This is a genomic window from Paraburkholderia sp. (assembly GCF_035948235.1).
Lineage (GTDB): Bacteria > Pseudomonadota > Gammaproteobacteria > Burkholderiales > Burkholderiaceae > Paraburkholderia.
Genome location: NZ_DASZJJ010000150.1, coordinates 1 through 50,484, shown reverse-complemented (window position 1 = coordinate 50,484; position 50,484 = coordinate 1). Strand labels below are relative to the sequence as shown.

Sequence of the window (50,484 nt, the reverse complement as noted above, 5' to 3'; positions counted from 1 at the left end):
CTGGTGGCCTTCTGGCAGCGCGACGCCGCGTTTCTGGCCGCCGTGCGCGCGTTGCCCGATGCGCTCGATCGCGCGGGCGCGCTCGACTGGTCGAAAGCCGTCGACGAATTGCGCGACGTCAAGCAGATGATCGTGATCGGCCGCGGCGCGGGTCTGGCAATCGCCCAGGAAGCGGCGCTCAAGCTCAAGGAAACCTCGGGCATCCAGGCCGAAGCGTTTTCGAGCGCGGAAGTGCGGCACGGCCCGATGGAACTGATCGGCCACGACTATCCGCTGCTGGTGTTCGCACCGCGCGGCCCTGAGCAGGCCGGTCTCGTCGAGCTGGCGCGCGATATGCAAAAGCGCGGTGCGCGCGTGCTGCTCGCCGCACCAGCTGGAGTCGAAGGCGCCACGTTGCCGCTGGTCGAAACCGCCGATGCGGCACTCGATCCGATCGCCGCGATTCTTTCGTTCTACGTGATGGCGGCGGGTCTCGCCGCCGCGCGCGGCCGCAATCCCGACGAGCCGCGCTACCTGAACAAAGTCACCGAAACCCACTAGATTGGAAAGCTGATGGAACGCATCCAGGAGTCTCGCCTGATGAACCCGGAAAATTCCGCCGACCAGGACACCCGCGGCAACATCGCGCTGGTCGCGCCGCTCACCGGCCCGGTCGTGCCGCTCGCAGCGGTGCCCGATCCGGTGTTTTCGGAAGGCCTGTTCGGCGACGGCATCGGCATCGATCCGCTCGCGGGCAAGCTGCTGTCGCCGTGCGACGGCAAGGTCATGCACCTCGCGCGCACTGGCCACGCCGTGACGCTTGAGACTGCCGAAGGCGCGCAGGTGCTCGTGCATATCGGCATCGACACGGTCGAGCTGGGCGGCAAGGGCTTTTCGCCCAAGGTCGAGCAGGGCGCGCAGGTGCGTCGCGGCGACCTGCTGATCGAATTCGATCTCGATGTGGTGGCGTGCGAGGCGCCGAGCCTCGTTTCGGTGATCGCGGTGGCGAACTCCGATGCGTTCGAAGTGATCCAGCGCGCAGGCGCGGGCCATGTGGAAGCGGGCAAAACGCCGCTGCTGGTGCTGCGCGCGCGCGAAGGCGCGGGCCACACGGTGGGCGCGGCCGGCAGCGCGAATCTGGTGATGGACGAAGTGCGCCGCAGCGTGACGCTCACGCACGCGGGCGGTCTGCATGCGCGGCCCGCCGCGCGGGCGCGCGAAGCGGTGCGCGGCATCGAAGCGCGCGTCGAAGTGCGCTTCGGCGAGCGCAAGGCGGCGATCGAAAGCGTGGTCGGACTGCTGGGTCTGGGCGCGGGCGAAGGCGCGACGATCGAACTGGTCGGCATGGGCCGCGAGGCGCAGAAGGCCGTCGATGCGGTCGCCAATGAACTGCTGCGCGCAGCGCCTGGCGAAGGCGGCGAAGCGCCTGCCCGGCAGCTTTCGCCGGCACCGGCTGCGGCTCCTTCAATCGCACCTGTTGCCGCAAACGCTGCAAGCGCAGCGCCGGGCACGCTCATGGGCGTGTGTGCGGCGCCGGGCGTAGCGCTCGGTAAGCTGGTGCGCTGGGACGACGCGGAACTCGTGCCGGCTGAACTCGCGAGCGGCCCGTCGGCGGCGGAAAGCCGTCTGCTCGACAAGGCGGTCGCGGCCGTAGACGCGGAACTCGACACCTCCGTGCGTGCGGCGTCGCAGCGTGGCGCGATCGGCGAAGCGGGCATCTTCCAGATGCATCGCGTGCTGCTGGAAGACCCTACGCTGATCGACGCGGCGCGTGACCTCATCAGCCTCGGCAAGAGCGCGGGTTTTGCGTGGCGCGAGTCGATCCGCGCGCAGATCGTCGTGCTCGGCAAGGTGGACGATCCGCTGCTCGCGGAGCGTGCCGCCGATCTGCGGGATCTCGAAAAGCGTGTGCTGCGCGCGCTCTCGCTCACGAGTGGCGCCACGAACGCCGCGTCGCGCGAACTGCCCGACGAAGCGGTGCTGGCCGCCGACGAATTCACGCCTTCCGACCTTGCAACGCTCGACCGCAAGCGCGTCACCGCGCTCGTGATGGCGCGCGGCGGTGCAACCTCGCACGCGGCGATCATCGCGCGTCAGGCGGGCATTCCGGCGATCGTCGCGCTTGGCGACTCGCTGCACAAGATCGCCGAAGGCACCGAAGTCGTAGTGGACGCAGGCGCGGGGCGTCTGGCCTTCGCGCCGACCGCCCAGGACATCGAACGCGCGCGCGCCGAAAAGCAGCGCCTCGCGGGCGTGCGCGAAGCGAACCGTCTGACCTCGCAGCAAGCCGCCGCCACGCGTGACGGCCACGCGATCGAAGTCGCCGCGAACATTGCGACGCTCGACGATGCGCGCACCGCAGTCGACAACGGCGCGGACGCCGTGGGTCTCTTGCGCACGGAGCTGATGTTCATCCACCGCCAGGCAGCGCCGACGGTCGACGAGCATCGCCAGAGCTATCAGGCGATTGCGCAGGCACTGGAGGGCCGCACGGCGATCATCCGCACGCTCGACGTGGGCGCGGACAAGGAAGTCGATTACCTCACGCTGCCGCCGGAGCCGAATCCCGCGCTGGGTCTGCGCGGCATTCGCCTGGCGCAAGTGCGCCCCGATCTGCTCGACGATCAGTTGCGCGGTCTGCTTGCGGTCGAACCGCTGGGCGCGATCCGCATCCTGTTGCCGATGGTCACCGACGTGGGCGAACTGATCCGCCTGCGCGAGCGCATCGATATGTTCGCGAAGGAAGCAGGCCGCACGGGCCGTGTGGAAGTAGGCGTGATGATCGAAGTGCCGTCCGCCGCGCTGCTGGCCGACCAGCTCGCGCGTCACGCCGATTTCCTCTCGGTGGGCACCAACGATCTGACGCAGTACACGCTCGCAATGGACCGCTGCCAGCCCGACCTGGCAGCGCAGGCCGATGGCCTGCATCCGGCCGTGCTGCGCCTGATCGCCGTGGCGGTTGAAGGTGCGAGCAAGCACGGCAAATGGGTGGGCGTGTGCGGAGCGCTGGCGGGCGATCCGCTCGCGGTGCCGCTGCTGGTTGGGCTGGGGATTACGGAATTGTCGGTCGATCCGGTTTCCGTGCCGTCGATCAAGGCGCGCGTGCGCAATCTCGACTACAACCAGTGCCGCGAACGCGTATTCGACATTCTCGCGCTTGAATCGGCCCAGGCAGTGCGCGCCGCAAGCCGCGCGCACTGGCCGCTCGATTGAGTTTCACCCTCGATCGGCATGTCTGATCGTTAAATATCCTGAATAAAACGTCGTCAACACACCGGCGCGCGCAGCGATCGCGCGCCGGCTTCTCTCACCTCAATACGTCACGCAAGAGACAGGGACTGGAGGCAGTTCAATGGATGGCAATCCGTTTCTCAAGATACAGAGCCTCGGCCGCGCGCTGATGCTCCCGATCGCAGTGCTGCCCGTTGCGGGCATCCTGCTGCGCTTCGGCCAGAGCGACATGCTCAACATCAAGATCATCGCCGATGCGGGCGGCGCGATCTTCGACAACCTTCCGCTGCTGTTCGCGATCGGCATTGCCGTGGGTTTCGCGAAGGACAATAACGGCGTGGCGGCGCTCGCGGGCGCACTCGGCTATCTGGTCGAAATCGCCGTGATGAAGGACATCAACGACAAGCTCAATATGGGCGTGCTGTCGGGCGTGGTGGCCGGGGTGGTTGCGGGCATGCTGTACAACCGCTTCAAGGACATCAAGCTACCCGAGTTCCTGGCGTTCTTCGGCGGTAAACGTTTCGTGCCGATCATTACCGGGCTCGTGTGTTTGTTGCTCGGGGTGATATTTGGTTATGCCTGGGGACCCGTGCAGGCCGTGATCGATTCGGCCGGCCACTGGCTCACCACGGCGGGCGCGATCGGCACTTTCGTTTATGGGCTGCTGAACCGTCTGCTGCTCGTGACGGGCTTGCATCACATCCTCAATTCGCTCGTCTGGTTCGTGTTCGGCACCTTCACGCCGGCAGGCGGCGCACCGGTGACGGGCGACCTGCACCGCTTCTTCGCGGGCGACCCGACGGCGGGCGGCTTCATGGCCGGCTTCTTCCCGGTGATGATGTTCGGTCTGCCGGCCGCGTGTCTGGCGATGCTGCATGAAGCGCCGAAGGAAAAGCGTGCGATGGTCGGCGGCCTGCTGCTGTCGATGGCGCTCACCTCGTTCCTCACGGGCGTGACAGAGCCGATCGAGTTCACCTTCATGTTCCTCGCGCCGGTGCTGTACGGCATCCATGCGGTGCTGACGGGGCTGTCGCTGGCGATCTGTTCGCTGCTGAACATCAAGCTTGGCTTTACGTTCTCGGCGGGCGCGATCGACTACTTCCTGAACTACGGGCTGTCGACGCACGGCTGGGAAGCGATTCCGCTCGGCCTTGTCTACGCGGTCGTGTACTACGGGCTGTTCCGCTTCTTTATCCGCCGCTTCAATCTGCCGACGCCGGGCCGTGAAGCATCGGCGGGCGACACGGAAATCGCTGCGTCGATGTCGGGCGTGGCGGTGGCCGGTGGTGCATCGGCGTCGCGCGCGGCGCGCTATATCGATGCGCTCGGCGGCGCGGCTAACCTCAAGGTGGTCGATGCCTGCACGACGCGTCTGCGTCTGAACGTGGCGGACCCCGCGCGTGTTTCGGAACCGGCGCTCAAGGCGATTGGCGCGCGCGGCGTGCTCAAGCGCGGCGGTGAAAGCGTGCAGGTCATCATCGGGCCGGAAGCCGACATCATCGCCGACGAAATCCGTCGCGAGATCGCCAGCGGTCGTCCGGCTGCGGCGTCGGCGGCTGCGGCAGCGCCGGTTGCGGCTGTGACGGCGCCTGCTGTTGCGCCTGCGGCAAGCGAAGCCGGTCCGCTCGATCCCGATCCTTCGCGCTGGCTGTCGGTGCTGGGCGGTGCGGCGAACGTCGTCTCGCTCGACGCGGTCGCGGCCACGCGCCTGCGCGTGATCGTGCGCGATCCGTCGGTGGTCGATCGTGCGCAACTCGGCACGCTGGATGTGGTGTGGGTCGCGACCGATACGCTGCACATCGTCGTGGGCCACGCGGCGCAACGTTACGCCGACGAACTCTCGCTCCAATCGGCCTGAAATCGGCCTGAGCGTTCACCCCTCAAGAAAAAACCGGCGCCTGGCGCCGGTTTTTTTGTGTCCGCGATCCGCAGCGCTCAGTACAGCGAATTGCGTTTGTCCTCGACAGCTTCGATCGTCACCTTGCCGCGCATGATGCGATACGCCCACGTTGTGTAGGCGAGCACGATCGGCAGAAAGATGATGACGGCGACCAGCATGATTTCGAGCGTCATCTTGCTGGAGGTGGCGTCCCACACGGTGAGGCTCGAACGCGGATCGAGCGAGGACGGCATGATGAACGGAAACATCGAAAATCCCGCCGTCAGAATCACGCCGATGATGAGCAGCGAGGTGGCCAGAAACGCCGTCTTTTCCAGCCGCGACCCGGCCAGCGCGAAAGCGATCACGCCGCCCACGATGCCTGCAATCGGCGCGATCGCCATCCACGGATAAGTCACGTAGTTGCTGATCCATAGCCCCGTGCCGGGCTCGACGCTCTTGAGCAGCGGATTGGCGACGGTGTCGTAGGGCGCGGGGTTGGTGATCGCAAAGCCGCCGATCAGCGTCGCCACCAACGCGCCCGCCACGACGAACAGCAGAACCGCGATGCCTGACATGATGCGCAGCGCCTTCGACGCGCGCGCGGCCACGACGCCATCGCTTTTCATCTTCACGAATGCCGCGCCGTGCGCGGTGAGCATCGTGAGGCTCACGAGGCCGCAGATCAGCGCGAACGGATTGAGCAGCGCCCAGAAGCTGCCGTAGTAAGTCACGCGCAGGTCGGTGTCGTACTGGAACGGCACGCCCTGCAGCAGATTGCCGAACGCCACGCCAAACACCAGCGCGGGCACAAAGCCGCCGATAAAGAGCGCCCAGTCCCATGCGCTGCGCCATTTCGGGTTGTCGCGCTTGCCGCGATAGTCGAAGCCCACGGGCCGGAAAAACAGCGCGAACAGCACCAGCAGCATCGCGAAGTAAAAGCCCGAGAACGACGCCGCATAGACGAGCGGCCAGGCGGCGAACATCGCGCCGCCCGCCGTGATGAGCCAGACCTGATTGCCTTCCCACGTCGCACCGACCGTGTTGATGACGATACGGCGTTCGGCATCGGTCTTGCCGATGAAGGGCAGCAGCACGGCCGCGCCCATGTCGAAGCCGTCGGTGAGTGAAAAGCCGATCAGAAGCACGCCGATCAGCACCCACCAGATCACTTTGAGCGTTGCGTAGTCCATGGTGTGGTTCCTTGTTTGGCGTTGGCGTGCGTTACGCGACGCGGTTGTCGCTCGACACCGTCGCCGCCTGCTCGTGGAAGTAGCGGCCCGTATGCAGCGCGGAAGGCCCCAGGCGCGCGTACTTGAACATCAGCGTGATTTCGATGATGAAGAGCGCCGTGTAGAACACCACGAAACCGGCCAGACTCAGCCAGACATCGCCGGGCTGGAGGCTCGACGCGGACAGATGCGTCGGCAGCACCTCGGCGATGGTCCACGGCTGGCGGCCCACTTCGGCAACCACCCAGCCGAATTCGGCGGCGAGCCACGGCAGCGGGATCGCCCACACCACCCAGGTGAGGAACCAGCGGCGGTTTTCCTTGAGCAGCGAGCGCTGCGCGCAGAACCAGAACGCCAGCACGAAGGTGAGCAGGAACAGCATCCCCAGGCCCACCATCACGCGGAACGACCAGAACACGGGCGCGACGGGCGGAATCGAATGTTTCGCGGCGGTCTTGATCTGCTCGGGCGTCGCATCGACCACGTTGGGCGCGAACTGTTTCACCAGCAGGCCGTAGCCCAGATCGGCCTTGTGCGCTTCGAAGACTGCGCGCGTGTCGTTATCGGCATCGCCTTGTTTCATTTTCTGCAGCGCGGCGTAGGCGAGCATGCCGTTCTGGATGCGCACTTCGGCGCGGCCCATCAGATCGCGCAGGCCGATCACCGGCTCGTCGATCGAACGCGTCGCGATGATGCCCATGAGATAGGGAATGCGGATCGCGTAGTCGGTGCGCTCTTCCTGCTGGTTAGGAATGCCGAACAGCGTGAAGGGTGCGGGAGCGGGGGCAGTGTCCCATTCGGCTTCGATCGCGGCGAGCTTGATCTGCTGCACTTCGCCCGTGCGATAGCCCGATTCGTCGCCCAGCACGATCACGCAGAGCGTGGAGGCGAGGCCAAAGCCCGCGGCGATGGCGAACGAGCGCAGCGCGAATTCAGTGTCGCGGCGGCGCAGCAAATACCACGAGGAAATGCCGAGCACGAACATCGACGCCGTGACATAGCCCGCTGACACCGTATGCACGAACTTGACCTGTGCGACGGGATTGAAGATCACCTGGAACAGGCTCGTCAGTTCCATGCGCATGGTTTCGTAGTTGAACGAAGCGCCCACGGGGTTCTGCATCCAGCCATTGGCGATCAGAATCCACAGCGCCGACAGATTCGAGCCGAGCGCGACGAAGAACGTGGTGATCAGATGACCGCCCTTCGTCATGCGGTTCCAGCCGAAGAAGAACAGGCCTACGAAGGTCGATTCGAGGAAGAAGGCGGCCAGCCCCTCCACGGCGAGCGGCACGCCGAAGATATCCCCCACATAGTGCGAGTAGTAGGACCAGTTGGTGCCGAACTGGAACTCCATGGTCAGGCCTGTGGTGACGCCCATCACGAAGTTGATCGCGAAGAGCTTGCCCCAGAACTGTGTCATGTCCTTGTAGATCTGCTTGCCGGTCATCACGTAGACCGATTCCATGATGACGAGCAGCCACGACAGCCCGAGCGTGAGCGGCACGAACAGGAAATGGTAGAGCGCAGTCACGCCGAATTGCAGGCGCGAAAGATCGACGGTTTCGCTAATGGGCATGGTGGTCCCCTTGTTCAGCGTTCGGCGCGGTTGCGGTCCCGCTCTTGTTCGCAGTCGTAGTCCTGGTCGCGGCGGGCACGGACAGGATGGCCTGGGCGACGTCGGCGGGCCGCATCGACATGTTTTCGGCTTGCGGGTGACTGAAGAACGCGTATTTCAGCGCCATCAGCAGCACGAGCTTGAAGGCGAGGACTAGCGTGATGTCGCGGGCGAACGTGGGACCGCGCGCCCATCGAAGGATGCGCGCGCCGGGCAGGGCGTAGGCGCGTCGGGGCTGGCCGGAGGTGGAAAGCATGGCGACGGGTGACTCCTTGCTGTGTCCTGTTTCCGGGGCTGCGCCTCTGCTTGCGTCAGATTGCGCGTGCCCGCCTCTCCCTGTCTTTTTATGATGTCGGCGCGACTAAAAGTCTCGCGACCCTAATGTTATAGGTCAGATTGACTGCTGGAATGTCAGGAAGCGTGGCGCGCCGTGGCGCTAAGGGCGGCATCATCCTGAAAATATCTTATGAGGGAACGGGAATCGGCGGCGCGAGAATGTACGCGAGGTGTACGCGATGTGCAGTGCCCAAAAGAAAAAGCCCCGCTCGGTGGGAGCGGGGCTTTGCGGTGACGCTTGAAGCCGTCAGTGCGTCAGGCGCGCATCAGGCATATTCGGCCAGCGCGGTGCGCATCTTCTTCATCGCGCTTGCTTCGATCTGGCGGATGCGCTCGGCGGACACGCCGAATTCGTCGGCCAGTTCGTGCAGCGTCGAGCCGCCCGATCCGTCGTCGGCGACGTTCAGCCAGCGCGCCTCGATAATGCGGCGGCTGCGCGCGTCGAGCGCTTCGAGCGCGCTGGCGATGCCGTCGGATTGCAGACGGTCGCGCGAACGCGCGGCCAGCACGGCGCTCGGCTCGTTATGCGAGTCGGCCAGCCAGGCGATCGGCGCGAACGATTCTTCACCGTCGTCGTTCTGGCTTTCGAGCGCGATGTCGGCACCCGACAGACGCGTTTCCATCTCGACGACTTCTTCGCGCTTGACGTTCAGTTCCTGCGCGAGGCCTTCGATCTCTTCGGGCGTGAACGACTGCAGGCCCTGCTTGTGGCTGCGCAGGTTGAAGAACAGCTTGCGCTGCGCCTTGGTCGTCGCGACCTTCACCATGCGCCAGTTGCGCAGGATGTATTCGTGGATTTCGGCCTTGATCCAGTGCATGGCGTACGACACGAGACGTACGTTCTGCTCCGGGTCGAAGCGCTTCACGGCCTTCATCAGGCCGATGTTGCCTTCCTGGATCAGGTCGGCATGCGGCAGGCCGTAGCCCAGGTAATTGCGCGCAATCGAGACGACGAGACGCAGGTGCGACAGCACCAGGCGGCGCGCGCCTTCAAGATTGTTTTGCTCGCGGAACTCGGTCGCGAACTGGCGCTCCTCTTGCGGCGTCAACATCGGGATCCGGTTCACGGCCTGAATGTAGGCGTCGATGTTGCCCAGTTGGCCGGGCAGCATGGAAGCGTTCGCGAGCGCCAGTACACCCGAACCCCCGGCCTTGGCCGACGACGGGCTAAGCGTATTCGGAAGGGTCATGGTCATTGCGTTGCTCACGTAGCGAACTCCTCAGGAATCTTGCAAAAGTCAGACTGCGACTCCACGGTGGATGTTAGCACTCTGAAACAGTGAGTGCTAATACTTGGAGTCTGTAGGGGCTTCATGGTTCCGTTCATCCTATCGAAAATTTGTTTCAATAGGTTTCGGCGAAATCCCAGCAGGCAAGCTGGGCGGGGCTTGCGCCCGGGACGGGCCTGCACACACCGGCAGGCCGAAGAAATACTCTAGAGCGAGGCCGCTTCCTGCAGGGAAGCGATGAAGAAAAAGGGCTGGAATAGCTGCACTTTGAAGTGATGATTGCCACGGTGCTTATCGTAGCAATGCGGTCTTAATCTGGACTTAAAGGCGCGGGACTTAAAAGCGCGAGACTTAAAGACGCGGGAATTAAGGCCGCGACTTAAATCAGGCCCGATTTTTTACATCGAAGTGTATTGAATAGACATCGGAGCTGTCTGAAAGTGCGAGACCGCGACATTCAGGCGCGCTTTCATCCTGCGCGTGTGCGCTCGCGTACGGATATGGGGGCGCTCGCTTTGATCGCAAGTATCCTTGCGCGAATTCCTGGTATAGATTTCAGCGAGGCGCGTGCGGTAAATCTTCGGTGCGAGTCGGCGGGATGACGCGAACTCGCGCGCAAGGGAGCTTGAGCAATGGCGGCAAAAGTAATCGATGCGATTCGCGGGCTGGAGCGAGAGCGGTTCCGCGCGATGGTGGACGGCGACGGTTCGTCGCTGGACCAGCTTCTTTCCGATAGCGCCACGTTCGTGCACACGAACGGCAAGCGCGAGACCAAGCAGCAGTTTATCGATGCAATCACGGCGGGGCGCCGCCGCTACCGCCAGATCGAGATCCAGTCGCAGGACGTGTTGCCCGTCGGCCGCGAGACCTGCCTGATCTCGGGCCGCGCGCTGATCGAAATGGAAGCGAACAGCGGCGCGCTGCTCTATCCCATTGCCTACACGGCAATCCAGACCCAGGAGGATGGCCACTGGCGTCTGGTTGCGTGGCAGGCGACGCGTTGCGCAATCGAGTGATGACCGGTAAGTCCACTCGCCGATCCCGCCAGTTAAGCGGATCGGGCGCACGCCAGCGGCCCGTTATGCCGCCGGCGCTCAACGGCGCCGCCTCCTTTACTGCCTTTCCTGCTACTTCAAACCTGCGAGCGGATCTGACGTCGATCAGGCCGCTACACGGCGATCGATCTGCGTCCACGCCGCGCGATTGACCGCGCTAACCACGGCCGCGACGACTGCCGCAGCGGCATCGTCCGCGACGCCTACGCCGTGGCGCAGCGCCTGGCCGCCCACACGGGCGCCGACAAACACGGCCGTGCCGCCTTGCGCCGTGCGCGCGGTCTCAAACGACGTGATCTCGATACTTTCGTCCGCCGTTGCGGCAAGTGCTGTCGCCACCGCTTGCGCATGCGTTTCGTCGATGTCGGCGGCTGCAGGCATGGCTACGTCGCGGCCCTCGAAGCGCACGCGGCCTGCGCCAATCTGCTCAGCCGGACCCTGCGTTTCGAAGTACTCGCTCGCGAACAGCGCGCAGATCGCCTCGCCGGTGATTTCCTCGCCGGAGGTGTCCGTCACCGTCTGCACGGCGTGGCTGAACTCGATCTGAACGCGGCGCGGCGGCGTGAAGCCCATGCCGCGTTCGAGCAGATAGGTCGCGCCGCCCTTGCCCGACTGGCTGTTCACGCGGATCACCGCGTCGTAGCTGCGGCCGAGATCGGCGGGATCGATCGGCAGATACGGCACTTCCCACACGGCGTCCGGCTGTTGCACGGCGAGGCCCTTGCGGATCGCGTCCTGGTGCGAGCCGGAGAACGCGGTGAACACGAGATCGCCCGCATACGGGTGACGCGGATGCACGGGGAGCTGGTTGCAGCGCTCGACCATGCGGCGCACGGCGTCGATATCGGAAAAGTCGAGGCCCGGATCGATGCCCTGGGTGTAGAGGTTCATCGCGAGCGTGACGAGATCGACGTTGCCGGTGCGCTCGCCGTTGCCGAACAGGCAGCCTTCGATGCGATCCGCGCCTGCAAGCAACGCCATTTCGGCGGCGGCCACGGCGGTGCCGCGGTCGTTATGCGGATGCACCGAAAGCACGATGCTGTCGCGATACGCGAGGTTGCGGTCCATCCACTCGATCTGGTCGGCGTAGACGTTGGGCATTGCCGCTTCGACGGTCGCCGGGAGATTCACGATCATTTTGTGATCGCGAGTGGGGCGCCACGTCTGAGCCACGGCGTCGCAGACTTCGCGCGCGAAAGTCAGTTCGGTCATGCTGAAAGTTTCGGGCGAGTACTGGTAGATCCAGTGCGTTTGCGGGTTTTTGTCAGCGTGTTCGCGGATGATGCGTGTACCTTCGACCGCGAGCGCCTTTACTTCGTCCTTCGATTGGCCGAACACGATCTTGCGGAATGACGGGCAGATCGCGTTGTAGAGGTGGACGATGGCGCGCGGCACGCCTTCAAGCGCCTCGAAGGTGCGCGCGATCAGTTCTTCACGCGACTGGACGAGCACTTCGATGGTGACATCGTCGGGAATGCGCTTTTCTTCGATCAGCTTGCGCACGAAGTCGAAGTCGGTCTGCGAAGCGGACGGAAAGCCAACTTCGATTTCCTTGAAGCCGATCGCGACGAGCATCTCGAAAAACTCGGTCTTCTGCTCGATGCTCATCGGCTCGATCAGCGACTGGTTGCCGTCGCGCAGGTCGGTGCTCATCCAGATCGGCGCGCGCTCGACGGTGCGCGTCGGCCATTTGCGGCCGTTCAAGCGGATGGCGGGGAAGGGGCGGTACTTCTCGGCGGGATTACGCAACATGACGAGCCTCGTTCTTCATGGTGTCGTTTGCGATGGCGGTCGGCAGCGGGCGGCTGGCAGGCTGACGACGGAGCACGATGCGCGAAACTTCACGCGTACGGGCGGCAACCTCGGACGCGAAGAAGACGGCCACGGTGACGGCGGTAGCCGGCGCGGCGAAAGCGGACGTGAACGATGCCCATGCAACGTGCATTTTGACCTCGCGACTCGTCCGAACGATAAGCGGACGAATGCAGACGACAGGTTGTAGAGATACAGCGGATTTGGGGTACTGCGAGAACTGCTTTGGGAGGACCGCGGTGACCGGAGAGGTGGTCGTTGCGGCGCTACACCAGCTTTAGGCTAGGCGTAGCGATAGGGCCGATAGTAGGCCGTGGGCAATGCGGAGGGTGTTCGGGAAGGAACGCATTCGTCCAATGTAAATCAGGGCACTTGCGCGTGTCAACAGGGAATTTGCAGATTGCCCGCGCGAAAATGCCTGAAGATGGCCGACGAAGCGCGCCGATGTGATTTTGCGTATCGGCGCGCGCGGCCCGCCCCGCGCGGCTTTCGGCGAAATGGGCGGGCTATTTCTGGCCTCGCGGCTAGCGCTTCGCGATGCGCTTGATCGTCTCGATCTGACGCGCGATGGCGTTGGGTACCGGCGCTTCGCCGCGCAGCACCGCTTCGATCCACGCGGCTGTGGTGGCCGCGTCACGGCCTTCCGGAAGATCCACTTCGGGCGCGTCGGGCGATGAACGCTCCGGCTCGATCAGCGTTTCGCAGATGCCATCGTGCAGCCAGTCGACCTGTACCTGGCGGCGCGTGTCGGCGACCGCTTCGCCTTCGGTGCCGCGCGCGAGCAATGCGCCGCCGATCGCCGCGTCCGGGTGCGCGGCGAACAGTGCGCTCAGACTGTCGCGATAAGGCGGATGCGTGTAATTCACGAGCCGCAGGCCCGGCTGCGCGAACGGCTGAAGCAGTTTCACCAGCGTATGCGTGGAGTTGCGCACGCCCATCCGACGGCGCAGAGAGAGCAGCCGCGCGAGTTGCGGCGCGAGCGTTTCGATCGGCGCGAACGCCACGTTGCGCTCGGCCAGTTGCGCCTCGATTTCCGCGTGGTCGTGCACGGCGGGACGGTTGAGCGCGGCGAAGATTTCGGCGCTAGTCACGCGTCCCGGATCGGTGACCACGCCGTGCACCAGCGTCGGCACGCCTTCGCGCGCGAGCAGCAGCGCGAGCAGCGGTACGAGGTTGGGCTGCTTGCGCGCGCCGTTGTAGCTCGGAATCGACACCGGCCGGTACGCGCCCTCGGCCACCACGAGCGGCGCGAACGACGCGTGCGCGGCGGCGAGCATCGCGGCCAGTTCCTCGGCGGTTTCGCCCTTGAGACGGTAAGCGAGCAGCACCGCGCCCAGTTCGAGTTCAGCGACCCGGCCGTCGAGCATGGCCGCATAGAGCGCGTGCGTGTCTTCGGACGACAGCGAGCGTGCGCCGTGCGGTCCGCGGCCGATTTCCTTGATGAAGCGGGCGCAGGAGAAGATCTCGGTCGATTCGGTGGAAGCGGGGGCGTTCATGGCGGCGTTAGTGCGGAGCCGGCGGTGCGCGCCGCTCCGTTCAATGTGGGATGTAGGGGATCGAGGAAGTATCGCACGAGCCGCCTGGCCCGGCCCGACGCAGTGGGGGCGGGAACGATCGCAGCAGCGTCCACGTTGTGATGCGCTCTTGTCATGCGCTGTCATCCGCATTGCCGTCCCGTGTTGCCGCCCTTGCGCCGCTGCGCGTTAAACTCGTGCGCTACGCCTTGCCGCTCGCGTGATTGTCTCGGGCGTGAGGGCATCTTCAAGAAGACGGAGATTTCGATGACTTACGTATTCGATCCGGCGCCGCTCGCCGCCGTGCCGGTCGCCGGCAGCGACGCGCGCTTCCCGGTGCGCCGCATCTACTGTGTTGGCCGCAATTACGAGGCACATGCGCGCGAGATGGGCCACGATCCGAACCGCGAACCGCCATTCTTCTTCGCCAAGCCCGCCGATGCGGTGCTGTACGTCGCGCCCGGCGCCACGGCCGACTTCCCGTATCCGGATCAATCGCAGAACGTGCACTTCGAGATGGAACTTGTCGCGGCGATCGGCAAGGGCGGCAAGAACATTCCTGTCGAAAGCGCGCTTGATCATGTGTTCGGCTACGCGCTCGGCCTCGACATGACGCGCCGCGATCTGCAGGCCGAAGCGAAGAAACTCGGCCGCCCGTGGGACACGGCGAAGGGTTTCGACCACTCGGCGCCTATCGGCCCGATTCATCCGGTCGCGCAGGTGGGGCAGATCGCGAAGGGCGCGATCTGGCTGGAAGTGAACGGAGAAGAAAAACAACGCTCGGATATTTCGCAGCTGATCTGGCCGGTAGCCGACACGATCGCGTTTCTTTCGACGCTGTTCGAGTTGAAGGCCGGCGATTTGATCTACACGGGAACACCGGAAGGCGTAGGCGCGGTGAAGCGCGGCGACGTGATGACGGGCGGCGTGGACGGCCTGGGCGAATTTGCCGTGCGCGTGGTCTAAAAATACCCAGCAAGGAGCGTGAGAGGAGCATGAAGCTTTACAGCTATTTCCGCAGTTCGGCGTCGTATCGCGTGCGTATCGCGCTGAATCTGAAGAATCTGCCCTACGAGTATGTGCCGGTGCATCTGGTGCGCGAGGGCGGCGAACAACTGAAGCCCGAGTACCGCAAGATCAATCCCGACGCGATCGTGCCGACGCTCATCGACGACGAGAACCACGCGATCCAGCAGTCGCTCGCGATCATCGAGTACCTTGAGGAGACACATCCCGAGCCGCCCCTGCTGCCGAAGTCGCCCGCCGACCGCGCGCATGTGCGCTCGCTGGCGCTTCAGGTCGCGTGCGAAATCCATCCGCTCGACAATCTGCGCGTGCTGAAGTACCTCAAGCACACGCTGGGCGTGGACGAGGCGGCCAAGGACGCGTGGTATCGCCACTGGATCGAAAGCGGCTTCGCGACGCTGGAGGAGCGGCTTGCGAACGACCCGCGTACCGGCAAGCTCTGCTTTGGCGACACGCCGACGCTTGCGGATCTGTGCCTCGTGCCGCAGGTGTTCAACGCGAACCGCTTCAAGATCGACACGATGCGCTATCCGACGATCCAGCGCATCTGCGACTACGCGGCGCAACTGGATGCCTTCGCGCGCGCGGCGCCGGGCGCGCAGCCTGACGCGGAATAAGCTGTAATTCGCGTGAGATCGATGTAAAAAGGGCGCCGTTCGCGAGAACGGCGCCCTTACTTTTGAGCAATGCGGATTAGTTGCCGAGCAACGCGTCCGCGAATTCCTCAGCGACGAACGGTTGCAGATCCTCGACCTTCTCGCCCACGCCGATGAAATACACCGGCACCGGACGCTGACGTGCGATCGCCGCCAGAATGCCGCCCTTGGCCGTGCCGTCGAGCTTGGTGACGATCAGACCCGTGAGGCCCAGCGCGTCGTCGAAAACCTTCACCTGGGTCAGTGCGTTCTGGCCCGTGTTGGCGTCGATCACTAGCAGCACTTCGTGCGGCGCGCCGTCGAAGGCCTTGCCGATCACGCGCTTGACCTTCTTCAGTTCGTCCATCAGGTGCAACTGCGTCGGCAGACGGCCGGCGGTGTCGGCCATCACCACGTTGATGCCGCGTGCGCGGGCCGCGTTCACGGCGTCGAAAATCACCGCGGCCGGGTCGCCGCTTTCCTGCTGCACGACCGTCACGTTGTTGCGCTCGCCCCAGATCGTCAACTGCTCGCGCGCGGCGGCGCGGAAGGTGTCGCCGGCGGCCAGCAGTACGCTCTGGTCGAAGCTCTGCAGATGCTTGGCGAGCTTGCCGATGCTGGTGGTCTTGCCCGCGCCGTTGACGCCCGCGATCATCATCACAAGCGGTTGCGCGCGGCCCAGCATGAGCGAGCGCTCCAGCGGCTGGAGCAGGTCGATCAGCAACTGGCGCAGCGCGGTTTTGACCTGTTGCGCTTCGGTCAGGCGCTCGGCGCGCACTTTCTGGCGCAGCGCCTCAAGCAGATATTCGGTGGCGTCCACGCCGGCGTCGGACATCAGCAGCGCGGTTTCGAGCTCTTCATAGAGATCGTCGTCGATCTTCGCGTTGACGAAGATGCTCTGGATGTTCGAACCCGTTTTCGACAGGCCCGAACGCAGGCGCGACAGCCAGGACTGCTTGGCGCTCGCGTCGGGGACGGGCGGCGGGACGATTTCGACGGTATCGAATTCGACTTCGTCACGGGTGTCGGCTTCGTCTGCCTGCGGCGCGGCGGTGCGTACCGGTGCGTCCGGCTCGACGGTTGCTGCGGGCGCGTGCGGCGTTTCGAGCGCCTCATTGGCGTCGTGCGCTTCGTCCTGCGCGGCGTCGGCGGCGTCGTTCCCGGCGCCCTTCGAGCCCCGGAGTCGTTTGAAGAAACTGAACATGATCTGGTGTGGTGGGGTGGCGTTGCGGGTCTGACCGAGGCACGGTCATCGACGTCGAAGATGCGGGCAACGCTCAGAAAACACAGCATTTTATCAGGCGGCCCCGGGCGCGTCGCAGCGGCGCTCGCGAAGCGTGCGCCGCTCGTCGGGCATTCAAGGCGCGAGCGGCGCTGCGGTGTTCGCGTTGCCCTGTGGTAACGTTCGCGCAAAGGCGCAAACGCGCGCCGAAATGCACGCGTCGCACTCATCGCACTCATTCATTCAGTACACACCGCATGGCCCGTTCATCTTCCCCGCGCCCACAAGGCGCCCGCCCGGCACACGGTGCGAAACCCGCAGCGAAATCCGCTGCCGGTGGTGCACACACGATCCGCATCATCGGCGGCGACTGGAAGCGCACGCCGCTGCCGGTGCTCAACCTCGACGGCCTGCGCCCCACGCCCGATCGCGTGCGCGAGACGCTGTTCAACTGGCTCGGCCAGAGTCTGGACGGCCTGCGCTGTCTGGATCTGTTCGCAGGTAGCGGCGCGCTTGGCTTCGAGGCCGCTTCGCGTGGCGCCGCGCGCGTCGTGATGGTCGAGCGCAGCGCGAAAGCGGTCGCGCAATTGCGCGCCAACCAGACGCGCCTGGGCGCGCGCATGATCGAAATCGCCGAAGCCGACGCGCTGCGCCTCGCCGCGAACCTCGCGCCCGGCTCGTTCGACGTGGTGTTTCTCGATCCGCCGTTTGGCGATGAGGCGCTGCTCGCACGCTCGCTCGAACTGGCCGCGGCGCTCGTCGCGCCCGATGGCTGGCTGTACGTGGAATCCGGCGAAGCGGTGGATCCGGCCACGCAGCCCGCGCTGGCAGGCTGGAGCGTGGTGCGCGAGGGCAAGGCCGGGGCCGTTCGCTATCATTTGCTGCAGCGCGAAAATGAGGAATAATGCGCGTTCGATAACGAAGCACTCGGGCGTCATCCGGCGTCACGCAGGCACTCGCGCATGCCGTAACCAGGCGTGGCAATGCGCCCCATTTCTGTTGAGAGGAGAAGCCTCATGGTAGTCGCCGTGTACCCCGGTACGTTCGATCCGCTCACGCGCGGTCACGAAGATCTCGTGCGGCGCGCATCGAGCATTTTCGACACGCTGGTGGTCGGCGTGGCCGACAGTCGCAACAAGAAGCCGTTCTTCACGCTCGACGAACGGCTCGAAATTGCCCACGAGGTGCTCGGTCATTATCCGAACGTGCAGGTGATGAGTTTCAAGGGGCTGCTAAAGGATTTTGTGCGCAGCAACAACGCGCGCGTCATAGTGCGCGGCCTGCGTGCGGTCTCGGATTTCGAGTACGAGTTTCAGATGGCGGGCATGAACCGCTACTTGCTGCCGGACGTCGAGACCATGTTCATGACGCCGTCGGATCAATACCAGTTCATCTCGGGCACGATCGTTCGCGAAATTGCCCAGTTGGGCGGCGATGTCAGCAAGTTCGTGTTTCCTTCGGTGGAAAAGCGCCTGCAGGACAAGGTTTCGGCGCTCAACAGCGCAGCGAAGCCCTGACGCTTTCGCGGGTCGGCAGACGCGGGACCGCAGGGCTATAATGTATTGTTTTTGAAGGGAAAAGCGAGAGAAGTATGGCCCTGATGATTACCGACGAGTGCATCAATTGCGACGTCTGCGAGCCGGAGTGCCCGAACGACGCGATCTCGATGGGCCCGGAAATCTACGTGATCGACCCGAACAAGTGCACGGAGTGCGTCGGCCATTTCGACGAGCCGCAGTGCATCCAGGTGTGTCCGGTGGAGTGCATCCCGAAGAATCCCGAGCACCTCGAATCGCAAGAGCAACTGATGCAGAAGTACGAGACGCTGACGGCGGCGAAGAACGCCTGATAGCAGCGGTACTGCAAACGAAAAACGCGCCCGAGGGCGCGTTTTTTTATGGCCTCACGCGAATCAAGCTCACCGTCAGCCGACGATCGCCTTGAGCGCGGTGACGAGCGTGTCGCATTCCGCGTCGGTGCCGATCGAGATGCGCAGATGCTGGTTGATGCGCGGCGCGTTGAAGTGGCGCACGAAGATTTCCTGTGCGCGCAGCTTCGCGGAAATGTCCGCCGCGTCGTACGCCGGATGCTTCGCGAACACGAAGTTGGCCGCCGAAGGCACGACTTCGAAGCCCAGCGCTTCAAGTGCCGCCGTCAGGCGCGTGCGGCTGGCGATCACGCGCGCGCAGGTCGCTTCGAAATAGTCGACATCGAGGTACGCGGCGGCGGCCGCAGCCTGCGCGAGACGGTCGAGCGGATACGAGTTGAAGCTGTCCTTCACGCGGTTGAGCGCCTGGATCAGATCGGCGTGGCCGAATGCGAAGCCCACGCGCATGCCCGCGAGCGAGCGCGACTTCGAGGTCGTATGCACGACCAGCAGGTTCGGATAGCGGTCGATCAGCGCAATGGCCGACTGCGCGCCGAAATCCACATACGCTTCGTCGACGATCACGACCGAATCCGGATTGCCCGCGATCAGGCGCTCGACTTCCGCAAGCGGCAGCACGTGGCCGGTGGGGGCGTTCGGGTTCGGGAAGATCACGCCGCCGTTCGGAGTGTTCTGCGCGAGGTAGTCGTCCACGCGGATCTCGAAGCGCTCGTCGAGCGGCACCGTGTTGAACTCGACTTCGTACAGACGCGCGTAGGTCGGATAGAAGCTGTAGCTGATATCGGGGAAGAGAATCGGCTTGTCGTGCTTGAGCAGCGCCTGGAAGGCGTGCGCGAGTACTTCGTCGGAACCGTTGCCCACGAACACCTGATCCGGGCGCAGGCCGTGATGCGCGGCCACCGTGGCGCGCAGGGCCTTGGCGAGTGGATCGGGGTAGCGGCGCAGCGATTCGCCGGAGCCGTCGGCTCCCGCCAGTTCCGCACGGATCGCGTCGAGTACGCGCGGCGAGGGCGGGTAAGGGTTCTCGTTGGTGTTCAGTTTCACCGGATGCGCGAGCGCCGGCTGTTCGCCGGGCACATAGGGCACGAGACGGTGGACGATGTCACTCCAGAAACGACTCAAGACGCTCTCCTTGCTTCGATATCACCTGCGGCGCGCGGCCGCCTGGCTGGCCGTGCCGCGCGCGGAAATCAGCCGTTGCGATGCAGCAGCATCACGGCGCGTTCGGTTTCGCCCTTCACGAAGGTGGGCATGATGGCGAGCGCGCGCTCGATCGACGCGTCGATCACGTCCTGCTCTTCGCGGCGCGGCGGCTTGAGCACGAAGTTCGCCACGTCCGGCTTGGCGCCGGCGCGTGCGCCTTCGGGAATCAGGTCGCGCGGATGGCCGATGCCGATGCGCAAACGCCAGTAATTCTGCGTCGACAGATGCGCGGAAATGTCTTTCAGGCCGTTGTGGCCGCCGCTGCCGCCGCCGAGCTTGAGCTTGACGGTGCCGGGCGACAGATCGAGTTCGTCATGCGCAACGAGAATCTCGTCGGGCAGGATCTTGAAGAAGTTCGCGAGCGCGACAACTGATTGGCCCGAGCGGTTCATGTACGTCTGCGGTTCGAGCAGATGGACTTCCTCGCCGTAGAGGCGCGCCTTCGCGTAGTGGCCGTGGAAGCGGCGCTCGTCGCGCAGAGTGGTGCCGGCTTCGCGCGCGAGCTGGTCCACGAGCCAGAAGCCCGCGTTGTGGCGCGTCGCCGTGTATTCGGCGCCCGGATTGCCGAGCCCGACGATCAACCTGATCATGTGTGGTGTTCCGCCTGCATTAATCGCTAACCAATCCGCAAGTGTACGGAAGAGTCGGCGAAAGACTCGAAAAGCGTGCGAAAAAAAACCCGCCGGGCAGAACCGCGGCGGGTCACGTCGTTCCGTTTTATTCAAACGGATCGAGAGGATCGGCTGTTGCCGGCAGCTTACTCGGCTGCAGCTTCGCCTTCAGCAGCGGCTTGCGCGCCAGCCGGAACCGGTGCCGAAGCGACGACCGGGTTTTCGGCTTCAACGTGCTGAACCAGCGTCACGCCTGCGGGCAGGGTGATGTCCTTGGCGTGCAGCGATTGGCCGGCTTCGATCTTCGCGAGGTCGACTTCGAGGAACTCAGGCAGTGCCGACGGCAGGCACTCGATTTCGATTTCGTTGATGACGTGCGAGATCACCGCGCCCGACTGCTTCACTGCCGGGTTGGTTTCCTGGTTCATGAAGTGCAGCGGCACCTTGGTGTGCAGCTTCTTCTTCGCGTCGACACGTTGGAAGTCCACGTGCAGCACGAGCTGACGGAACGGGTGGTATTGCACGTCGCGCAGCAGAACCTGTTGCGACTTGCCTGCCACTTCGAGCTCGAGGATCGACGAGTGGAAGGCTTCTTTCTTCAGGGCGTGCCACAGCGCGTTGTGATCGACTTCGATCAGTTGCGGCTCAGCGCCGACACCGTAAACGATGCCAGGGGTCTTGCCAGCGATGCGCAGGCGGCGGCTCGCACCCGTACCTTGCAGGTTACGCTCGAAAGCGATGACTTTCATGGTGTTCTCTTTTTTCAATGCACTGCCCGCGACCAGGCAGTAAATAAAACGGGGTCCTTACGGCAATTTATTTGCCAGAAGGCCCCCGACGATACAGCGCAGACCTTCGTCCGCCTGCGCTGATTACACACAAGGCGCGGCATCCTTGCGAATGCCGCGCCTTGTGCGCGAATCTCTTTAGCTTTCCGCGAACAGCGACATCACCGAGTCGCCGCGACGGATACGCGAGAACGTTTCTGCCAGCAGACCGGCGCTCGTGAGCGAGCGGATCTTCGGGCACGCGCGGGCTTCTGCACCCAGCGGGATCGTGTCGGTCACGACCAGTTCGTCCAGAGCGGAAGCGGCAATACGCTCGCCTGCGCCACCCGAGAGAACCGGGTGCGTGGCGTAAGCGAAGACCTGCTTCGCGCCGCGTTCCTTCAGCACTTGCGCTGCCTTGCAGAGCGTGCCGGCGGTGTCGACCATGTCGTCCATGATCACGCAGGTGCGGCCTTCGACTTCACCGATGATGTTCATCACTTCGGCGACGTTCGCCTTCGGACGACGCTTGTCGATGATCGCGAGATCGCAGCCGAGTTGCTTGGCGAGCGCACGGGCGCGCACCACGCCGCCAACGTCCGGCGAAACGACCAGCAGGTTCTCGTAGTTCTGCTTGCGCAGATCGCCGAGCAGCACGGGCGTAGCGTAGATGTTGTCGACGGGAATATCGAAGAAGCCCTGGATCTGGTCAGCGTGCAGATCCATCGTAATGATCCGCTCGACGCCCGCGATTTCCAGCATGTTCGCAATGACCTTCGCCGAGATGGCGACGCGCGCCGAACGGGGGCGGCGGTCTTGACGGGCATAGCCGAAATAGGGGATGGCTGCGGTGATCCGGCCGGCTGATGCGCGCTTGAGCGCATCGACCATGATCATCAGTTCCATCAGGTTGTCGTTGGTCGGTGCGCAAGTCGACTGAAGGACGAAGACGTCCTTACCGCGCACGTTTTCCTGGATTTCGACCTGGATTTCACCGTCGGAGAAGCGGCTAACCATAGCCTTACCGAGGGGAATACCGAGGATCTTGACGACTTCCTGTGCAAGCGCGGGATTGGCGTTGCCAGTAAAAACCATCAGGCCGTCATGGCTGCTCATCATGCACCTGCTGCGGACTTTGGGGGGCGAGAGGAACTACTTGGGCGAACTACTTTGGAATTTTTGGCAGGGGAGGAAGGACTCGAACCCTCGCATGCCGGAATCAAAATCCGGTGCCTTAACCAACTTGGCGACTCCCCTACACTCAACTTCGTGCCTGACTGACCGGCAGAGCGATCAACCACGCAAAACTATGACGCGAAAGCGAAGAGTGGATGCTTATCCAGACTCGAGGTGACGGCACTTCGCCAGTTCGGTTGCTCCGCAAGCAGTTTGGCCTGAGCCGCATCTGCTTCGTTCCGACTGGTGAATGCTGCGAAAACGCTTGCACCCGATCCGGTCATCCGCGCCGGCGCGACACTGTTTGAAACATCTTCAAACCATCGCAGCACCTGCGCTACTTCCGCGTATTTTCCTGCGACAACCGCTTGCATATCGTTATGACCGAAACTATCTGGCCATCCCTGCTGCGTTGCTTGCTGTGCAAGAAAGAATGCTATTGTGCAGTGCTGTGTGTCCCTTGTCAACAGCTTTTCTGAAAAAATCTCAGCGGTAGGGACATGAGCCTGCGGCGTCACCACCAGAAAGTGGCGCGCCGGCAATTCTACTGCTTGCAGCGCTTCGCCAACACCCTCGGCAAATGCATTTTTCCCGAACACAAAGAAGGGCACATCCGCGCCCAGTTTGAGCGCCAGCGCCTGCAGTTCTTCGCGCTTCAGATTGAGCTTCCACAGGCGGTTGAGCGCGAGCAGCGTGGTCGCCGCGTCCGAGCTGCCGCCGCCCAGACCGGCGCCCATCGGAAGGCGCTTTTCGATATCGATCTCCACGCCTTCCTGCGTGCCGGTATGTTGCTTGAGCAACGTTGCGGCGCGCACGGTGAGATCGTGTTCGGCGGGAACGCCGTCGACTTCGGTCGTGCGCGTGATGCGGCCATCCTGGCGACGCGTGAAATGCAGCGTGTCGCCCCAGTCGAGCAACTGGAACACCGTCTGCAGATTGTGATAGCCATCGGGCCGGCGGCCCGTGATGTGGAGGAAGAGATTGAGTTTCGCGGGCGCGAGGCAGCCGCGCAGCGAGTCTTGAGTTTCGGTCATGTTGCGTGGCGCCCGGCGGGGCGTTCGTCGATGCCGGCGCCGCATGAGCGCGAACGGAATGCGACGCGCGCCGGGCGCTATCCCTTGATTGCTGGGTTACTGGTCGAGCACGAGCTTGATCTGCAGCGGCGGATCTTCGCGCGTGAGGTTCACGCGTTTGACGCCGGTGGCCGGCGCGTCCGCGTAAGCGAGATAGTCGATATCCCAGCCGTCCTGCTCGATCTTCGAGAGGCGCTGCGGATTTTGCGGGTCGAACGTCGTCTTGGCGCGCGAGTCCGGCGCCGCCGACGGTTGCAGCCAGTAGCGCAGCCCTTCGACCGGCAGTGCGAAGCCCATCGCCTGCTGCATCAGCGTATTGACGTTGTCGGCGGTGAGCGGCGGCTTGTTCGGCAGTTCGAGCGTGGCCTGGCCCGGCGCCGATGTCACGATGGCGAGCGTCTGCCCGAGCGGATTGAGCAGTTGCAGCGTCACGGCCGAGTCGGTCTGGCGCAGATCGAAATTGCCGTAGGCGTTGCGCTGCTGGCCGTTCTGGTCGTTGTACTGGATCGAGAAGCGGCCGTGATACGCGCGACTCGTCTGTGTGGTCAGCGAGGTCGTGGCGCGCGCGGTGGACGGCTCGTGCGGCGTCTGCGTCGCGCAGCCCGCGAGTGCGAGCAGCGCGGCGGCCGCCACGCCCAGCGCCGGACGCCGGATAAGGCGAGCGGCCAGCGTTTGGGCGCGATTTTGCGAGCGGTTCGGCAAGTGAAGTTCAGCCATCAGATATCGATCAAAGATCGTTGACCTGGAAACGCTTGAGCGTCTTCAGGAGCGTGTCGTTGTCGGGTTCGAGCTTGCGCGCTTCGCGCCAGGCATCGCGCGCGCCGTTCTGGTCGCCGTTCTTCCACAGCACTTCGCCCAGATGCGCGCCGATTTCCGCGTTCGGCTGCAGGCTGTAGGCCTTGCGCAGCAGCTTGATGGCATCGGCGTTGTCGCCCATGCGGTACTTGACCCAGCCCACGCTGTCCATGATGAACGCGTCGTCCGGTGCGAGCGACGAGGCCTTTTCGACCAGCCTGTCTGCTTCCGGCAGGCGCTGGTTGCGGTCTGCAAGCGAATAGCCGAGGGCGTTATAGGCCTGCGGATTGTCCGGTTGCGTTTTGATCAGCTTGCGCAGCTGCGCTTCCATGATTTCGTAATGGCCGTTCTTTTCGGCGGCCATCGAGTAGTCATAGGTGAGGTCGGGGTCGTCGGGGAAATCGGCGGTGGCCTTGGCCAGACGCGCTTCCGCTTCCGGGTAGCGCTTCGCGTCGAACAGGATTGCGGCGTCCGTGCGGGCGATCAGCGCCTGGTCGCGCGGGTCGTCGCTCTGGATGCTGGCCAGTTGACGGCGTGCATCGTCGATCTTGCCCTGACGGTCGAGCATCTGTGCGCGCGTGATCTGTGCGGGCACGTACTGCTGGCTACTCGGGCCGATCTTGCTGAGCCAGGCCTGTGCGCCTGCATCGTCTTTCTGCTCGACCGCAAGTTGCGCGAGGTAGATGTAGGCCTGGCCGGCGTCCGCGCCCGGCGTCTTTTCGGCCTGTTGCGCGTACAACTGCAGATACTTCTTCGCGTCGTCGTACTTCTTCTGCTGCACGTCGATGAGCGAGAGCGCCATCAGCGGCATCAGGTCTTTCGCATCGTTCTTGTGCAGGATCTCGAACTGCTTCTGCGCGTCGTCCAGACGATCGGAAGCCAGATAGGTCTGCGCAAGCGCGAGACGTCCGTCACGCGACTTCGGATTGGCCTGCACGAATTTTTCGATCGCGGCGATGCCTTCCTTGCGCTCTTCCGGGCCCATTTGCGCCAGCATCAGCGCGGCGGGCAGGAAGTCGGGCTTGATCGCCAGCGCCTGTTCGAAGGACTTGCGCGCGCCGGGCACATCGTCGGCCAGCAGTTGCTGACGGCCGATTGCGAGCTGCGCCTCGGGGCGGTTCATGTCGTTGGAGAGCAGCGACTTGAGCACGTCGAGGCCGCCCGAGCGGTTCGGGCCGCGCGAGAGCAGGAGTTGCAGCGAGAGGATTGCCTGGCCGCGGCTGTCGGCGGGCACGCGGGCCAGTTCGCGCGCGAGCAGCGGCTGCGCGTCGGCGGGCTTGCCGCCGAGCACGAGCAGCGACGCGTCGAGCTGGGCCGCGCGCTCCGAATCGGGCGCGTACTGCTGCCAAAGCTGTACGGCGGTCAGCGCGTCAGTCGGGCTTTGCGCGGCGAGGGCGATCTCGGTCGCACGCTGCGCCATGCGCGGATCGTGCGTATCGCGCGCAAGCGCGAGATAGGTCTGATAGGCGGGCGCCGGCTGGTCGCGTTGCAACGCGACTTCGGCGGCGAGCACCTGGAAGACGATCTGGCTGGAGAGCGCGACGTTCGGCAGATCCTTCTGCTCGTCCGCGCTCGCGGGGCCGAAGGCGTCCGGCATCGTGACGGAGGTGTCGTCCGTGTCGGGGGACGGATCCTGCGCGTACGCGCTCGAAGTGGTCAATGCCCAGGCCGCAAGAACGGCGGCGCCAAGCAGGCGACGGGGTCCGAACGCACGCAGTGCCGAGGTGTTGCCCATACGCGGCGCTGCTCCAGGCAGGCGCTTCGCAAACAGCTTTACGAAAGACAGTTCCATGGAATTCCGTCGAATGTTTCGGTCGATTGTAACGCGCTGGCTACAATACGCGCACGACGATGACGCAAGTTGCAGACCAGCCCCGGGTCGTTCACTCATCGTACCCGGATCGTCCCCCAATCGTTTCAGTTCAAACTCAGCAGCCGCCAGTCATGCCAGAACTGCCAGAAGTCGAAGTCACCCGCAGAGGCATCGAGCCATGGGTCGCGGGCCGCCGTGTCGAGCGCGTGGACGTGCGCAATGCGTCGCTGCGCTGGCCTGTGCCCGCTACGCTCGCCCGTACGCTACGTGGTCGCACGATTCGTTCCGTGGGCCGGCGCGGCAAATATCTGCTGTTCGAAGTCGATGAGGGCTGGTTCATCGTGCATCTTGGCATGACTGGGACCTTGCGGGTGTTACGTAATTTTCCAAAGCCGCCGGCCGCCGAAAAGCACGATCACGTTGACTGGCTGTTCGACGATTTCACGCTGCGCTATCGCGATCCGCGCCGCTTTGGCGCCGTGCTCTGGCACCCGCGTGAAGCCGGCGACGTGCTCGGCCATCCGCTGCTCGCGGGTCTGGGGATCGAGCCGTTCACGCCCGCGTTCGACGGCGCGCTGCTGTTTCGCGAGACGCGCGGGCGCAAGGTCGCCGTCAAGCAGGCGCTGCTCGCGGGCGATATCGTGGTGGGCGTTGGCAATATCTACGCGTCGGAAAGTCTTTTTCGCGCGGGTATCCGGCCGACCACACCGGCGGGCCGCGTTTCGCTGGCGCGCTATGAGTTGCTCGCGGACGCCGTGCGCGCGGTGCTCGCCTCGGCGATCGAGAAGGGCGGCAGCACCTTGCGCGACTTCGTCGGCAGCAACGGCGAGAGCGGCTATTTCCAGCTCGAATATTTTGTCTACGACCGCGCGGGCCAGCCTTGCCGCGTCTGCGGCACGCCGATCAAACAGATCGTGCAGGGCCAGCGTTCCACCTATTTCTGTCCGCGCTGCCAGCGCTGACGGGCAAGCTTCTTCATGTATCTCTCGACCGCATCCAACGACACGCTCACGAGCGCCGCGCGCCAGGCCGCGCTCAAAGCCACCTATTCCGTGCAACTGCTGGCGAGCTTCGCGCCGCGCCTGATCGCCTGGCAGCGCGAGCATGGCCGCCACGATCTGCCCTGGCAGAACACGCGCGACGCCTACCGCATCTGGCTATCGGAAATCATGCTGCAGCAGACGCAGGTGTCCACCGTGATTCCGTACTACGCGCGTTTTCTCGAACGCTTTCCGACTGTCGAGGCGCTCGCAACCGCGCCCGTCGATGATGTGATGGCACTGTGGGCGGGCCTCGGTTACTACACGCGCGCACGCAATCTGTATCGCTGCGCGCAGGTGGTCACCGAGCAGCACGGCGGCCAGTTTCCGTGCTCGGTCGAAGGACTCGCGGAACTGCCCGGCATCGGCCGCTCGACGGCGGCGGCGATTGCGTCGTTCGCGTTTGGCGCGCGCGAGACGATTTTGGACGGCAACGTGAAGCGCGTGCTTGCGCGTGTGTTCGGCGTAGAAGGCTTTCCCGGCGAAAAACGCGTGGAAAACGGCATGTGGACGCTTGCGGAATCGCTGGTGCCGGACGCATCGGCAACGGACGCCGACGTCAGCGCCTACACGCAAGGCCTGATGGACCTGGGCGCGACGCTCTGCACGCGTGGCAAGCCCGACTGCGAGCGTTGCCCGTTCGCCGACGATTGCGTCGCGAAGACGACCAACCGTCAGCGCCAGTTGCCCGCTTCGCGCCCGAAAAAGGCCGTGCCGACGCGGCGCACGTGGATGCTCGTGCTGATGGACGGTGACGCGGTGATGCTGGAAAAGCGCCCGCCTTCGGGCATCTGGGGCGGCCTGTGGAGCCTGCCCGAAGCTGCCGATGAAGCGGCACTCGCGGCGCGCGCCGAAGGTTTTGGCGCCGATGTGTCCACGGTGTCGGCGCTTGCACCGCTGGCGCATACCTTCACGCACTTCAAGCTCGACATCGAGCCGCGCGTGGTTGAGCTCGGGCGCAAGGGCGCGTTGGTGGCGCAGGAGGCCGATACGGTCTGGGTGCCGCTGCGCGAGATCGACGCGTACGGCGTGCCGGCGCCCGTGCGCAAGCTGCTCGACGGTATGCGCGGGTCGCTGATCTGACGCGTGTTTAATGCGGCCGCGTCAGAGCAACTGATGCTGCTGCATGTAGTGATGGACGATGTCGATACGCGCGCCGGCGTCGTTCAGCTCCATGAGCTTTTGACGCGCGCGCATCGCGATCGGCAGTACTTCCGCGAGGCGATTCGAGACCCAGGTGGGATCGTCGAAGCGGAACGGCTCCGCGAAAGGGACGCTGGCCGCATCGCGCTCGCGGATCGTCGCAATGATCCGCTCAAGCACTTCGGCACATGCGCCGAATCGCGCCAACGGCTCGCTGCCTTCTAGCGGAATGTCGTCGGGCAGCGGCTCGGCCATGCCGACCAGCAAACCGTCGGGCTGCGTGCGATGCGACAGCAGCCTGAAGCGCCGCGTGCCCTGCGCGCGGATCAGCAGCATGCCGAAGGCTTCCACATCGCATTGATCGATTTCGGCGAGACAGCCGATGGCTTCGGGTACTGAGGGATCGTCGGGTTGCGCGACTTCGCCGCCGCTCTTGAGCAGGCACACGCCGAACGGCGTCTTTTCGCGCAGACATTCGCGCGCCATGTCCAGATAACGCGCTTCGAAGATCTTCAGCGGCAACAGGCCGCCGGGGAAGAGCACCGTATGCAGCGGAAAGAGCGGCAAATCGGCGAGCACGGCAGGAGTCGAGGACATGGCGCAACGCTTTCGGTTAAGGCCGCGCGCACGCGGCACGTTAGGCGATCAGCCGGGACGATTCTCCAACGTCGAGGGGTGCATCGCGATGACGCACGATCACGTTCGACTCGCCCGCAAAGCGCGTGGCGAGTGTCTGGGCGATAAAGACCGAGCGATGCTGGCCGCCGGTGCAGCCAATCGCGACGGTCAGATAGCTGCGGTTATCGGCGCGAAAATGCGGCAGCCACTTGGCCACGAACGCATAGACGTCGTCGATCATTTCATGCACGGCCGGCTGCGCCTTGAGAAAGTCGATCACGGGCTGATCCAGGCCGGTGAGCGGACGCAGGCGGGCGTCGTAATGCGGATTGGGCAGTGTGCGCACGTCGAACACGAGGTCCGCGTCGAGCGGCACGCCGCGCTTGAAGCCGAACGATTCGAAGGTGAGCATCAGCGAGCCGCGCTCGCCTTCGACGAATACCTTGACCCACTGGCGCAGCGCGTTGGAACTCAGATTGCTGGTATCGACCTGATGGCCGAATTCGGCGAGATTGGCGACCAGTTCGCGCTCGTGCTCGATCGCCTCTTCCAGCGACTTGAGCATGCCGACGTTGGCGTCGTGCGCGGCCGAGCCTGACAGCGGATGGCGGCGGCGCGTTTCCGAGAAGCGCTGGATCAGCGACTGGGTGCTGGCGTTGAGGAACAGCACGCGCACGTCGTGTTCGGGCGCGAGACCGCGGATCATCTCCGGCATGTCTTCGAACGAGGAACTCGAGCGCGCATCGATCGCAACCGCGAGACGCTCGTAACCGTCTTCGGAGAGATATTTCGCGAGTTGTGGCAGAAAACGCGGCGGCAGATTGTCGACGCAAAAGTAGCCGACGTCTTCGAGCGCGTTCAGCGCCACTGACTTGCCGGAACCCGAGATGCCGGTGATCAGGATGATACGCATGGGAAAGTCGATGAACCCGATTGGGTCATCATAGCATCCGATCTGCGCCCTCGCGATGACAGGAGGGCGCAGCGCCGCGCATTGCCGCGACTCTGGATCGGCTTAGATCAGCTTGCCGGGGAACTGGCTGTCGGGGTCCTGCATGGCCAGGCGCTGGCGGTCCATGAAGTCGCGCAGCGTGTCGATGCCGCGCAGTTGCAGGATCGTGTTGCGCACGGCGGCTTCGACCAGTACCGCCAGGTTGCGGCCCGCCGCCACCTGGATGGTGACCTTGCTGATGGGCAGGCCCAGCACGTCGACGGTCTGGCTTTCCAGCGGCAGGCGCTGGAATTCGCCGTCGGGGCGGCGCACCAGTTGCACGATGAGCTTGAGCTTCATCTTCCGGCGCACAGCCGTTTCACCGAAGATCGTCTTGATGTCGAGCAGCCCGAGGCCGCGTACTTCCAGCAGATTTTGCAGCAGCGGCGGGCAGCGCCCTTCGACGAAATCGGGGCCGAGGCGCACGAAATCCACCGCATCATCGGCGACCAGACCGTGGCCGCGGCTGATCAGTTCGAGGCCGAGTTCGCTCTTGCCCAGACCCGAATCGCCCGTGAGCAGCACGCCCATGCCGAGGATGTCGAGGAACACGCCGTGCAGCGTCGCGCGCGGCGCGAGGATGCGCGACATGTAGAGCCGCAGGCTGTCAATGACCGTGGCCGCCGACATCGGCGTGGTGAAAAGCGGCGTGGACGAGCGCGTGCAGCGCAGGACCAGTTCGGGCGGCGCGGTCATGCCGTCCGCGACGACGAGGAAGGGCGGCTCCAGCGCGATGAGTTCGGCCATGTGGCGCGAGCGGTCTTCGTCGGTTTGACGCTGGTAGTAGTGCACCTCGGCGTCGCCGAGCACCTGAATGCGGTTCGGGTGAATCAGGTTCAAGTGGCCGACGAGGTCGGCGCTGGCCGTGGCCGTAGCGACCGTTTCGGCCGAAAAGCCGCGTTCCCAGCCTTCGTGCCCCGTCAGCCAGCTGAGCTTCAGCGTGGTGGCGTTGTCGTCGAAGATGCTTTGGGCGTTGATGCTGGACGTGTCCATGAGTCGGTGACTCCGCAGTGACTCGCTTGACTACTTCTTCAGTACTTCCACCGTATTAACGGTTACCGGTCTTGCCTGGTTGTCCCGTGTTTTCACCGATGAGCCGTGCACGCGCACAGGTACACGCAGCGCTCGCCGGGCATCGAGCCAGGCGGAGGCGCTCATGCGCATGCACGCACTACATCAAGGTTGCCACTGGGTGAGCAGGCGATGCAACGTCTCGCGATCCTCTTCCGTATGCAGGCGCTCGCGCGTTTCGCGATCCGACAGCAGTTGGGCGATCTCGGACAGAATTTCAAGATGCTGCTGCGTGGCCTGTTCGGGCACGAGCAGAAAGATGAGGAGCGAGACGGGCTGGCCGTCCGGCGCTTCGAAGGCGATCGGTTCGGCAAGACGCACGAAAGCGGCGAGCGGCTGCTTCAGGCCCTTGATGCGGCCGTGCGGAATCGCCACGCCCTCACCGAGACCGGTGGAGCCGAGGCGCTCGCGCGCGAACAGATTGTCGGTAACCGTGCTGCGGGCAATGCCGTTCTGGTTTTCGAAGATCAGGCCAGCTTGTTCGAAGACGCGTTTCTTGCTGGTAACGGACAGGCCGACGACGACGTTCTCGATGGGAAGTATTTTGGCTAAACGATTCATGTTGGCAGGCGAAAACGTGGCCTGAAATGCTCCTCACCCCGGCAAACGATGCGAAGGATGCGCGAGGCATACATGCCTTTGCGCACCTGACGATACGTGCGCGGCCGGCGCCTTGTGTGGCACAACCTGCGCGGAGCCGGGACCGTGGGGACGTGTTACCCCGAAAGCGACCAGTCCATTATAGATCAAGCGTACTGGCCGATGGTGCGATGCGCCAGGCATTGGCGCAACCATTGTTGCGCGGTTGCACCTGAGCGCACCGTTCGATGCCGAACGCGCGTAGAGAGCTTCCATTAAAAAAGCCGCCCTGCGGGCGGCTGCGCTGGTGCGTTGGCTCAGGCATTCGAATCAAGCTTGAATCGGGGCCGCATCTGGATTTCATCCGGCCTGCGGCTCCGCAACGCTATTGCACCAACATCTTCATCGCATCATTGCGGCGGTAGTTCGATCTGAACCTGCGGCTGATGCTTGAGCGCTTCGTGCTGATGTCCCTGCACGCGGTCCTTGTGACGCACGACCTGGCGATCGAGCTTGTCGACCACGAGATCGATGGCGGCATACATGTCGCCATTGCAGCTCTCAACGAAGATGTCCTTGCCTTTCAGATGAAGGTTCACTTCAACCTTCTGTCTCTTGTCCTTTTCCTTGTGGTTGTCGACCGAGAGGACCACATTGCCATCGATGACCTGATCGAAATGCCTTAGCACCCTGTCCAGTTTGGTGATCACATATTCTCGCAACGCTGGCGTTACTTCGAGATGGTGTCCACTGATCTTCAGATTCATAGTGCTTCTCCAGGCTGATGGCCGCGTGACGCGTGAAGCGCGGCTGTGCCGGTCGACTGACTTGCCGATGCGTGCGGCTCCCCGAAAGGCCTGCTACGAACGACTAGCGCGGCCGGCCATTTCCGCCAACTGGCGTTGCGGCCGGAAAACGCCTGCTCCGTAAAGGCCGGAACAGGCTCAAAGAGACTTGCGCAAATTGACCGCTGGAATCCTCAGCGCTTCGCGATACTTCGCGACGGTGCGTCGCGCAACCACGAAACCCTGTTCAGCCAGCAGTTCGGCTATGCGGCTGTCCGAAAGTGGGGATTTGGTGTTCTCGGCTCCTATGAGTTGCTTGATGAGCGCGCGGATCGCGGTAGACGATGCTGCGCCTCCCGTGTCCGTCGATACATGCGATCCGAAGAAGTACTTAAATTCAAGTGTCCCGAACGGAGTCAGCATGTATTTACCGGTTGTCACACGCGAGACAGTTGATTCGTGTAGGCCCAGCGTATCAGCAATCTCCCGCAAAACCAAGGGGCGCATGGCGATCTCGCCGTGGACGAAAAAGTTCTTCTGACGCTCGACGATAGCCTGCGCCACGCGCAGGATGGTTTCGAAGCGCTGCTGGATGTTCTTGATGAGCCAGCGCGCTTCCTGCAACTGCTGACGCAGCGAGCCGCTGCCCGGGTCGCCGCGGTTGTTGCGCAGAATATTCGCGTACAGATGATTGATGCGCAGCTTGGGCACCACTTCGGGATTCAGTTCTGCGAACCAGTTCTGACCCGTCTTCTTCACCATGATGTCCGGCACCACGTAGTCGGCTTCGGCCTTGCCGTATGCCGCGCCCGGGAACGGTTCGAGCGAGCGGATCAGCGTATGCGCGTCGCGCAGTTCGTCGTCGCCGGTCTTCAGTTGCTTGCGCAAGCGCGTGAAATCGCGTGCCGCGAGCAATTCCAGATGGTTCGACACGATCTCGAGCGCGAGCGTGCGAGTAGGCGACGAATTGACGCGCAGCAATTGCAGCTTGAGACATTCGGAGGCCGAACGCGCGCCTACGCCCGCCGGGTCGAAACTGTGCAGCAACGCGAGTGCCGCATTCAGTTCGTCACCGTCGACGTCGAGTTCTTCGGGGATATCGGCAAGAATTTCTTCGCACGTCGTGCTCAGATAGCCGTCTTCGTCGAGCGATTCGATCAGGAACGTAATGAGCGCACGATCGCGCAGACTTGCGTTCGTTTCGCGCAGCTGCGCCATCAGGTGGTCGCGCAGCGTGGTGGTGGATTCGTGGATCTGCAGCGGCGGCAGGTCGTCGTCGTCGGAGGCGCTGCCGGAGCGGCCGTAATCGTCGAGATTCCATTGGCTGGAGTCGCCGTTGGCGTCGCCGCCGAGGCCGTTGTAGTCATCCACGCCGCGCGGCTCGCCGTCGTTGCTGTCGCCGTCGCTGCTTGACGAGCTTGAGCCATTGCTTGCGCCCTGCATCGGTTCCGGGGCCGACGATTGCGGCGGCTGGGCGATCAGCGAGCCATCCGAGGCCACGCGCAGCGGGCTTGCGATCCAGTCGTCGTCGTTCTCGAGCAGCGGGTTCTGCGAGATCGCCGTGGCGACCTCCTGCTGCAGTTCGAGCGTCGACAGCTGTAGCAGCCGGATGGACTGCTGCAGTTGTGGAGTGAGCGCAAGATGCTGCGAGAGGCGGAGTTGGAGGCTGGCTTTCATGGCAATGTGCGATTCATTGTAAAGAGTTTGCCACGCTCGCGATACCACGCGACATTCGCGAAAACGCGCGTGCCCCGTGATGGTGCCGTCGGGGCTGCAGGGGCGAATATGGTGCGCAAACAGTTGCGCAAACAGCAGCGCGCGAGCGTCGTAGCCGACGCGGCGCGCGTTCGCCGCGCCCACACGATAGCGCATCGCGCTCACACGCAACGGCGGGCGGACAAAACGGAAAACTCAGGGGAAGCGCAGGGCGCGAGGCAGGCGCCCGGGGGACGACAAGCCGGGTCCGGGCGCGTGCTGCGCCCGGATGGCTGTGTTACATGCGGAAGTGTTCGCCGAGATAGACGCGGCGCACGCTTTCGTTTTCGATGATTTCGCCGGGCGCGCCGGCTGCGAGCACGGTGCCGTCGCTGATGATGTAGGCGTGATCGCAGATGCCAAGCGTTTCACGCACGTTGTGGTCCGTAATCAGCACGCCGATGTTGCGCTGCTTCAGGAACTTCACGATCTTCTGGATTTCCAGCACGGCGATCGGGTCCACGCCCGCGAACGGTTCGTCGAGCAGAATGAAGCTCGGATCGGTCGCCAGCGCGCGCGCGATTTCCACGCGGCGGCGCTCGCCGCCCGACAGCGACAGCGCCGGGTTTTCGCGCAGATGCGCAATCTGCAACTCGTCGAGCAGGGCTTCGGCGCGCGTCGTGATGGCGTCCTTCGACAGGCGCTTGCCGTTCTCGTCCTTTTGCAGTTCGAGCACCGCGCGGATGTTCTCTTCGACGGTGAGCTTGCGGAACACCGACGCTTCCTGCGGCAGATACGACAGGCCCAGCGCCGCGCGCTTGTGGATCGGCAGCAGGCTGATGGACTGGCCGTCCAGGTCGATCTCGCCCGCGTCGAGCGGCACAAGGCCCACGATCATGTAGAACGAGGTGGTCTTGCCCGCGCCGTTCGGCCCGAGCAAGCCGACCACTTCGCCGCTTTTCACGTCGAGCGAGACGTCCTTGACCACGGTGCGCGAGCCATAGCGCTTCTTGAGGTTGCGCACGACGAGCGAACTCGTCTTGCCCGCGGCCGGGCGCTGATGGATAGGTGAGGCGGTGGCGATGTTCACTGTTGCGGCGCTTCCTGAAGCTTCGTGGAGGGCGCGAGCGTGGCCGAGGCGCCCGTGAGCGGCTGTGCGCCGCCGTTGCGCGGCGACAGCATGGCGCGCACGCGGCCCTTCGGATTGCCCGGACCCGCGACGTCCGAACCCGACTTCGCCGTGTAGAAGTCGTTCTGGCCGTCATAGGTCACGACGCTGCCGTGCACCTGATCCATCACCGTGGACAGGCCCTGCAGGCGGCGCACCGTGGCGCGCGTCGTGAGCGTGGTGAGGTCCTGCTTGCCGTCGTAGTCGATGCGTTCGGCCGTGCCGTCGACGTATTCGTCGATACCTTCGCGCTTCTGGCGGAAGTAGGCGAGGTTGGCGTCGGGCGTGCCCGGCGCGACCGTGCCGGTGGCGTACTGGTAACCCTGCGGATCCTGCGTGACGACGAGCTTGTCGGCCTTGATCAGGATCGTGCCCTTGGTGGCGACCACGTGACCGGTGAAGATGGTCTGCTGCTTGAGGTCGTCATAGGTCATGTTATCCGCTTCGATGTTGAGCGGCTTGTCCTTGTCGGCGCGTTCGGCGTGCGCGGCCGGCGCGAAGCCCGCGAGCGGAAGCGCGAGGGCCAGCGCGCCCAGCGTGGCGAACGCGGCGCGGCGCCAGCGCTCGGCGCGCGGCAAACCGGACAAGAGACGGGGAAGCGAATCGTTCATGCAATCATGCCTTGCGTGGACGGCCCGGGGGATCAGGACGAGCCGCCGGAATCAGCCGGGGCGATCGCGCCGCGGACGTTGCCGTAGAGCTGGATGACCCGGGTGACGTTGTTGTAGTTCATGCCGTTGGTGGCCGTCATGACCGACAGGCCGCGACGAAGTTTAACCGGCTTTTCGGTCAGGATCACATCGTCGTTCACCAGCACGCGGAAATGCTCGGAATCAGCCTGCATCTCGGGATCGCCATAACCGGCCGCGCGCAGGATACGCGCGTTGTCGTACAGATTGACGATGGAAGCGTCCGAGTTGACCGTGCCGCGCTTGCCGGTGGCCGTGACGACCGGCTTGCCGGGCTGGAACGCACGCACTGCGGGCATCGTGAGGTCGCTATCCTGATCGTCCTCGTAATGCACCATGTGGGTGGCGGTCAGGCGGTACTGGGTCGCACCCGACTGGTCGAGTTCCGAAACCGAGAAGTTGTCGGCGAAGTAATCGGGCGTATGCGTGAGCGGACGCGGCGCAGCCTCGTTCTCATGCGGCTTCACGGCCTGGAACAGCCACCAGGTGAAACCGGCGAGAAATGCCACGCAGACGATCGGAATCAGCGAGGTGAGGCGGAACTTCTGGTTCATCGATGCGCCCCGGCGTCGGGCCCCTTGACCGCGCTGGCTGCGCAGGCGGCCGCGAGCATTGCGTCATAGTGGCCCTGGGCGCGCAGGATCAGATCGGTGACTTCGCGCACGGCGCCGTGGCCGCCGGTGCGGTCGGTGACCCAATGCGCGCGCGCGAGCACTTCCGTATGCGCGTTGGCCGGCGCTGCGCCAAAGCCGCACTGGAGCATCACTGCGAGGTCGGGCCAGTCGTCGCCCATGTAGCCGCATTGCTCGGGCGTGACGCCGGTTTCGGCGAGCAACTGCTTGAACGCGACGCGTTTATCTTCGACGCCCTGATACAGATGCGTGATGCGCAGTTCCTTCGCGCGCACGGCGACGATCTCGGACTTGCGCCCAGTGATGATGGCCGTGTCGATGCCGGCTTCGCGCAGGAGCTTCGCGCCGTGGCCGTCGAGCGAGTTGAAATCCTTCATCGTGTCGCCCGCGCCCGTAAACAGCAGGCCGCCGTCGGTCAGTACGCCGTCGACGTCGAAAATCATTAGTCGCACGCGCGCCGCGCGCGCCTTCGCATCAAGCTCGGAAGCCGCCATCAGATCACCTTCTTGGAGAACAGGTCGTGCATGTTGAGTGCGCCGATGAGTGCGCCTTCGGCGTCCACCACCAGCATCTGATTGATGCGATGGCGCTCCATCAGTTCCACGGCTTCGACAGCAAGTTGATCGGGCCCGATCGAGCGCGGGCCGCGCGTCATCACTTCGGTGATCGGCAGATCGCGGAAATCGCCCACGCGTTCGAGCACGCGGCGCAGGTCGCCGTCGGTGAAGATGCCGGCCACGTGGTCTTCGGCGGTGACGATCGCCGTCATGCCCATGCGCTTGGCGGTCAACTGGAAGAGCGCGTCGCGCACCGAGGCGTCGTCGCGCACCTTCGGCACCGCGTCGCCGGTGCGCATCACGTCACGCACGTAAGTGAGCAGGCGTCGGCCGAGCGCGCCGCCCGGATGCGAGCGCGCGAAGTCGTCGGCGCCGAAGCCGCGCGCGTCAAGCACCGCGACCGCGAGCGCGTCGGACAGCGCGAGCGCCGCCGTGGTGCTGGCGGTCGGTGCGAGATTGAGCGGACAGGCTTCTTTTTCGACGCCGGCGTCCAGATGGATGTCCGAGAGCTTGCCGAGCGTCGATTGCGGGCGGTTGCCCGTCATGCCGATCAGCTTCGCGCCGATGCGCTTGACGAGCGGCAGGATCGCCACGAGTTCTTCGGACTCGCCGGAATTGGACAGGCCGATGAAGACGTCGTCGGCGGTCACCATGCCGAGGTCGCCGTGGCTCGCTTCGGCGGGATGCACGAAGAAGGCCGGCGTGCCGGTGGATGCCAGCGTGGCCGCGAGCTTGCGGGCAATGTGGCCCGATTTGCCGATGCCGGAAACGACCACGCGTCCGCGGCAACTGAGGATGAGATCGACCGCGCCGACGAAGTTGTCGTCAAGCCGGTCGCGAAGCCCGCGCACGGCGTCAGCTTCGATGTCGAGCACGTCGCGAGCGAGCTTCAGCGCCCGGTCGCCATTGATTTTCGCTATCATCCGGGGAGTATAGCAAAGGCGTATGCGCGCCGCGCCAGCGCCCCCAGCGCGCGTGGCCTCCGGTAACAGCCCGCGTGGTCCGCCTGGCGGCGCTCGCCGCCCGCTTTGCATTTCCCGCAGTCCCTCGCAGCACTTCCCAATTCGCATCGTTTGCGCCGATCATGGACCCGACCGGCGCGGGCATAGATTTCCATCGTCGGCCCTGCGCGTTTCGAGATGCGCTTCCGGCAACGCATAAAAGAACGAGGACGCTTCATACGATGATCTCCCCGCTGGAAATGACGTTGTTTCTGCTGCTCGCTTCGGTGGTGGGCGTCGTGCTGTTCCGTTACCTGAACCTGCCGCCGATGCTGGGCTATCTGACGGTCGGCATTCTGGTCGGCCCGCGCGCGCTCGGTATCGTGCCGGACACGCACGGTGCGCAGAATCTGGCGGAATTCGGCGTCGTGTTCCTGATGTTCTCGATCGGGCTGGAGTTTTCGCTCTCCAAGCTGCGCGCGATGCGGCGCGCGGTGTTTGGCCTCGGGCTGTCGCAGGTCGTGGGGACGATCGCGGTGGCGCTGCTGGTGGGGCTGGCGCTGGAGCCGTGGGTGCATATCACCTGGCAGGCCTGCGTGGCGCTGGGCGGGGCGCTGGCCATGTCGTCCACGGCCATCGTCAGCAAGATGCTGGCGGAGCGCTTGGAGATCGAATCGGAACATGGTCGCAACATCCTCGGCGTGCTGTTGTTCCAGGATCTGGCCGTGGTGCCGCTGCTGATCGTGATTGCGGCGTTCGGCGGCTCGTCGAAGTCGTTGATCGAATCGCTCGGCATGGCCGCCATCAAGATCGTGCTTGCGCTCGGCATTTTGCTGTTCGTCGGCCAGAAGTTCATGACGCGCTGGTTTACGGTGGTCGCGCGGCGCCGCTCGCAGGAGCTGTTCGTGCTGAACGTGCTGCTCGTCACGCTGGGCGCGGCCTTCATCACCGATAAATTCGGCCTGTCGCTGGCGCTGGGCGCGTTCATCGCAGGCATGCTGATCGCCGAAACGCCCTACAAGCATCAGGTGGAAGAGGACATCAAGCCGTTTCGCGACGTGCTGCTGGGCTTGTTTTTCGTCACCACGGGCATGCTGCTCAACCCGCATGTGATCTGGCAGCACCCGGTGATGGTGGGCGCGTTCCTGATCGCGCCGATCGTGCTCAAGGCGGTGCTCATCACGGCGCTCACGCGGCTTTTTGGCGCGTCGCCGGGCGTGGCCATGCGCACGGGCCTGGGTCTCGCGCAGGCCGGCGAATTCGGCTTCGTGCTGCTGAATCTGATTCTGGACAAGCATCTGGTCGATCCCACCCTGCTGCAGGCGATTCTCGCGGCGATGCTGCTGTCGATGCTGGCGGCGCCGTTCCTGATCCAGAACGCCGATCGCATCGTGCTGCGCCTGTCCTCGACCGAATGGATGCAGCAGTCGCTGATGATGACGCGCATCGCCACGCAGAGCATCAAGCAAAGCGGCCACGTGATCGTCTGCGGCTATGGCCGTGCGGGGCAGAACCTGGCGCGCATGCTTGAATACGAGGGGCTCTCGTATGTCGCGCTCGACCTCGACCCGGACCGTGTCGCGGCGGCGGCGGCGGCGGGCGAATCGGTGGTGTTCGGCGATGCGGCGCGGCGCGAGTCGCTGGTCGCGGCGGGCATCCACCGCGCGGCGGCGGTGGCGATCACCTATGCGAACACGCAGTCGGCGTTTCGCGTGCTGCACCACGTCCACGAACTGGAGCCGACGCTGCCCGTGATCGTGCGCACCGTCGACGACGCCGATCTCGAACGCCTGCTCGCCGCGGGCGCGACCGAAGTGATTCCGGAGATTGTGGAGGGTAGCCTGATGCTGGCTTCGCACATGCTGGTGCTGATGGGCGTGCCGATGCGCCGGGTGGTGCGCCGCGTGGAAGAACTGCGCGACGAGCGCTACAGCCTGCTGCGCGGCTATTTCCACGGCACCGACGATGCCGGCGACGACGGCCACGAGCAGGTGCGGCTACAATCCGTACCGGTCGATCCGCGCGCCGATGCCGTGGGCCGCACGCTGGACGATCTGGGGCTGTTCGACCTTGGTGTGGAAGTCACGGCGATCCGCCGCCACGGCATTCGCGGCGTGGAACCGGACCCCTCGACCAAGCTGCGCGAAGCCGACATCGTCGTGCTGCGCGGCCTGCCCGAGCAGCTCGCTCTGGCCGAGGAACGCCTGTCGCGTCACCGCAAGGCGGGCGCCGCGGCTTGACGTGCAGACGGGGTCCAGCCCCGTTTTGCCCCGTTTGTCTGCGCCGATCTAATTTCTGCTTTAACTCTTGCTACTACCCGGAGAAATCATGTCCAACGCACCTGCGAACGCGAGCGCCGATCCTGCGCAGTTCGTACACAGCCTGATCCGCACGGTGCCCGACTGGCCTCAGCCGGGAGTGCAATTCCGCGACATCACGCCACTGATCGGCGACCCGAAAGGCCTGCGCGTGCTCATCGACCTGCTGGTCGAGCGTTATGTGGGCATGAAGCTCGACTGCATCGCGGGGCTGGACGCGCGCGGCTTCATCATCGGGCCGATCGTCGCGTATGAACTGAACGTGGGCTTCGTGCCGATCCGCAAGATCGGCAAGCTGCCGTACAAGACCGTGTCGGAAACCTACAAGCTCGAATACGGCGAATCGACCGTCGAGATCCACGAAGATGCCGTCGGCCAGGGCGACCGCGTCGTGATCGTCGACGACCTGATCGCTACGGGCGGCACCATGCTCGCGGGCAAGCGCCTGCTTGAGCGGCTGGGCGCAACGGTGGTAGAGGGCGCGGCGATTATCGACCTGCCGGATCTTGGCGGCTCGAAGCTGCTGACCGAAGCGGGCCTGCCGCTTTACACCATCACCTCGTTCGGCGGACATTGATCCACGGAGGCCCTGAGGCCATGCCCAACTTCGCGCTCTTTCTCGCCACCTCGCTTGCCATCACCTTCGCACCGGGCCCGGACAATCTCCAGGTGCTCGCGCGCGGCATTTCGCAAGGCCGCGCCGCCGGACTCGTTTCCGCGCTTGGGTTTGCGGCGGGCGTGACGTTTCACACGACGCTGGCGGCGCTGGGCATTGCCGCGCTGCTGCGCTCGTCGCCGCTCGCGTTCCAGATCCTCAAGCTCGCGGGCGCCGCGTATCTGATCTGGATCGGCGTGAAGGCGTTGCGCAGCCAGGGACTCGCCGCAGCGGGCGAGCGCCCGCGCCAGCCGCTCTCGACGATCTTTCGCCAGAGCGTGCTGGGCAACGTGATGAATCCGAAGGTGACGCTGTTCTTCGTGGTGTTCCTGCCGCAGTTTGTCGATACGCATGGGGCGCAAAGCGTGACGCTGCAGATGCTCGAACTGGGTGTGGTGTTCATGCTGCAGACGGTTGTGGTGTTCTCGGTGTTCGGGCTGTGCGCGGGCACCATCGGCGGCTGGCTCAAGCGCCGTCCGCGCGCGGGCGTGTGGCTGGACCGCCTCGCGGGCCTGACCTTCATCGCCATCGGCATGCGCATTGCACTGCGCGACTGACGCCCCACCGATCGACCGGAGTTCCACCCGATGAGCTTGCCTTGCATCACCGACGCGCGCCGCTTCGACGCGAGCGCGCATCTGCCGTTTTATTTCGGCGCCGAACGCGTGGGCTGGATTCGCCGCGCCGAAGTCGCGCTGCTCGCGCGCTGGCCCGACGTGTTCAGGATCGTCGATGCCGGACCGGATGCGCGCGTGGCGCTGGCCGAACAGTTCGACAATGTGACGGCGCGCAGCGCGGCGCTCGGATCGGTGATCGGGGCGCTGGCCGCCGAGGGCCGCATTCCGGGCTGGCGCAACGAAACCTACGCGATCCGCAACGCCTTCGACGCGCCGCCGCTCGCCTATATCGAGCGCGCCGCCTCGCGTTTCTTCGGCACCATGACCTACGCGGTGCATCTGAACGGCGTCGTAGAATATGCGGCCAGTGCGCCGCAGCTCTGGATCGCACGCCGCAGCGACACCAAGGCCACCGACCCCGGCATGCTCGACAACGTCGTGGCGGGCGGGATCGGCTGGGGACTGGGCGTCGAGGCGACGCTCGCGAAGGAGTGCTGGGAAGAGGCGGGCATCGCCGCGGAGCTTGCCGCGCGCGCCACGCCTGGCCGCACGGTGCACGTCCTGCAGTCGCTGCCCGAGGGCACCCAGGCCGAGCAGATCTTCGTCTACGACCTCGCGCTGCCTGAGGATTTCGTGCCGCACAATCAGGACGGCGAAGTGGGCGAGCACCGCCTCGCGCGCATCGAAGAAGCCGCGCGCTGGATCGAGGAAGGCCGCATGACGGTCGATGCGAGCCTTGCGACGCTCGACCTGATGCTGCGCCGCCAATGGATCGACGAAGACGCGTGCGAGGGCATTGCCGCGATCTTCGAACCACCGACGCTGTGAAAGGGCGCCGGATTTTTTACTAGCCTCAAGCCCTTTTGAATTACCAGGAAATGACGGGAGTTACCAGGGTCATGTCGACCGATCACAGCTTTATTCTCAACCTGTCTTGCGCCGACCGGCCGGGCATCGTGCATGCCGTGTCGGGTTTTCTGTTCGAGCGCGGCAGCAATATTCTCGATTCGGCCCAGTTCGGCGACAGCCACACGGGTGAGTTCTTCATGCGCGTGCACTTCCAGCAGGTGGGCGGCGACCAGGGCCTGGACGGTCTGCGCGCCGCGTTCGCACCGCTGGCCGACGAGTTCAACATGCGCTGGGAATTGCAGGACGCGAATGTGAAGCCGCGCGTGGTGATCATGGTGTCGAAGATCGGCCACTGCCTGAACGACCTGCTGTTCCGCTACCGCACCGGCCAGTTGCCGATTGAAATCCCCGCGATCATCTCGAATCACAAGGACTTCTATCAGCTGGCGGCAAGCTACAACATTCCGTTCCATCACTTCCCGCTGCTCGGCGGCACGGCAGCAGACAAGGCCGCGCAGGAAGCGCGCGTGCTGGAAGTGGTGAACAACGAACGCGCCGATCTGGTGGTGCTCGCGCGTTACATGCAGATTCTGTCGCCGCAACTGTGCGATGCGCTGGCTGGCCGCGCGATCAATATTCACCACTCGTTTCTGCCTAGCTTCAAGGGCGCGAAGCCGTACTACCAGGCATTCGACCGCGGCGTGAAGCTGATTGGCGCGACGGCGCACTATGTCACGTCGGATCTCGACGAAGGCCCGATCATCGAGCAGGAAGTCGAGCGCGTGGATCACAACATGACGCCGGATCAACTCACGGCAATTGGCCGTGACGTGGAGTGCGTGACGCTTGCGCGCGCCGTGAAGTGGCATGTGGAGCACCGCATTTTGCTGAATGGGCATAAGACGGTGGTGTTCCGCTGATCTGAGCGCTGATCTGGGCGCTGAGCGGTAACGAAACAATGGCCCCAAATGGGGCCATTGTCTTTTGTCAGAACATCGCCTAATAATGACTTGTTCACATAGTCATTTTACGCATAGCATGAGCGATTCCGACAAACGCGCGAAGAGGGCACCCATGGAAGCGCATCAGGTTTCCAAGACTGAATTCAAGGCGAAGGCGCTCGAATTCTTTCGTCAGGTGGAGGCTTCCGGCGAAAGCGTGGTTGTGACCGATCACGGCCGGCCGACGCTGGAGTTGCGGCCTTTCCGCAATCTCGAGCGCGACCCGCTCGAGGTGCTGCGCGGTTCGGTCGTGCGTTATGACGGGCCGACAGATCCCATCGAGGTCGATTGGGATGCGGCGCAGTGATCGTCCTGGACACGCACGCGCTCGTCTGGTGGGCCACTGGAGATAAAGAGTTGAGCCGCAAGGCTCGCGCAATGATCGAGCGCGAACTGGATGGCGGCCAAATCGTCATTTCGGCGATTTCCGGTTGGGAAATTGCGATGCTCGTGCAGCGCGAAAGGCTCGTGCTGACGATGGATGTCGCAACCTGGCTTGCGACCGTCGAGCAAATCGAGGCCGTGCATTTCGTGCCCGTCGATGTGGAGGTCGGACTGAAATCGGTCGACTTGCCGGGCGAGTTTCACAAAGATCCGGCAGACCGCATGATCGTCGCGACGGCTCGCAAGCTGGCCGCGCCGCTCGTGACGCGCGACGAGAAAATCCGCGCCTACGCGCATGTCAAAACCATCTGGTGACAATCTCGCCAGATGAAAAAAATGGCCCCAATCGGGGCCATTTTTTATTGCGGTACGCGTTTTCCAGATCTAGACCAGCCGCAGATAAATCAGCTCGCGCTTGATATACGCATAAAAGATCGGCGCGGCGATCACTCCCTGGATGCCGAACGCCGCTTCCATCACCAGCATCGCCGTCAGCAGTTCCCACGTGCGCGCCTCGATCTGGCCGCCCACGATGCGTGCGTTCAGGAAGTATTCGAGCTTGTGGATCACGATCAGAAACGCCAGCGCCGTCACGGCAGCGGGCAGGCTGACCGTGAGCGCGATGGCCACAATCAGCGTGTTCGAAATCAAATTGCCGATCACCGGCAACAGGCCCACCACGAAAGTGACCACCACCAGCATTTTCGCGAGCGGCAGCGGCGCGTGAAACACCGGCAGCGCGAGCAGCAGGAACAAACCCGTGAAGACCGTGTTGATGGCCGAAATCTTCACCTGCGCGAACACGATGCGGCGAAACGCGTCCGCGAAGCGCGACACGCGGGCGACAAAAGCCGTCGACAGCGGCAGCCGCGTGGCGTTCTTCTGTGCGCCGATGGCGATGATCGCGCCAATGATCATGCCGATCACGATATGCCCCAGGATGCGCGCAGCGTTCTTGCCGCCCTGGCCGAGTTGCGTGGCGTGCTCGTGCATCAGCGCGAGCGCCTTGAGCTTCATCTGCGCGACGTCGACGGGTAGATAGGAGGCGATGGCGTCGGGAATGCGCGCGCGCGCCTGATCGACGAAGGTCATCATCTGCGCCATGACCTTCTGCACGCTAGGCACGTCGTTCTCGAACTGCTCGATCACGCCCACCGTCAGGCCCGTGAGCACACCCACTATCACGATCGACACCAGCACGACCGACAGCCAGCGCGCGCGGCTGCTCGACATGCGCCGCTCGATCAGCGGCGAAATCGTGTGCACGAGTTGATAGACGAGCATCCCGGCGAGCAGGGCGCCCAGCAGGTTCAGATGCAGCACGGCCAGCATGCCGCCGAGCGCCGCCAGATAGCTGCCGATCTCCACCGCCGATAGCTTCGGCAGGCTCATGTCGCTCGTGAGCCTGACGGGCCGTGGCCGCAGGTCGCGCACCTGCTGCTTGTCGTCCCGCGTGTCGGTCGCTTCGTTGCGCTTGGCCATGTTGCGTGTATTCCGTCCCCAAGACCCTGGGAGCGCGCGGCCCCCATCCTGTTGTGTGCGCAGATAGATGAAGAACTGCGCTGCTTATTTGCCCAACTACGTGCCCGACGCCGTATCGAGCGCCGCGATCTTGCCGTTGGCGCGCTTGAGCAGCGGCGCGAGATAGCGGCCCGTGAAACTCGCCTTCGACTTCGCCACCTGCTCCGGCGTGCCTTGCGCGACGATCTGGCCGCCGCCCGCGCCACCTTCGGGACCCATGTCCACGACCCAGTCGGCGGTTTTGATTACATCGAGATTATGCTCGATGATCACGACCGTATTGCCCTGATCGCGAAGTCGATGAATCACTTCGAGCAACAGCGCAATATCGTGGAAGTGCAGACCGGTGGTCGGCTCGTCGAGGATGTAGAGCGTGCGGCCCGTGTCGCGCTTGGAAAGTTCCAGCGAAAGCTTCACGCGCTGCGCCTCGCCGCCCGAGAGCGTGGTGGCCGACTGGCCTAGGCGGATATAGCCCAGACCCACGTCCAGCAAGGTCTTGAGCTTGCGCGCCACCACCGGCACGGCCTTGAAGAACTCGTAGGCGGATTCCACCGTCATGTCGAGCACTTCGCTGATGTTCCGGCCCTTGTACTGGATCTCCAGCGTTTCGCGGTTGTAGCGCTTGCCGTGGCAGACGTCGCAGGGCACGTAGACATCGGGTAGAAAGTGCATTTCCACCTTCAGCACGCCGTCGCCCTGGCAGCTTTCGCAGCGGCCGCCCTTGACGTTGAACGAGAAGCGGCCCGACTCGTAGCCGCGTTCCTTGGCCGCCGGCACGCCCGCGAACAGCTCGCGGATGGGCGTGAACAGGCCCGTGTAGGTGGCCGGATTCGAGCGCGGCGTGCGGCCGATCGGCGACTGGTCGACGTTGATGACCTTGTCGAAGTGATCCAGCCCCTCGATCGCCTCGAACGGCGCCGGTTCCGCCGACGATCCATACAGATGCTGTGAGACCGCGTGGTAGAGCGTGTCGTTGATGAGCGTGGACTTGCCCGAGCCCGACACGCCCGTCACGCAGGTCAGCAGCCCAACCGGCAGGTCGAGGGTGACGTGCTTGAGGTTGTTGCCGTAAGCCTCGACGATGCGCAGGCGCCGTTCGTCGGGATCCTTGCGCTCGTCCGGATAGTCGATGCGGCGCGCGCCCGACAGATACTGACCGGTCATCGAAGCCGGATCGTTCTCGACTTCCTTGGGCGTGCCTTCCGAAATCACCATGCCGCCATGCACGCCCGCGCCCGGCCCCATATCGACGACGTAATCGGCCATGCGGATCATGTCCTCGTCGTGCTCCACGACGATTACCGAATTGCCGAGGTCGCGCAGATGCTTGAGCGTGGAAATGAGGCGGTCGTTGTCGCGCTGGTGCAGGCCGATCGACGGCTCGTCGAGCACGTACATCACGCCCGTGAGCCCCGAGCCGATCTGCGAGGCCAGACGGATACGCTGCGCCTCACCGCCCGAGAGCGTTTCGGCGCTACGGTCGAGCGAGAGGTAATCGAGCCCGACGTTATTCAGGAACATCAGCCGCGCGACGATTTCCTTGACCACCTTGTCGGCGATCTCGCGCTTGGCGCCTTCGAGGCGCAGCGTCTGGAAATAGCCCAGCGAGTCGCGCAGCGGCCAGCCGCTCACCTCGTAGATGGCGCGCGCGTCTTCGCCTGCTCCAATGCGCACGAAGCGCGCTTCGCGGCGCAGACGCGTGCCTTCGCAGTGCGGGCAGGCCTGGTTGTTCTGGTATTTCGAGAGTTCTTCGCGCACCGCGGCCGAATCGGTCTCGCGGTAGCGGCGTTCCAGGTTCGGAATGATCCCTTCGAACACGTGTTCGCGCACCGAGGTGCGGCCGCGCTCGTTGATGTAGGAGAACGGGATTTCCTGCTTGCCCGATCCATACAGCAGGATCTTGCGCACCTTCTCCGGCAGGTCTTCGAACGCGGTGTCGATGTCGAACTCGTAGAACACCGCCAGGCTTTGCAGCATCTGGAAGTAGAACTGGTTGCGCCGGTCCCAGCCTTTCACGGCGCCCGCCGCGAGCGACAGCGACGGATGCGCGACCACACGCTTCGGATCGAAGAAGGTGATCTGGCCCAGGCCGTCGCACTCCGGGCACGCGCCCATCGGGTTGTTGAACGAGAACAGGCGCGGTTCCAGCTCCGGCAGCGAGTACGAGCAGATCGGGCAGGCGAACTTCGAGCTGTACAGATGCTCCTTGTCCGTATCCATTTCGAGCGCGATGGCGCGGCCTTCGGCCAGCCGCAGCGCGGTCTCGAACGATTCCGCGAGGCGCTGCTTCATGTCCGGGCGCACCTTCAGGCGGTCCACCACCACGTCGATGCTGTGGCGCTCGCTCTTCTTGAGCTTGGGCAGCGACTCGACTTCGTAGATCTTCGCTTCGCCCTCGTTGGCCGTCCCGCCGCCCGAACGCACGCGAAAACGCACGAAACCCTGCGCCTGCATGTCGTCGAACAGTTCGGCGTGCTCGCCCTTGCGGTCCACGATCACGGGCGCGAGGATCATCAGCCGGGTCTCTTCGGGCAGCGCCAGCGCCGCGTCCACCATCTGCGAGACGCTTTGCGATTCCAGCGCGATCTCGTGATCCGGGCAGAAAGGCGTGCCGACGCGTGCGTAAAGAAGTCGCAGGTAGTCGTGGATTTCGGTGACCGTGCCGACCGTCGAACGCGGATTATGCGAGGTGGCTTTCTGCTCGATGGAAATCGCCGGCGACAGACCCTCGATCAGGTCGACATCGGGCTTCTCCATCAGCTGCAGGAACTGGCGCGCGTAGGCCGACAGGCTTTCCACGTAACGGCGCTGGCCTTCCGCGTAAAGCGTGTCGAAGGCCAGCGAGGACTTGCCCGAGCCCGACAGCCCGGTGATCACCACGAGCTTGTGGCGCGGCAGGTCCAGATTGACGTTCTTGAGGTTGTGGGTTCGGGCCCCACGGATACGGATCTGTTCCATGAACCTGCGGGAGAGAGGGAGGCTAAACCTGCTACTATAACGACTTTTCCAGACCGCCGTTACGGCTTGCTGACGGTCTTTGAAAGGGTCCTGACGTGCGCCTGACGCATCTCACGGGGGCCCTGCAAGCGAATCGACAGCTCTTGCATGCGACCCGGGCCAGTGAGCCGGGCCACGGTCGGCGCCAACTGCGCGTACGACCGGCGGGCAGCGGCGGCCTAATCACAATACGCTCCGATGTCCTCCAACTCTCCCGCTACATCATCACGCATGAGCGCGCCCGAAATGCGCGCGACCGTGTCGCTTGCCGCGATCTTCGCGCTGCGCATGCTCGGCCTGTTCATGATCATGCCGGTGTTTTCGGTCTACGCGAAAACCATTCCCGGCGGCGACAACGTGCTGCTGGTCGGCATCGCGCTGGGCGCCTATGGCGTGACGCAGTCGCTCCTGTACATCTTCTACGGCTGGATCTCCGACAAGATTGGGCGCAAGCCCGTGATCGCCGCGGGCCTTGTGATCTTCGCGATCGGCAGCTTTGTGGCGGCCGGCGCGCACGATATGACATGGATTATCGTCGGCCGGGTGATCCAGGGCATGGGCGCGGTGTCGTCCGCCGTGCTCGCCTTTATCGCCGATCTGACCTCCGAGCAGAACCGCACCAAGGCCATGGCGATGGTGGGCGGCTCGATCGGCCTGTCCTTCGCGGTGGCGATCGTGGGTGCGCCGGTCGTGTTCCACTGGCTTGGCATGAGCGGCCTGTTCACGCTGGTGGGCGTGTTCTCGATCATCGCCGTGGGCGTGGTGCTGTGGGTGGTGCCCGATGCGCCCAAGCCCGTGCATGTGCGCGCGCCGTTCTCGGAAGTCCTGCACAACGTGGAATTGCTGCGCCTGAACTTCGGCGTGCTGGTGCTGCATGCCACGCAGACGGCGCTGTTCCTGGTCGTGCCGCGCCTGCTGGTGGATGCGGGGCTGCCGGTCGCATCGCACTGGAAGATTTATCTGCCGGTCATGGGCCTGTCTTTCGTGCTGATGGTGCCTGCCATCATCGCGGCAGAGAAGAAGGGCAAGATGAAGGCGGTAGTGGTATCGGCCATTGGGCTTATCCTGATCGGCCAGCTTCTTCTTGGCTCGCTTGCGCATACCATTGCAATCGTGGCGGGCGTGCTGTTCGTGTACTTCCTGGGCTTCAATATTCTGGAGGCGTCGCAGCCTTCGCTGGTGTCGAAGCTCGCGCCCGGCACCCGCAAGGGCGCGGCCACGGGCGTGTACAACACCACGCAGTCGATTGGCCTCGCGCTGGGCGGCGTGGTGGGCGGCTGGATGCTCAAGCATGACGGCGCAAGCGCAGTGTTCTACACCTGCTCGGGGCTGGTGGCCTGCTGGCTTATAATCGCGGCCAATATGAAGGCCCCGCCCAAGCGGGCAGAGGCTAAACAGGCTTAAGCGCTGGCCTGACCGTATCGAAGCGAAAGCGCGCCACATCGTGCAGCCAGGCGCGCTTCGAATTTGAACAAACTCGCAGCAACATATTTCGCGGAGGCGGTCCGCGCCCGGCAGTCGCACAATGACTGCAATGCGTGCGCGAACCGCGCGGCCGCTCCTCGCAACTGAATCTACAGGAGAATTTCATGGCATCCGTGAACAAGGTGATCCTCGTCGGCAATCTCGGCGCTGAGCCGGAAGTGCGCTATCTGCCGAGCGGCGACGCCGTGGCGAACATCCGCCTCGCGACGACCGACCGCTACAAGGACAAGGCGTCCGGCGAGTTCAAGGAAATGACCGAATGGCACCGCGTGTCGTTCTTCGGCCGTCTGGCCGAGATCGTCTCGGAATACCTGAAGAAGGGTTCGTCGGTGTATATCGAAGGCCGCATCCGCACGCGCAAGTGGCAGGCACAGGACGGCACCGACCGTTACTCGACGGAAATCGTCGCGGATCAGATGCAGATGCTGGGTGGCCGCAGCGGCGGCGGCGGCGCGCCGGCTGGCGGCGACATGGGCGACGACGGCGGCTACAGCAGCCGTGAAAGCGCACCGCGCGGCGGTGGCCGTGCGTCAGGTGGCGCTGGCGGCGGCGCTCCGCGTTCGAGCGGTGGCGGCGCAAGCAGCGGCGGTGGCCGTCCGAGCGCGCCGGCTGGCGGCGGCTTCGACGAAATGGACGACGATATTCCGTTCTAAG

The 50,484-nt window shown here is 64.2% G+C and carries 47 protein-coding genes and 1 tRNA gene; 20 read left to right on the top strand and 28 right to left on the bottom strand.

Annotated elements, in window-relative coordinates:
* The 3 genes from VG320_RS13555 to nagE all read left to right on the top strand — a co-directional run.
* On the top strand, positions 1-540 hold a 540-nt coding region (locus VG320_RS13555; protein WP_327200616.1), incomplete at its 5' end, for an SIS domain-containing protein.
* A gap of 12 nt (positions 541-552) precedes the next feature.
* Positions 553-3,192: a phosphoenolpyruvate--protein phosphotransferase gene (gene ptsP / locus VG320_RS13550; protein ID WP_414696033.1), complete on the top strand. Its 2,640-nt coding sequence runs from the start codon at positions 553-555 to the stop codon at positions 3,190-3,192.
* Between the two features lie 139 nt (positions 3,193-3,331).
* Positions 3,332-5,068: an N-acetylglucosamine-specific PTS transporter subunit IIBC gene (gene nagE / locus VG320_RS13545; protein WP_327200614.1), complete on the top strand. Its 1,737-nt coding sequence runs from the start codon at positions 3,332-3,334 to the stop codon at positions 5,066-5,068.
* 77 nt (positions 5,069-5,145) lie between these two features.
* Here the strand turns inward: nagE and cydB are convergent, their stop codons facing one another.
* The 4 genes from cydB to rpoH all read right to left on the bottom strand — a co-directional run bounded on the left by cydB (position 5,146) and on the right by rpoH (position 9,483).
* Entirely contained in the window at positions 5,146-6,282 is a 1,137-nt protein-coding gene (cydB, locus tag VG320_RS13540) for a cytochrome d ubiquinol oxidase subunit II (RefSeq protein WP_327200613.1), read from the bottom strand.
* 31 nt (positions 6,283-6,313) lie between these two features.
* A complete protein-coding gene (locus VG320_RS13535) occupies positions 6,314-7,900 on the bottom strand; it encodes a cytochrome ubiquinol oxidase subunit I (RefSeq protein WP_327200612.1) in 1,587 nt (528 codons plus the stop codon).
* The gene (gene cydP / locus VG320_RS13530; RefSeq protein WP_327200611.1) at positions 7,890-8,195 is read right to left on the bottom strand and encodes a cytochrome oxidase putative small subunit CydP; all 306 of its coding nucleotides are present in this window, start codon (positions 8,193-8,195) and stop codon (positions 7,890-7,892) included. The genes VG320_RS13535 and cydP overlap by 11 nt, the downstream gene beginning before the upstream one ends.
* Positions 8,196-8,541: 346 nt before the next feature.
* Positions 8,542-9,483: an RNA polymerase sigma factor RpoH gene (rpoH, locus tag VG320_RS13525; protein ID WP_027815700.1), complete on the bottom strand. Its 942-nt coding sequence runs from the start codon at positions 9,481-9,483 to the stop codon at positions 8,542-8,544.
* A 653-nt stretch (positions 9,484-10,136) separates the two neighbouring features.
* On the opposite strand from rpoH, the gene VG320_RS13520 reads away from it, so the two are divergent.
* Positions 10,137-10,520, top strand: a complete 384-nt coding sequence (locus tag VG320_RS13520; RefSeq protein WP_327200610.1) for a nuclear transport factor 2 family protein — start codon at positions 10,137-10,139, stop codon at positions 10,518-10,520.
* Positions 10,521-10,664: 144 nt separating this feature from the next.
* On the opposite strand, the gene leuA is transcribed toward VG320_RS13520, so the two are convergent.
* Both leuA and ybiB read right to left on the bottom strand, forming a co-directional pair.
* The gene (leuA, locus tag VG320_RS13515) at positions 10,665-12,311 is read right to left on the bottom strand and encodes a 2-isopropylmalate synthase (protein ID WP_327200609.1); all 1,647 of its coding nucleotides are present in this window, start codon (positions 12,309-12,311) and stop codon (positions 10,665-10,667) included.
* Positions 12,312-12,895: 584 nt separating this feature from the next.
* Positions 12,896-13,867: a DNA-binding protein YbiB gene (ybiB, locus tag VG320_RS13510; RefSeq protein ID WP_327200608.1), complete on the bottom strand. Its 972-nt coding sequence runs from the start codon at positions 13,865-13,867 to the stop codon at positions 12,896-12,898.
* A gap of 285 nt (positions 13,868-14,152) precedes the next feature.
* Here ybiB and VG320_RS13505 point away from each other — a divergent pair, with 285 nt between their 5' ends.
* Both VG320_RS13505 and maiA read left to right on the top strand, forming a co-directional pair.
* Positions 14,153-14,851, top strand: coding sequence for a fumarylacetoacetate hydrolase family protein (locus tag VG320_RS13505; protein ID WP_327200607.1), 699 nt, complete (start codon positions 14,153-14,155; stop codon positions 14,849-14,851).
* A gap of 29 nt (positions 14,852-14,880) precedes the next feature.
* A complete protein-coding gene (maiA, locus tag VG320_RS13500) occupies positions 14,881-15,528 on the top strand; it encodes a maleylacetoacetate isomerase (protein WP_327200606.1) in 648 nt (215 codons plus the stop codon).
* A 76-nt stretch (positions 15,529-15,604) separates the two neighbouring features.
* Here maiA and ftsY read toward each other — a convergent pair whose 3' ends face one another.
* Positions 15,605-16,750, bottom strand: coding sequence for a signal recognition particle-docking protein FtsY (ftsY, locus tag VG320_RS13495; protein ID WP_327200605.1), 1,146 nt, complete (start codon positions 16,748-16,750; stop codon positions 15,605-15,607).
* A gap of 275 nt (positions 16,751-17,025) precedes the next feature.
* Between ftsY and rsmD the strand changes: the two genes are divergently transcribed.
* The 3 genes from rsmD to VG320_RS13480 all read left to right on the top strand — a co-directional run bounded on the left by rsmD (position 17,026) and on the right by VG320_RS13480 (position 18,617).
* Positions 17,026-17,673, top strand: coding sequence for a 16S rRNA (guanine(966)-N(2))-methyltransferase RsmD (gene rsmD / locus VG320_RS13490; protein WP_327200604.1), 648 nt, complete (start codon positions 17,026-17,028; stop codon positions 17,671-17,673).
* A gap of 111 nt (positions 17,674-17,784) precedes the next feature.
* Entirely contained in the window at positions 17,785-18,285 is a 501-nt protein-coding gene (gene coaD / locus VG320_RS13485) for a pantetheine-phosphate adenylyltransferase (RefSeq protein ID WP_103702413.1), read from the top strand.
* 74 nt (positions 18,286-18,359) lie between these two features.
* Positions 18,360-18,617, top strand: a complete 258-nt coding sequence (locus VG320_RS13480) for a YfhL family 4Fe-4S dicluster ferredoxin (RefSeq protein ID WP_167067368.1) — start codon at positions 18,360-18,362, stop codon at positions 18,615-18,617.
* A gap of 75 nt (positions 18,618-18,692) precedes the next feature.
* Here the strand turns inward: VG320_RS13480 and hisC are convergent, their stop codons facing one another.
* From hisC to VG320_RS13440, 8 genes are all read right to left on the bottom strand, one after another.
* Positions 18,693-19,778 (bottom strand): histidinol-phosphate transaminase, encoded by a 1,086-nt coding sequence (hisC, locus tag VG320_RS13475; RefSeq protein WP_327200603.1) that lies wholly within the window; start codon positions 19,776-19,778, stop codon positions 18,693-18,695.
* A gap of 68 nt (positions 19,779-19,846) precedes the next feature.
* The gene (gene pth, locus VG320_RS13470) at positions 19,847-20,449 is read right to left on the bottom strand and encodes an aminoacyl-tRNA hydrolase (RefSeq protein ID WP_327200602.1); all 603 of its coding nucleotides are present in this window, start codon (positions 20,447-20,449) and stop codon (positions 19,847-19,849) included.
* Positions 20,450-20,616: 167 nt separating this feature from the next.
* Entirely contained in the window at positions 20,617-21,219 is a 603-nt protein-coding gene (locus tag VG320_RS13465; RefSeq protein ID WP_327200601.1) for a 50S ribosomal protein L25/general stress protein Ctc, read from the bottom strand.
* 177 nt (positions 21,220-21,396) lie between these two features.
* Positions 21,397-22,353, bottom strand: coding sequence for a ribose-phosphate pyrophosphokinase (locus VG320_RS13460; protein WP_103702403.1), 957 nt, complete (start codon positions 22,351-22,353; stop codon positions 21,397-21,399).
* 64 nt (positions 22,354-22,417) lie between these two features.
* Positions 22,418-22,494 (bottom strand) — tRNA-Gln (locus tag VG320_RS13455).
* A gap of 50 nt (positions 22,495-22,544) precedes the next feature.
* Positions 22,545-23,447, bottom strand: a complete 903-nt coding sequence (gene ispE / locus VG320_RS13450) for a 4-(cytidine 5'-diphospho)-2-C-methyl-D-erythritol kinase (RefSeq protein WP_327200600.1) — start codon at positions 23,445-23,447, stop codon at positions 22,545-22,547.
* 96 nt (positions 23,448-23,543) lie between these two features.
* Entirely contained in the window at positions 23,544-24,203 is a 660-nt protein-coding gene (gene lolB, locus VG320_RS13445; protein WP_327200599.1) for a lipoprotein insertase outer membrane protein LolB, read from the bottom strand.
* 10 nt (positions 24,204-24,213) lie between these two features.
* Positions 24,214-26,073: a tetratricopeptide repeat protein gene (locus VG320_RS13440; RefSeq protein WP_327200598.1), complete on the bottom strand. Its 1,860-nt coding sequence runs from the start codon at positions 26,071-26,073 to the stop codon at positions 24,214-24,216.
* Between the two features lie 152 nt (positions 26,074-26,225).
* Here VG320_RS13440 and mutM point away from each other — a divergent pair, with 152 nt between their 5' ends.
* Positions 26,226-27,056, top strand: coding sequence for a bifunctional DNA-formamidopyrimidine glycosylase/DNA-(apurinic or apyrimidinic site) lyase (mutM, locus tag VG320_RS13435; RefSeq protein WP_327200596.1), 831 nt, complete (start codon positions 26,226-26,228; stop codon positions 27,054-27,056).
* 15 nt (positions 27,057-27,071) lie between these two features.
* Positions 27,072-28,217 (top strand): A/G-specific adenine glycosylase, encoded by a 1,146-nt coding sequence (mutY, locus tag VG320_RS13430; protein WP_414696032.1) that lies wholly within the window; start codon positions 27,072-27,074, stop codon positions 28,215-28,217.
* A gap of 21 nt (positions 28,218-28,238) precedes the next feature.
* Here mutY and VG320_RS13425 read toward each other — a convergent pair whose 3' ends face one another.
* From VG320_RS13425 to kdsD, 11 genes are all read right to left on the bottom strand, one after another.
* Positions 28,239-28,874 carry an LON peptidase substrate-binding domain-containing protein gene (locus tag VG320_RS13425; RefSeq protein WP_327200595.1) on the bottom strand — a complete coding sequence of 212 codons (636 nt, stop codon included), beginning with the start codon at positions 28,872-28,874 and terminating at the stop codon, positions 28,239-28,241.
* A 40-nt stretch (positions 28,875-28,914) separates the two neighbouring features.
* Positions 28,915-29,808, bottom strand: a complete 894-nt coding sequence (gene rapZ, locus VG320_RS13420) for an RNase adapter RapZ (RefSeq protein WP_327200594.1) — start codon at positions 29,806-29,808, stop codon at positions 28,915-28,917.
* Between the two features lie 102 nt (positions 29,809-29,910).
* A complete protein-coding gene (gene hprK / locus VG320_RS13415) occupies positions 29,911-30,879 on the bottom strand; it encodes an HPr(Ser) kinase/phosphatase (RefSeq protein WP_027815678.1) in 969 nt (322 codons plus the stop codon).
* 183 nt (positions 30,880-31,062) lie between these two features.
* The gene (ptsN, locus tag VG320_RS13410) at positions 31,063-31,518 is read right to left on the bottom strand and encodes a PTS IIA-like nitrogen regulatory protein PtsN (protein ID WP_027815677.1); all 456 of its coding nucleotides are present in this window, start codon (positions 31,516-31,518) and stop codon (positions 31,063-31,065) included.
* A 428-nt stretch (positions 31,519-31,946) separates the two neighbouring features.
* A complete protein-coding gene (gene hpf / locus VG320_RS13405; protein ID WP_027815676.1) occupies positions 31,947-32,303 on the bottom strand; it encodes a ribosome hibernation-promoting factor, HPF/YfiA family in 357 nt (118 codons plus the stop codon).
* Positions 32,304-32,480: 177 nt separating this feature from the next.
* Positions 32,481-33,998 (bottom strand): RNA polymerase factor sigma-54, encoded by a 1,518-nt coding sequence (locus tag VG320_RS13400; RefSeq protein WP_327200592.1) that lies wholly within the window; start codon positions 33,996-33,998, stop codon positions 32,481-32,483.
* A gap of 316 nt (positions 33,999-34,314) precedes the next feature.
* Positions 34,315-35,082, bottom strand: a complete 768-nt coding sequence (gene lptB / locus VG320_RS13395; protein ID WP_327200617.1) for an LPS export ABC transporter ATP-binding protein — start codon at positions 35,080-35,082, stop codon at positions 34,315-34,317.
* Between the two features lie 20 nt (positions 35,083-35,102).
* Positions 35,103-35,795 (bottom strand): lipopolysaccharide transport periplasmic protein LptA, encoded by a 693-nt coding sequence (gene lptA / locus VG320_RS13390; protein WP_327200591.1) that lies wholly within the window; start codon positions 35,793-35,795, stop codon positions 35,103-35,105.
* A 32-nt stretch (positions 35,796-35,827) separates the two neighbouring features.
* The gene (lptC, locus tag VG320_RS13385) at positions 35,828-36,427 is read right to left on the bottom strand and encodes an LPS export ABC transporter periplasmic protein LptC (RefSeq protein WP_327200590.1); all 600 of its coding nucleotides are present in this window, start codon (positions 36,425-36,427) and stop codon (positions 35,828-35,830) included.
* Entirely contained in the window at positions 36,424-36,999 is a 576-nt protein-coding gene (locus VG320_RS13380) for an HAD family hydrolase (protein ID WP_327200589.1), read from the bottom strand. The genes lptC and VG320_RS13380 overlap by 4 nt, the downstream gene beginning before the upstream one ends.
* Positions 36,999-37,985 carry an arabinose 5-phosphate isomerase KdsD gene (kdsD, locus tag VG320_RS13375; protein ID WP_327200588.1) on the bottom strand — a complete coding sequence of 329 codons (987 nt, stop codon included), beginning with the start codon at positions 37,983-37,985 and terminating at the stop codon, positions 36,999-37,001. Before kdsD ends, VG320_RS13380 begins: the two co-directional genes overlap by 1 nt.
* Positions 37,986-38,245: 260 nt before the next feature.
* On the opposite strand from kdsD, the gene VG320_RS13370 reads away from it, so the two are divergent.
* From VG320_RS13370 to VG320_RS13340, 7 genes are all read left to right on the top strand, one after another.
* Positions 38,246-40,243 carry a cation:proton antiporter gene (locus VG320_RS13370; RefSeq protein WP_327200587.1) on the top strand — a complete coding sequence of 666 codons (1,998 nt, stop codon included), beginning with the start codon at positions 38,246-38,248 and terminating at the stop codon, positions 40,241-40,243.
* A gap of 88 nt (positions 40,244-40,331) precedes the next feature.
* Positions 40,332-40,898, top strand: coding sequence for an adenine phosphoribosyltransferase (locus VG320_RS13365; protein WP_327200586.1), 567 nt, complete (start codon positions 40,332-40,334; stop codon positions 40,896-40,898).
* Positions 40,899-40,918: 20 nt separating this feature from the next.
* A complete protein-coding gene (locus VG320_RS13360; protein ID WP_327200585.1) occupies positions 40,919-41,533 on the top strand; it encodes a LysE family translocator in 615 nt (204 codons plus the stop codon).
* A gap of 30 nt (positions 41,534-41,563) precedes the next feature.
* A complete protein-coding gene (locus VG320_RS13355; RefSeq protein WP_327200584.1) occupies positions 41,564-42,421 on the top strand; it encodes an NUDIX hydrolase in 858 nt (285 codons plus the stop codon).
* A 71-nt stretch (positions 42,422-42,492) separates the two neighbouring features.
* The gene (gene purU, locus VG320_RS13350) at positions 42,493-43,362 is read left to right on the top strand and encodes a formyltetrahydrofolate deformylase (protein ID WP_327200583.1); all 870 of its coding nucleotides are present in this window, start codon (positions 42,493-42,495) and stop codon (positions 43,360-43,362) included.
* Positions 43,363-43,516: 154 nt separating this feature from the next.
* Entirely contained in the window at positions 43,517-43,750 is a 234-nt protein-coding gene (locus VG320_RS13345; RefSeq protein ID WP_327200582.1) for a type II toxin-antitoxin system Phd/YefM family antitoxin, read from the top strand.
* Complete coding sequence (locus VG320_RS13340) at positions 43,747-44,142, top strand: type II toxin-antitoxin system VapC family toxin (RefSeq protein WP_327200581.1); 396 nt, start codon at positions 43,747-43,749, stop codon at positions 44,140-44,142. Before VG320_RS13345 ends, VG320_RS13340 begins: the two co-directional genes overlap by 4 nt.
* Positions 44,143-44,211: 69 nt before the next feature.
* Here the strand turns inward: VG320_RS13340 and VG320_RS13335 are convergent, their stop codons facing one another.
* Together VG320_RS13335 and uvrA are read right to left on the bottom strand one after the other, a co-directional pair.
* Positions 44,212-45,309: an AI-2E family transporter gene (locus tag VG320_RS13335; protein ID WP_327200580.1), complete on the bottom strand. Its 1,098-nt coding sequence runs from the start codon at positions 45,307-45,309 to the stop codon at positions 44,212-44,214.
* Between the two features lie 96 nt (positions 45,310-45,405).
* Positions 45,406-48,306 carry an excinuclease ABC subunit UvrA gene (gene uvrA / locus VG320_RS13330; protein WP_327200579.1) on the bottom strand — a complete coding sequence of 967 codons (2,901 nt, stop codon included), beginning with the start codon at positions 48,304-48,306 and terminating at the stop codon, positions 45,406-45,408.
* A gap of 270 nt (positions 48,307-48,576) precedes the next feature.
* Between uvrA and VG320_RS13325 the strand changes: the two genes are divergently transcribed.
* Entirely contained in the window at positions 48,577-49,749 is a 1,173-nt protein-coding gene (locus tag VG320_RS13325) for an MFS transporter (protein ID WP_327200578.1), read from the top strand.
* A 185-nt stretch (positions 49,750-49,934) separates the two neighbouring features.
* On the top strand, positions 49,935-50,483 hold the full coding sequence (locus VG320_RS13320; protein WP_327200576.1) for a single-stranded DNA-binding protein: 549 nt from the start codon (positions 49,935-49,937) through the stop codon (positions 50,481-50,483).
* Position 50,484: the final 1 nt, after the last annotated feature.

Excerpts from the sequence above, each read along its gene's own strand:
- VG320_RS13345 (WP_327200582.1), top strand. The coding sequence starts at position 43,517 with ATGGAAGCGCATCAGGTTTCCAAGACTGAATTCAAGGCGAAGGCGCTC.
- ftsY (WP_327200605.1), bottom strand. The coding sequence starts at position 16,750 with ATGTTCAGTTTCTTCAAACGACTCCGGGGCTCGAAGGGCGCCGGGAAC.
- VG320_RS13520 (WP_327200610.1), top strand. The coding sequence starts at position 10,137 with ATGGCGGCAAAAGTAATCGATGCGATTCGCGGGCTGGAGCGAGAGCGG.
- lolB (WP_327200599.1), bottom strand. The coding sequence starts at position 24,203 with ATGGCTGAACTTCACTTGCCGAACCGCTCGCAAAATCGCGCCCAAACG.
- rsmD (WP_327200604.1), top strand. The coding sequence starts at position 17,026 with ATGGCCCGTTCATCTTCCCCGCGCCCACAAGGCGCCCGCCCGGCACAC.
- VG320_RS13465 (WP_327200601.1), bottom strand. The coding sequence starts at position 21,219 with ATGAAAGTCATCGCTTTCGAGCGTAACCTGCAAGGTACGGGTGCGAGC.
- mutY (WP_414696032.1), top strand. The coding sequence starts at position 27,072 with ATGTATCTCTCGACCGCATCCAACGACACGCTCACGAGCGCCGCGCGC.
- VG320_RS13335 (WP_327200580.1), bottom strand. The coding sequence starts at position 45,309 with ATGGCCAAGCGCAACGAAGCGACCGACACGCGGGACGACAAGCAGCAG.
- purU (WP_327200583.1), top strand. The coding sequence starts at position 42,493 with ATGTCGACCGATCACAGCTTTATTCTCAACCTGTCTTGCGCCGACCGG.
- VG320_RS13370 (WP_327200587.1), top strand. The coding sequence starts at position 38,246 with ATGATCTCCCCGCTGGAAATGACGTTGTTTCTGCTGCTCGCTTCGGTG.
- hpf (WP_027815676.1), bottom strand. The coding sequence starts at position 32,303 with ATGAATCTGAAGATCAGTGGACACCATCTCGAAGTAACGCCAGCGTTG.
- VG320_RS13440 (WP_327200598.1), bottom strand. The coding sequence starts at position 26,073 with ATGGAACTGTCTTTCGTAAAGCTGTTTGCGAAGCGCCTGCCTGGAGCA.
- ispE (WP_327200600.1), bottom strand. The coding sequence starts at position 23,447 with ATGACCGAAACTCAAGACTCGCTGCGCGGCTGCCTCGCGCCCGCGAAA.
- VG320_RS13325 (WP_327200578.1), top strand. The coding sequence starts at position 48,577 with ATGAGCGCGCCCGAAATGCGCGCGACCGTGTCGCTTGCCGCGATCTTC.
- VG320_RS13480 (WP_167067368.1), top strand. The coding sequence starts at position 18,360 with ATGGCCCTGATGATTACCGACGAGTGCATCAATTGCGACGTCTGCGAG.
- VG320_RS13505 (WP_327200607.1), top strand. The coding sequence starts at position 14,153 with ATGACTTACGTATTCGATCCGGCGCCGCTCGCCGCCGTGCCGGTCGCC.
- VG320_RS13380 (WP_327200589.1), bottom strand. The coding sequence starts at position 36,999 with ATGGCGGCTTCCGAGCTTGATGCGAAGGCGCGCGCGGCGCGCGTGCGA.
- VG320_RS13355 (WP_327200584.1), top strand. The coding sequence starts at position 41,564 with ATGAGCTTGCCTTGCATCACCGACGCGCGCCGCTTCGACGCGAGCGCG.
- VG320_RS13400 (WP_327200592.1), bottom strand. The coding sequence starts at position 33,998 with ATGAAAGCCAGCCTCCAACTCCGCCTCTCGCAGCATCTTGCGCTCACT.
- ptsN (WP_027815677.1), bottom strand. The coding sequence starts at position 31,518 with ATGAATCGTTTAGCCAAAATACTTCCCATCGAGAACGTCGTCGTCGGC.
- VG320_RS13360 (WP_327200585.1), top strand. The coding sequence starts at position 40,919 with ATGCCCAACTTCGCGCTCTTTCTCGCCACCTCGCTTGCCATCACCTTC.
- VG320_RS13535 (WP_327200612.1), bottom strand. The coding sequence starts at position 7,900 with ATGCCCATTAGCGAAACCGTCGATCTTTCGCGCCTGCAATTCGGCGTG.
- uvrA (WP_327200579.1), bottom strand. The coding sequence starts at position 48,306 with ATGGAACAGATCCGTATCCGTGGGGCCCGAACCCACAACCTCAAGAAC.
- rapZ (WP_327200594.1), bottom strand. The coding sequence starts at position 29,808 with ATGCGTATCATCCTGATCACCGGCATCTCGGGTTCCGGCAAGTCAGTG.
- VG320_RS13460 (WP_103702403.1), bottom strand. The coding sequence starts at position 22,353 with ATGAGCAGCCATGACGGCCTGATGGTTTTTACTGGCAACGCCAATCCC.
- coaD (WP_103702413.1), top strand. The coding sequence starts at position 17,785 with ATGGTAGTCGCCGTGTACCCCGGTACGTTCGATCCGCTCACGCGCGGT.
- leuA (WP_327200609.1), bottom strand. The coding sequence starts at position 12,311 with ATGTTGCGTAATCCCGCCGAGAAGTACCGCCCCTTCCCCGCCATCCGC.
- cydP (WP_327200611.1), bottom strand. The coding sequence starts at position 8,195 with ATGCTTTCCACCTCCGGCCAGCCCCGACGCGCCTACGCCCTGCCCGGC.
- lptA (WP_327200591.1), bottom strand. The coding sequence starts at position 35,795 with ATGAACGATTCGCTTCCCCGTCTCTTGTCCGGTTTGCCGCGCGCCGAG.
- VG320_RS13320 (WP_327200576.1), top strand. The coding sequence starts at position 49,935 with ATGGCATCCGTGAACAAGGTGATCCTCGTCGGCAATCTCGGCGCTGAG.
- cydB (WP_327200613.1), bottom strand. The coding sequence starts at position 6,282 with ATGGACTACGCAACGCTCAAAGTGATCTGGTGGGTGCTGATCGGCGTG.
- nagE (WP_327200614.1), top strand. The coding sequence starts at position 3,332 with ATGGATGGCAATCCGTTTCTCAAGATACAGAGCCTCGGCCGCGCGCTG.
- VG320_RS13365 (WP_327200586.1), top strand. The coding sequence starts at position 40,332 with ATGTCCAACGCACCTGCGAACGCGAGCGCCGATCCTGCGCAGTTCGTA.
- pth (WP_327200602.1), bottom strand. The coding sequence starts at position 20,449 with ATGATCAGGTTGATCGTCGGGCTCGGCAATCCGGGCGCCGAATACACG.
- VG320_RS13425 (WP_327200595.1), bottom strand. The coding sequence starts at position 28,874 with ATGTCCTCGACTCCTGCCGTGCTCGCCGATTTGCCGCTCTTTCCGCTG.
- mutM (WP_327200596.1), top strand. The coding sequence starts at position 26,226 with ATGCCAGAACTGCCAGAAGTCGAAGTCACCCGCAGAGGCATCGAGCCA.
- ptsP (WP_414696033.1), top strand. The coding sequence starts at position 553 with ATGGAACGCATCCAGGAGTCTCGCCTGATGAACCCGGAAAATTCCGCC.
- kdsD (WP_327200588.1), bottom strand. The coding sequence starts at position 37,985 with ATGATAGCGAAAATCAATGGCGACCGGGCGCTGAAGCTCGCTCGCGAC.
- hprK (WP_027815678.1), bottom strand. The coding sequence starts at position 30,879 with ATGGACACGTCCAGCATCAACGCCCAAAGCATCTTCGACGACAACGCC.
- ybiB (WP_327200608.1), bottom strand. The coding sequence starts at position 13,867 with ATGAACGCCCCCGCTTCCACCGAATCGACCGAGATCTTCTCCTGCGCC.
- maiA (WP_327200606.1), top strand. The coding sequence starts at position 14,881 with ATGAAGCTTTACAGCTATTTCCGCAGTTCGGCGTCGTATCGCGTGCGT.
- lptC (WP_327200590.1), bottom strand. The coding sequence starts at position 36,427 with ATGAACCAGAAGTTCCGCCTCACCTCGCTGATTCCGATCGTCTGCGTG.